Annotated in this window: 50 protein-coding genes (1 of these 50 only partly in view); 27 read left to right on the top strand and 23 right to left on the bottom strand. The window is 48.9% G+C overall.

Going from position 1 to position 57,671, the window contains the following annotated elements:
• Positions 1 to 73 precede the first annotated feature (73 nt).
• From BFW38_RS17925 to BFW38_RS05250, 5 genes are all read right to left on the bottom strand, one after another.
• A complete protein-coding gene (locus tag BFW38_RS17925) occupies positions 74 to 214 on the bottom strand; it encodes a hypothetical protein (protein ID WP_175400939.1) in 141 nt (46 codons plus the stop codon).
• Positions 215 to 832: 618 nt separating this feature from the next.
• Positions 833 to 1,336 (bottom strand): hypothetical protein, encoded by a 504-nt coding sequence (locus tag BFW38_RS05235; protein WP_068997433.1) that lies wholly within the window; start codon positions 1,334 to 1,336, stop codon positions 833 to 835.
• 334 nt (positions 1,337 to 1,670) lie between these two features.
• Positions 1,671 to 2,153, bottom strand: a complete 483-nt coding sequence (locus BFW38_RS05240) for a hypothetical protein (RefSeq protein WP_068997434.1) — start codon at positions 2,151 to 2,153, stop codon at positions 1,671 to 1,673.
• A complete protein-coding gene (locus tag BFW38_RS05245) occupies positions 2,143 to 7,011 on the bottom strand; it encodes an RHS repeat-associated core domain-containing protein (protein WP_068997435.1) in 4,869 nt (1,622 codons plus the stop codon). The genes BFW38_RS05240 and BFW38_RS05245 overlap by 11 nt, the downstream gene beginning before the upstream one ends.
• A gap of 455 nt (positions 7,012 to 7,466) precedes the next feature.
• Entirely contained in the window at positions 7,467 to 8,231 is a 765-nt protein-coding gene (locus BFW38_RS05250; protein WP_175400940.1) for a DUF3108 domain-containing protein, read from the bottom strand.
• Positions 8,232 to 8,626: 395 nt separating this feature from the next.
• On the opposite strand from BFW38_RS05250, the gene BFW38_RS05255 reads away from it, so the two are divergent.
• The gene (locus tag BFW38_RS05255; protein WP_068997437.1) at positions 8,627 to 10,012 is read left to right on the top strand and encodes a GGDEF domain-containing protein; all 1,386 of its coding nucleotides are present in this window, start codon (positions 8,627 to 8,629) and stop codon (positions 10,010 to 10,012) included.
• Positions 10,013 to 10,243: 231 nt separating this feature from the next.
• Positions 10,244 to 10,885, top strand: coding sequence for a transglutaminase-like domain-containing protein (locus BFW38_RS05260; RefSeq protein WP_245686073.1), 642 nt, complete (start codon positions 10,244 to 10,246; stop codon positions 10,883 to 10,885).
• Positions 10,886 to 10,929: 44 nt separating this feature from the next.
• Here BFW38_RS05260 and BFW38_RS05265 read toward each other — a convergent pair whose 3' ends face one another.
• The gene (locus BFW38_RS05265) at positions 10,930 to 11,352 is read right to left on the bottom strand and encodes a thiol-disulfide oxidoreductase DCC family protein (protein WP_068997438.1); all 423 of its coding nucleotides are present in this window, start codon (positions 11,350 to 11,352) and stop codon (positions 10,930 to 10,932) included.
• Positions 11,353 to 11,745: 393 nt separating this feature from the next.
• Between BFW38_RS05265 and BFW38_RS05270 the strand changes: the two genes are divergently transcribed.
• The 10 genes from BFW38_RS05270 (at position 11,746) to BFW38_RS05315 (ending at position 23,627) form a co-directional block, all read left to right on the top strand.
• A complete protein-coding gene (locus BFW38_RS05270) occupies positions 11,746 to 12,771 on the top strand; it encodes a LacI family DNA-binding transcriptional regulator (RefSeq protein WP_068997439.1) in 1,026 nt (341 codons plus the stop codon).
• 323 nt (positions 12,772 to 13,094) lie between these two features.
• On the top strand, positions 13,095 to 14,141 hold the full coding sequence (locus tag BFW38_RS05275; protein WP_068997440.1) for a type 2 periplasmic-binding domain-containing protein: 1,047 nt from the start codon (positions 13,095 to 13,097) through the stop codon (positions 14,139 to 14,141).
• 100 nt (positions 14,142 to 14,241) lie between these two features.
• On the top strand, positions 14,242 to 14,700 hold the full coding sequence (locus BFW38_RS05280) for a tripartite tricarboxylate transporter TctB family protein (RefSeq protein ID WP_069000228.1): 459 nt from the start codon (positions 14,242 to 14,244) through the stop codon (positions 14,698 to 14,700).
• A 16-nt stretch (positions 14,701 to 14,716) separates the two neighbouring features.
• Positions 14,717 to 16,222, top strand: a complete 1,506-nt coding sequence (locus tag BFW38_RS05285; RefSeq protein WP_068997441.1) for a tripartite tricarboxylate transporter permease — start codon at positions 14,717 to 14,719, stop codon at positions 16,220 to 16,222.
• A gap of 59 nt (positions 16,223 to 16,281) precedes the next feature.
• Positions 16,282 to 17,838: a galactarate dehydratase gene (gene garD / locus BFW38_RS05290; protein WP_245686074.1), complete on the top strand. Its 1,557-nt coding sequence runs from the start codon at positions 16,282 to 16,284 to the stop codon at positions 17,836 to 17,838.
• 38 nt (positions 17,839 to 17,876) lie between these two features.
• Complete coding sequence (locus tag BFW38_RS05295; protein WP_068997442.1) at positions 17,877 to 18,980, top strand: SMP-30/gluconolactonase/LRE family protein; 1,104 nt, start codon at positions 17,877 to 17,879, stop codon at positions 18,978 to 18,980.
• A gap of 185 nt (positions 18,981 to 19,165) precedes the next feature.
• Entirely contained in the window at positions 19,166 to 20,077 is a 912-nt protein-coding gene (gene kdgD / locus BFW38_RS05300; protein ID WP_068997443.1) for a 5-dehydro-4-deoxyglucarate dehydratase, read from the top strand.
• Positions 20,078 to 20,160: 83 nt separating this feature from the next.
• Positions 20,161 to 21,486 carry an enolase C-terminal domain-like protein gene (locus tag BFW38_RS05305; protein WP_068997444.1) on the top strand — a complete coding sequence of 442 codons (1,326 nt, stop codon included), beginning with the start codon at positions 20,161 to 20,163 and terminating at the stop codon, positions 21,484 to 21,486.
• A 172-nt stretch (positions 21,487 to 21,658) separates the two neighbouring features.
• Positions 21,659 to 22,603, top strand: a complete 945-nt coding sequence (locus BFW38_RS05310; RefSeq protein WP_068997445.1) for a 2-hydroxyacid dehydrogenase — start codon at positions 21,659 to 21,661, stop codon at positions 22,601 to 22,603.
• 73 nt (positions 22,604 to 22,676) lie between these two features.
• Entirely contained in the window at positions 22,677 to 23,627 is a 951-nt protein-coding gene (locus tag BFW38_RS05315; protein WP_068997446.1) for an AEC family transporter, read from the top strand.
• An 83-nt stretch (positions 23,628 to 23,710) separates the two neighbouring features.
• Here BFW38_RS05315 and BFW38_RS05320 read toward each other — a convergent pair whose 3' ends face one another.
• The 6 genes from BFW38_RS05320 to BFW38_RS05345 all read right to left on the bottom strand — a co-directional run bounded on the left by BFW38_RS05320 (position 23,711) and on the right by BFW38_RS05345 (position 31,509).
• The gene (locus BFW38_RS05320) at positions 23,711 to 24,886 is read right to left on the bottom strand and encodes a pyridoxal phosphate-dependent aminotransferase (protein ID WP_068997447.1); all 1,176 of its coding nucleotides are present in this window, start codon (positions 24,884 to 24,886) and stop codon (positions 23,711 to 23,713) included.
• 101 nt (positions 24,887 to 24,987) lie between these two features.
• Positions 24,988 to 26,133 (bottom strand): GGDEF domain-containing protein, encoded by a 1,146-nt coding sequence (locus BFW38_RS05325; protein WP_068997448.1) that lies wholly within the window; start codon positions 26,131 to 26,133, stop codon positions 24,988 to 24,990.
• A 174-nt stretch (positions 26,134 to 26,307) separates the two neighbouring features.
• Positions 26,308 to 27,063, bottom strand: coding sequence for a sulfite exporter TauE/SafE family protein (locus tag BFW38_RS05330; protein ID WP_068997449.1), 756 nt, complete (start codon positions 27,061 to 27,063; stop codon positions 26,308 to 26,310).
• Positions 27,064 to 27,325: 262 nt separating this feature from the next.
• Positions 27,326 to 29,770, bottom strand: coding sequence for a TonB-dependent siderophore receptor (locus BFW38_RS05335; protein WP_068997450.1), 2,445 nt, complete (start codon positions 29,768 to 29,770; stop codon positions 27,326 to 27,328).
• A gap of 237 nt (positions 29,771 to 30,007) precedes the next feature.
• Positions 30,008 to 31,000: a FecR family protein gene (locus tag BFW38_RS05340; RefSeq protein WP_068997451.1), complete on the bottom strand. Its 993-nt coding sequence runs from the start codon at positions 30,998 to 31,000 to the stop codon at positions 30,008 to 30,010.
• Positions 31,000 to 31,509 carry a sigma-70 family RNA polymerase sigma factor gene (locus tag BFW38_RS05345; RefSeq protein ID WP_245686075.1) on the bottom strand — a complete coding sequence of 170 codons (510 nt, stop codon included), beginning with the start codon at positions 31,507 to 31,509 and terminating at the stop codon, positions 31,000 to 31,002. The genes BFW38_RS05340 and BFW38_RS05345 overlap by 1 nt, the downstream gene beginning before the upstream one ends.
• A 320-nt stretch (positions 31,510 to 31,829) precedes the next feature.
• Between BFW38_RS05345 and BFW38_RS05350 the strand changes: the two genes are divergently transcribed.
• The gene (locus BFW38_RS05350; protein ID WP_068997453.1) at positions 31,830 to 32,210 is read left to right on the top strand and encodes an MAPEG family protein; all 381 of its coding nucleotides are present in this window, start codon (positions 31,830 to 31,832) and stop codon (positions 32,208 to 32,210) included.
• Positions 32,211 to 32,426: 216 nt separating this feature from the next.
• Here the strand turns inward: BFW38_RS05350 and BFW38_RS05355 are convergent, their stop codons facing one another.
• The 4 genes from BFW38_RS05355 to BFW38_RS17655 form a co-directional block, all read right to left on the bottom strand.
• The gene (locus BFW38_RS05355) at positions 32,427 to 32,771 is read right to left on the bottom strand and encodes a hypothetical protein (protein ID WP_068997454.1); all 345 of its coding nucleotides are present in this window, start codon (positions 32,769 to 32,771) and stop codon (positions 32,427 to 32,429) included.
• A gap of 89 nt (positions 32,772 to 32,860) precedes the next feature.
• A complete protein-coding gene (locus BFW38_RS05360) occupies positions 32,861 to 33,478 on the bottom strand; it encodes a hypothetical protein (protein ID WP_068997455.1) in 618 nt (205 codons plus the stop codon).
• A gap of 274 nt (positions 33,479 to 33,752) precedes the next feature.
• Positions 33,753 to 34,196 carry a hypothetical protein gene (locus BFW38_RS05365; RefSeq protein ID WP_068997456.1) on the bottom strand — a complete coding sequence of 148 codons (444 nt, stop codon included), beginning with the start codon at positions 34,194 to 34,196 and terminating at the stop codon, positions 33,753 to 33,755.
• Positions 34,197 to 34,220: 24 nt separating this feature from the next.
• Entirely contained in the window at positions 34,221 to 35,036 is an 816-nt protein-coding gene (locus tag BFW38_RS17655; RefSeq protein ID WP_175400941.1) for an AraC family transcriptional regulator, read from the bottom strand.
• 370 nt (positions 35,037 to 35,406) lie between these two features.
• Between BFW38_RS17655 and BFW38_RS05375 the strand changes: the two genes are divergently transcribed.
• Positions 35,407 to 36,852 carry an aminoacyl-histidine dipeptidase gene (locus tag BFW38_RS05375; RefSeq protein ID WP_068997458.1) on the top strand — a complete coding sequence of 482 codons (1,446 nt, stop codon included), beginning with the start codon at positions 35,407 to 35,409 and terminating at the stop codon, positions 36,850 to 36,852.
• 262 nt (positions 36,853 to 37,114) lie between these two features.
• Positions 37,115 to 38,329, top strand: coding sequence for a zinc metallochaperone GTPase ZigA (gene zigA, locus BFW38_RS05380; protein ID WP_068997459.1), 1,215 nt, complete (start codon positions 37,115 to 37,117; stop codon positions 38,327 to 38,329).
• A gap of 198 nt (positions 38,330 to 38,527) precedes the next feature.
• Here the strand turns inward: zigA and BFW38_RS05385 are convergent, their stop codons facing one another.
• Positions 38,528 to 40,012 (bottom strand): sensor domain-containing diguanylate cyclase, encoded by a 1,485-nt coding sequence (locus BFW38_RS05385; RefSeq protein WP_068997460.1) that lies wholly within the window; start codon positions 40,010 to 40,012, stop codon positions 38,528 to 38,530.
• Between the two features lie 434 nt (positions 40,013 to 40,446).
• Between BFW38_RS05385 and BFW38_RS05390 the strand changes: the two genes are divergently transcribed.
• The 6 genes from BFW38_RS05390 (at position 40,447) to queF (ending at position 45,680) form a co-directional block, all read left to right on the top strand.
• Positions 40,447 to 40,893 carry a YeeE/YedE family protein gene (locus tag BFW38_RS05390; RefSeq protein ID WP_068997461.1) on the top strand — a complete coding sequence of 149 codons (447 nt, stop codon included), beginning with the start codon at positions 40,447 to 40,449 and terminating at the stop codon, positions 40,891 to 40,893.
• 164 nt (positions 40,894 to 41,057) lie between these two features.
• The gene (locus BFW38_RS05395) at positions 41,058 to 41,483 is read left to right on the top strand and encodes a DUF6691 family protein (RefSeq protein WP_342668841.1); all 426 of its coding nucleotides are present in this window, start codon (positions 41,058 to 41,060) and stop codon (positions 41,481 to 41,483) included.
• Positions 41,484 to 41,679: 196 nt separating this feature from the next.
• Positions 41,680 to 42,792 (top strand): NADH:flavin oxidoreductase/NADH oxidase, encoded by a 1,113-nt coding sequence (locus BFW38_RS05400; protein ID WP_068997462.1) that lies wholly within the window; start codon positions 41,680 to 41,682, stop codon positions 42,790 to 42,792.
• Between the two features lie 248 nt (positions 42,793 to 43,040).
• On the top strand, positions 43,041 to 43,991 hold the full coding sequence (locus tag BFW38_RS05405) for an ABC transporter ATP-binding protein (protein ID WP_068997463.1): 951 nt from the start codon (positions 43,041 to 43,043) through the stop codon (positions 43,989 to 43,991).
• 15 nt (positions 43,992 to 44,006) lie between these two features.
• The gene (locus BFW38_RS05410) at positions 44,007 to 44,795 is read left to right on the top strand and encodes an ABC transporter permease (protein WP_425427885.1); all 789 of its coding nucleotides are present in this window, start codon (positions 44,007 to 44,009) and stop codon (positions 44,793 to 44,795) included.
• 33 nt (positions 44,796 to 44,828) lie between these two features.
• A complete protein-coding gene (gene queF, locus BFW38_RS05415; protein WP_245686076.1) occupies positions 44,829 to 45,680 on the top strand; it encodes an NADPH-dependent 7-cyano-7-deazaguanine reductase QueF in 852 nt (283 codons plus the stop codon).
• Between the two features lie 103 nt (positions 45,681 to 45,783).
• Here queF and fdhA read toward each other — a convergent pair whose 3' ends face one another.
• Positions 45,784 to 46,971 carry a formaldehyde dehydrogenase, glutathione-independent gene (gene fdhA / locus BFW38_RS05420; protein WP_068997465.1) on the bottom strand — a complete coding sequence of 396 codons (1,188 nt, stop codon included), beginning with the start codon at positions 46,969 to 46,971 and terminating at the stop codon, positions 45,784 to 45,786.
• Between the two features lie 429 nt (positions 46,972 to 47,400).
• On the opposite strand from fdhA, the gene rlmM reads away from it, so the two are divergent.
• Positions 47,401 to 48,489: a 23S rRNA (cytidine(2498)-2'-O)-methyltransferase RlmM gene (gene rlmM, locus BFW38_RS05425; protein ID WP_245686077.1), complete on the top strand. Its 1,089-nt coding sequence runs from the start codon at positions 47,401 to 47,403 to the stop codon at positions 48,487 to 48,489.
• A 145-nt stretch (positions 48,490 to 48,634) separates the two neighbouring features.
• Positions 48,635 to 49,147, top strand: a complete 513-nt coding sequence (locus tag BFW38_RS05430) for a hypothetical protein (RefSeq protein ID WP_068997467.1) — start codon at positions 48,635 to 48,637, stop codon at positions 49,145 to 49,147.
• Positions 49,148 to 49,380: 233 nt separating this feature from the next.
• Here BFW38_RS05430 and BFW38_RS05435 read toward each other — a convergent pair whose 3' ends face one another.
• A complete protein-coding gene (locus BFW38_RS05435) occupies positions 49,381 to 49,989 on the bottom strand; it encodes an NAD(P)-dependent oxidoreductase (protein ID WP_068997468.1) in 609 nt (202 codons plus the stop codon).
• Between the two features lie 237 nt (positions 49,990 to 50,226).
• On the opposite strand from BFW38_RS05435, the gene BFW38_RS05440 reads away from it, so the two are divergent.
• Positions 50,227 to 50,658: a winged helix-turn-helix transcriptional regulator gene (locus BFW38_RS05440; protein ID WP_069000232.1), complete on the top strand. Its 432-nt coding sequence runs from the start codon at positions 50,227 to 50,229 to the stop codon at positions 50,656 to 50,658.
• Positions 50,659 to 50,667: 9 nt separating this feature from the next.
• Here BFW38_RS05440 and BFW38_RS05445 read toward each other — a convergent pair whose 3' ends face one another.
• On the bottom strand, positions 50,668 to 51,321 hold the full coding sequence (locus BFW38_RS05445) for a YceI family protein (protein WP_218186366.1): 654 nt from the start codon (positions 51,319 to 51,321) through the stop codon (positions 50,668 to 50,670).
• A 259-nt stretch (positions 51,322 to 51,580) separates the two neighbouring features.
• Between BFW38_RS05445 and BFW38_RS05450 the strand changes: the two genes are divergently transcribed.
• Complete coding sequence (locus tag BFW38_RS05450; protein ID WP_068997469.1) at positions 51,581 to 52,372, top strand: transporter substrate-binding domain-containing protein; 792 nt, start codon at positions 51,581 to 51,583, stop codon at positions 52,370 to 52,372.
• A 97-nt stretch (positions 52,373 to 52,469) separates the two neighbouring features.
• On the opposite strand, the gene BFW38_RS05455 is transcribed toward BFW38_RS05450, so the two are convergent.
• Entirely contained in the window at positions 52,470 to 53,084 is a 615-nt protein-coding gene (locus BFW38_RS05455) for a cytochrome b (RefSeq protein ID WP_068997470.1), read from the bottom strand.
• A gap of 275 nt (positions 53,085 to 53,359) precedes the next feature.
• On the bottom strand, positions 53,360 to 54,763 hold the full coding sequence (locus tag BFW38_RS05460) for an APC family permease (protein WP_068997471.1): 1,404 nt from the start codon (positions 54,761 to 54,763) through the stop codon (positions 53,360 to 53,362).
• A 391-nt stretch (positions 54,764 to 55,154) separates the two neighbouring features.
• Here BFW38_RS05460 and BFW38_RS05465 point away from each other — a divergent pair, with 391 nt between their 5' ends.
• Entirely contained in the window at positions 55,155 to 56,039 is an 885-nt protein-coding gene (locus BFW38_RS05465) for a DMT family transporter (RefSeq protein WP_245686078.1), read from the top strand.
• A gap of 165 nt (positions 56,040 to 56,204) precedes the next feature.
• On the opposite strand, the gene cysK is transcribed toward BFW38_RS05465, so the two are convergent.
• A complete protein-coding gene (cysK, locus tag BFW38_RS05470) occupies positions 56,205 to 57,176 on the bottom strand; it encodes a cysteine synthase A (protein ID WP_068997472.1) in 972 nt (323 codons plus the stop codon).
• 391 nt (positions 57,177 to 57,567) lie between these two features.
• On the opposite strand from cysK, the gene BFW38_RS05475 reads away from it, so the two are divergent.
• Positions 57,568 to 57,671, top strand: partial view of an AAA family ATPase gene (locus BFW38_RS05475; RefSeq protein ID WP_068997473.1) — the start only. 742 nt of this gene lie beyond the right edge of the window; 104 of the gene's 846 nt are visible here — the first part of the coding sequence; it begins with the start codon at positions 57,568 to 57,570; the stop codon falls past the right edge of the window.

The following is a 57,671-nucleotide window of genomic DNA, read 5'->3' on the forward strand; positions in this document are numbered from 1 at the left end:
AAGATCACTATTCTGAGTCAGTGGTTATATAGTTTCTACCGTATTTTACGCCTTCGAGGAAGATTTCGATCACTCACCATTTAAATGCAACGATATCTAAGGAGAAAACTTCATTTTTAATTCCCTGTGAACCTTTAAAATTAAGCATTAAGTCTCCCTCATCCATATTGGTTTCGGAGAAGTTAGCATCAGCTCTTGAAAACTCTGAATTCATTATCTCTGCTCGATCTATTTTGAAATGTTCTGCTTCCAGAAAGGGTCGAAAGACAGAGCGAAGCGGCGGTTTTTTTATCCCTCAGGCTGGCCTTGTTAACTGTTTATTGCACGCCATAGTGATTCTTCCAGAGTGTGCGCAGTTTGCACGGAATCCCAAACATAAAATTATTTTGGTTCTTTGACTTCTTACCTATACTTTCAACTATCTTTTTCGCCTGACATGAGAATCAATGGTTTTGTAGTATTCGGCATAGAATGTTTTTACAACATCTGGCCACTCATCCCTGTAACCCTTATCTATTTCAAGAAACCTACGCAAACGTAATGCAACTAAATCTGAGATTTGAATCACCGGGCTCTTTCTTGAGTCTACAAGATAGCTAAACTAAAGTTTGTGCTCACTATTTCTCAACGCTGTAATCCCTAGTCTTTTGATATTGGAACACCTTGAGTGATAGTGCCAGTGAAAAATGCGCATTAATTGACATGGATTGATGGGCTATCGCTGGTTTGATTGCAATGACTCATATCATCGCCTGCAAGCAGGCTCCCACAGAAAGTTCAGAGGTGAATCGTAGAGTTGTTGGAGGCGTCTTGCAGGCAAACAAATGCTAACTCATAACCTCTTATCTTCATTAATCAAGGCGTTTGTGTCCGCCTCATTGTCGAAGTTCAGGCCCGCGTTGGCGGCTTTGAGCAGGGTCTTGTCCTCATACTCGTCTAGCCCGCCGTCGAGGTGTCGAATAGCCGCAACCAACCAGTATTCCAATTCGCTAAAGAAGCCGACCACCTGACCACGCAGCGCTTCTTGTTCTGGGTGGCCGCTGCGCTCAACCTCGCACATATCGAGCACGATGCTTTGAAGACGGCCTTCGTTGAAGTCCGGGTGATGTGTTTTGAGGTGTTTAAGGTAGATCCGTGCCAGTGATTCACCGGTTTTGCAGCCGCCGGAATAGCCACCGGTTTTAGGCACGGCCCAGAAAGACAGCCAACGCTTGCCCGGCACTTTATCGATAAACGGTAGCTGATGAAGGGGGAATTGCTTTCGATGGTGAAACCTGAGCGGACCTACGGCAGGTTTGCGGACACAATGAGCCTGAGTTGAGGGGGCTGTCGTCATGATAGATTCCCTTCTACTTGAATGAAGGTTCGCCACAACTTCGACCAAAAAGATGGAGGCGAACTGCGCAGGGTTGGTCGACCGGCGTAGAAGGAAACCGGCACACCCGAAGGCGTCCCCGCGCAGCTCGCCATAACAGGCATAAAAAAAGCGCTGTTAAGCGCATGCTGCGCCTTCTACAAATCGGGCGACCAAACCCGAGCCACTGATTTTGCAGCGGCTCATGAATAATGTCTTAGGGCAGGGATGGAGTCAAGGGGGCATGCTCGACAGAGCGGGTGACATAAAAATATGAACACTACCATAATATGAGAGTCTTCTCTGACCAACATCCTTAAGTAATAGCATCTAACCACTCGTTAAGGATATCTTCCAAGCTATTGAAAGTGTCTGAGATCATGTTTTGCTCTTCGTCTAGTTCATATATCTTACCGGATAGTTCCCCTATTGTATAAAAACCAATTCCTGCTTGATACATGAAAGGTATCGTCTTTTCTGGGAGCTCTATTAACCTGTTTTTAATTAATTTATTTGTCGTAAGCTGACTAGAAACCAACTCAACTCCTTCAACAGATTTCGGTGACTCTAACGATGAAATCTTGAAAGTACTTGAAAATAGGTCTGCCCCATCGAAATCAACATATAGATCTTCCAAACCTGTTAGAGGCCATTTAATTGCTTTTGTAGCATATGTCTTCTTGAATAATGTCGAGTGTTCACCCGAAATATGATTGATTTCAAAACGATCCTCGTGTTCAGTTAATGTTCCTGGCCGGTTTTTATTTATCCAATCGATTAGTTTCATTTTAATTGCCATTCATATGTTCTTCTTTTAACTGGAAACGATTGAGCATTGATCCTGATGAGCCTGATCTGGTTCCCGCAGGATGATACTTCCTTACATGCCCAATATTATTTCCTCTTGAAGGTACAATATTATCCGCTACATCGGCTAAGTCTGGATTGTTTTTAACATCATTTATATGATGCCAGCGTGTATCGCTCGGGAACTGTCCTGTTTCAGCAATACGTTTTCTTTCCGCAAAAGACCAACCCCCATCATCTGCGGTGCCAGGATGTCCACTTTGGACTAGGTCCCGCTCAGCTGATTTTGCTCTATTTACACCGCGTTGTCTGGCATTCTTCATAGCCCTTGCATTATCCCCACCCCCACAACATTGCTTACTCAACCCCAGCGGGTCGACCCACCCTGTCGGGTTGGGGGCGTATTGGTAGAGGTTGTCGCCGCCCATGAGGCCGATGGGGTCTTGGGTGGTGAAGCGGCCAATACGGGGATCGTAATATCTAAACCGGTTGTAGTGAAGGCCGGTTTCGCGGTCGTGGTATTGCCCCTGAAATCTGAAGGGGTTGTGAACGTGGGTTTTGTCGCCTTGGCCGTTGTGGGCTTGGGCGAGTTGGCCCCAGGCGCGGTATTGGCCGCTCCAGACGATGTGGCCTTCGGTGTCGGTGATGTCTTGTGGGGTGCCGAGGTGGTCGGTCTGGAAGTAGTAGAGTGTGGCCGTTTGCGCTTGGTAGCAGCGCAGCGGTTGACGCTGGTCGGTGCCGGTGGCCGCGAGGGCGGTGCGGTCGAAGCCTGCGGTCAGTTGAGCCAGCGGGATGAAGCTGTCCGGTTCGTAAAGGTAGGTCGCGGTATGGGTCGGCACCAGGGGGCTGGCGTCGAGGGTGTGGACCTGTTGGGCGATCGGCCGGGGAAATTTGCGCCGGGGGTTGTCGGGGATAAGCCCCGGTACGCGGCATCGAACCGGTTGGTGAGTGTCACCTTCGAAACGGGTTTCGCTTTGGAGCAGGTCGCCATCCCAGGTGAAGACGGTCAGTTCGGGCGCTTGGCCGTCGATTTCGACTTGTTTCCAGAGCCGACGACCGAGGGCGTCGTAGCCGTATTGGGCTTTGGTGTGAGGTGTGGCGGTGTCGCCTGCGGCCGGGGCTTGGGCGTATTGGCAGGCTTCGACCATCCGGTGCTCGGCGTCGTAGCGGTATTCCCAGGTGCTGCCGCCGACGGTGATGCTGCGGGTGAGGTTACCGTGGGCATCATAGTGATAACGGGTGTCCGCAAAGCGTTTGAGCAGGTTGCCCATCACGGTCGGGCCGTTGCGGTGTCCGCTTTGAGTCGGTTGACCGGTAATGGACAGATCCGCCCGCCATTCGGTGGCCCGGGTGTGGGTGTCCGATGAAGCGGCGTCCTGCGGGTCGATCAGGTTGCTGGCCGGGTCAAAGTCAAAGCGTTCGGCCTGCCCAGGGGCCAGGGCTTCGCGCAAACGGCCCAAGGGGTCGTACTGGTACTGAGTTGGGCCGCGTTGTTGATCCTGCACTTGGCTGAGTAAGCCGTTGACGGTGTACTGATATTGACGCTTGATGGTCGGCCGTCGGCTTAGGGTTTGACGCTGTCCAGGTCGATTGTGATGGGTCTCGGGCCCGGCTTGAAAGACTTCTTGAGCCAGCAAGCGCCCGACTGGGTCATAGCGCAGTTGTGTCTGTTGGCCTTGTTGATGGCGGGTCACGGCCCGGTGGAGGTCATCCCGCTCGAAGCTGATCAGGGAATCGCCATCCAACGCCATGCCTTGGACATGGCCGGAGCCATAACGCAGCCAGGCGATTTCACGGCCATCTGGGAGGGTCGTGGTCTCGCGGTTGCCCAGGGCGTCATGGGTATGACGGGTGACGCTGGCCCAGTGGGCGCCATTGGGCAGTTGCAGCCGCTGGGTTTCTGCGATCAGGTTATCTTGGTCGTCATAGTCAAAGCGGGTTTCACTGCCGGGGGCGCGGGCGGCAACCAGACGGCCCAGCACATCATAGGCGTAGTGGGTAATCTGCTCCGGCATGCCGGGGCGCAGACTACGCCGGGTGATCGGTTGGCCCAGCGGGTCACGCTCAAAGCGAACTAAACGATCACCTTGCTGGATTTCACTGACCCAACCGACCCCATCGTGAACATAGCGGGTGGTGCGGCCATCAAAACCGGATTCTTCGACCAGCTGCCCGGCCCCGTCATAGTGGAACTGCCATTGATCGCCGTTTTGGTTGATCAACCCGACCAAGCGGTTGAGGCGGTCGTAACGATACTGGAAGCGATGGCCCATCGGGTCCTGACGTTCAATCGGCAGCTGAACGCCGTTGTAACGATAACGGGTGTGATGCCCGGCCGGATCGGTGTAATCGACCAGTTGACGCTCACCATCATGACGGAAACGCTCAATGGCACCATCAGGATGGTGGATCGCCAAAGGCAAGCCGAGGGCATCGCGTTCATATTGAGTGAGCTGGCCGCTGGCGTCGGTGACGCAGGCCAGGAAGCCACGATGATCATAGGCGTAGCGGGTGACTTTGCGGGAACAGTCACTGGCGCTGATCAACTGACCCAGGGCATTCCATTGATACTGATAGGTATTGCCCTGAGGGTCGGTCATCGCGATGAGCTGGCCCTGCTCATCGTGCTGGTATTGGGTGGTTCGACCGCTCGGGTCGGTTGCTTCGGTGGGCAAGCCGCGTTGATCGTATGCGGTGGTGTGCTGACGCCCCTGAGGATCGGTTAGGGTGGTCGGCAGGCCTTGCTCATTGTACTCAATGCGGGTGGTCAGGCTGGCCGGGTCGGTGATGGCGGTCAGGCGACCGGCGTCATCATAATCGTAATAGGTGGTGCGGCCTTCGCCGTCGATATGGGCCCGAAGATTGCCTTGGCGATCCCATTGCCAGCGCTCGGTGCCGAGTCGGTCATCATAGGGATAGGTGATGGATTCAATGCGGTTTTGGGCATTGTAGCGGTAGATGCGGACGACGCCCTCGGCATCGGTGACCCGGGTGTACCAGAGGTCACGATGATATTCGAAGGTGGTGTCATCACTGCCGTCGTCCACCCGGTTGCGCACACAACGGGCACTGCGGGCATTGGGCACGGCGTCCGGCACGGTGGTTTTGTTGGGCCAATCCCAGGTCAGGCTGACCCCCATGCCGTTAAAGTCGGTGTAACGGGTCAGCAGGTGGTGCTGATAGGTGTACTCACGTGAGTAGCTGCGAGCATCCTCATGGCGGATTAAATCGCCTTGGCCATCGTAGTGATAACGGGCCAGCACTTCCGGCGCTTGATCGGTCTCCGGGAAGTGGCGTTCGATATAACTCAGTAAAGATTGAGGAGTCGCCCCTTGAGCGGATGGCGCGGGGGCCGACGAGGCCGCCGTGTAATGACAGCGCAGCAGTAACCCGGCGCCATCGCTGATCTCATGCAAACAGCCCTGTTGATAACGCAAGGTGAGGGCCCGGCCATCCACTTCCTGTTGCCGGACCAGACGGAAGTGTACCGTCGGATCATCAGGCCGGAAGGTGGCGGATTCGGGGATCAGCTGGAAATCGTCGTAACTGCCATCCAGATAGGTGATGCGGTAATGCTGCTCATCCGGCCGACTGAGGGTGAAATGCTCGCGGGGCTCCACATAAGTTTGACCGATCGCCAAGGGCACCAAAGGCACGGCCCGGTTTTGTGGATCAATGAAGTACAACTGGGTCAGGTGCTGTTCCAGCCGGATATGATAAGGGCTGCTCCAGCGCGCGCCCAGCTCACTGTCATCCAACTGATCGGTGCTGGACCGGTAAAGCCGGGTCCATTCCACCGTGAGTCGACCGGGCACACTGAAATCGGTTTGCCAGAGGTTTTCATCGCCCATCACATAGTCGATCGGGTGGGCGGTATGGGTCTGCGGTGCATTGATCCCACAGGTGGTACAGCCCGCCGGGACATCGCTGGGTCTGGAGGTATTATCATGGGTACTGCGCGGCACAACTGCGCCCCGGCGACTGTGATTCGGGGCACCGGTATTGACCATGGCCTGATGATCGACCCCACGGCGGCGACTGCGCCGCTCAATCAAGGCCGCCGCTAGCGCGGCCGCGACCGGTAATAATAAGTTAAAGCCTTCGGCCACCATTTGATTGGCCGACACGCCCAAATCATCCAGCGCTGAGACCAGCTCATCACGGGTGTCATCACCGAGCCATTCGACCAGCTCATCAAAGGCTTTGAGCACAATGCGCTTACCGTGCTCATCGATCTCCCACCAGCTGGGATTGGCTTCAATCAATCCGACTTGAATGGCACCTTCGACCGGGTCTTTGACCAACCCTTTAATGCCACTGATGACGCTATTAATGAAGTTCTGAATCGTCGACTGTTGGGATTGCAACCAACTCTGGAATTTCTCCATAAAGGCGATGGCATCACCGCCCGCTTCAGCCCAGAGAATATCCGCCGCAATGGCGATGCCTTCACCGCGAGCAAAGGCTAAAAAGGCCTCTCTTGCGGCGACTCGAATTGGCCGAGAGGCATTGCCTGCCGCAGGAATAATGCCGATGGCATCGATCACCATAATGGCCCACAGCCACGGGTTTTCGACATTGGGATTACCCTGGCGATCGTTCTCGGTGAGATTGACAATATCGCGGGCGACATCGCCAATGGCCATCACATTACCGACCACCGGCACCATATAAGCGGCCTGAATGACCACATCCAACACCGTATTGCCCTCGGGCTCGGTTTGAATATCCACCGGCGGCGTTGAGATCTTGTCGTAAGGGGTGGCATTCATCACCCTTTGATGAATCGCCTGCTCACGCAACTCCGGGGGGACATTGGCGGTGGTGTTGTCATTCAGTGCGGTGGTCATCGTTTTTCCCTAAAGATGAAGCCGTGATGAAGCTGTAAAGTAGTAGACGCGCCATCAAAAGCGATCTTTAAAAAAGCCATTTTTTTGATCTAAAAGAGGCCTGTTTGATGAATGAATCATCATCGATCAATATCAGGATAAGGGATCAAACCATGTGTCGAAAAAGCGTGACAACTGTAAGCAAAAAGAGACGCTAAAATGAAAAGTTGTCGACTTAAAAAGACGGCTAATCATTCAAAAAGAAAGTATGAATTTGTGTGAGTATTTATGAAAAGGCCTAAGAGAGGCTTTGGGGTAAGCTTGAGTTAAGGCTTGAGGTGTATGCTTTAAGTTCGATCAACGCGGCGAGGGCTGCCTGAGTGGTGCTTTATTCAGGGCAGCCTCTAATTCGCAAGACGCTCGCTTTATATTGAGAGCGTGAGGTTGTGGCGCTGAGCCCTATTCAGCAGAAGGTTTTATGGGGTCGGTAAGGACTGTGATGATTGAGATTCATAGTGAGAAAGCTGTAAATCAGCTTGGATATCGCCGTCTTTTTGCTGTTGTAAGCGGGCAACGATGTAGTGATAGTCCTGGGCCAGCCAAATATACGTCTGACGGCTGGAGCCGGGCGATCTGATACGCTGAAGTTTCAGTGTTTTGACATCTCCAATCGGTAGGGAGAGTGTTTCTTCGCCTAAGACCTTAAACCGGTAATGATCTTCATCATTTTTATAAATGAGATCATAGGTTTTATCGGTCAGGCCTTGCCCTATTGGCGAGGGCGCAAAATCCAGCTGCATTTGAAGCTGATAACTGATGGCATCGTGCAAGTGTGGGTGCCAGCTCACCTCGAAAGGTTCATCTTTGTAGCTTTTAATGGCTTCAAGACGTTGCTGGTCAGGCAAAAAACGAAGTGATTGGGCTCGATTGGAGCCTGTGCCTGTGCGAGAAAATTGATAAGCAAGTGGCACGACTTGGCGTTTGGCATTCTGAATGATCAGTTTGCCTTGGCTTTTATCTTCACGATGATCACTGAAAATCCACCAACTGAGGTCTGAGCGGGAAGTCAGTTGATAGGTGTAAACGGGGGCTGTTGATGTTTCTGTGGTGTCGTTCGATGGGTGCTCAGTGTCAGGCTTGATCACGAGTGTTCGAGTGCCTTCGCCAATTTTATCGCCATCTCGAAACACCGTATAGGTGGCTTGATAGCTCTCTAGAGGTAAGGCTTGTGATCGTGCCATGGCAGCGGGGCTTGCTGTTATCCATAATGGGCACAAGCAAAGCAATGTACGGCATAGTAGAGTTGTTCGGCGGTGCTGAGTTTCGATGATATCTCGACTACGCATCTGCTGAATGGTCATCTGTGGCATGCTCATTTGCGGGAATATGTGGCTTGTGGTGATCCGTTTTCTTGGCCGAGTCACAGGTGTCAATGTGCTGCATCGCTGAACAAGGCTTATCACCGATAAGTACCGTCTGATACCGCATCATCTAAGGTGTCGGTGTCTCAGGCCAGTGTCGGTATCTCACCACAAAATTCAGGGTATTATGATGTCGAAAGGTTTTGCTAGTTGATTCCTTGATGTTAAGCCGCTTAGGCTATGCAGCCATTTAATCCGGCAATGGAACTGAGTCGATGTCAGGTTTGCAGCAGGTTTATCTTGGTAATATTTATACCCCTCAACATAATGCATTGCTTGATCGCATCCTGCCCCGGTTAACGCCTGCGTTTCCTGCGTTGGCGACTCGATTTTATGATGAGTTGACTCGCGATGAAAATGCTCGGCATTTCATCAGCAGTGAGATTGTTGAGCGGCGCCTGCGTCATGAACTACAAGATTGGTTGAGGGTGACGTTAAGCCCTCACCAACCTGATGAAGTGGCGGAGATTATTGCGCTGCAGCGCCATGTGGGGCATGTGCATGCACGTATTGATATTCCCATGGCGTTGGTTGATGCGTCCATGTTGATTTTGAAGCAGGGCTGTTTCATGCATCTGCTTGAGGCGATGCCGCATGATGGTGAGTTGTATGAGGCGTTTATGCTGGTGAATAGCCTGTTGGAGGCGAGTCTCAGTATTATTAATGAAGCCTATCTGGATGCGCTGGTGGATAACGAGCGCAATGCTCAGGCCCTGCGAGGTAATATTTCGGGCCAAGAAATTGCTTTTGAGATTGAGCGGGTTCGGGCCAAGTTGTTCAGTTGGTTGAGCGAAGCGATGATGGCGATCATGGCCGGTGATCATCTTGACCCATATTCATTACAGCGTTCCGATTTCGGTCTCTGGATTATCCATAAGTTGGACATGGTGAGCCCTGATAAAGCGCTGGTCGATAAAATTCGTGAGCTGTTGGATCAAGTTTATCAGCGTTTAAGTCAACGTCAGCTTCAAGAGTGTGAGCAACAGGCCACTGTTGCGATGGGGGCGCAACGCCGAGCCCTGTGTGAAGAGTTGAATCATATTGTCAGTGAGGCGGCTTGGTTGTTGGCGGATATTGCAGAAGCGATCGTCGCCAGCTGGTCTAAGGAAGATAGTCTGACCCATCTGATTGACCGGCGTTTTCTGGGGCCTGTATTGCAAAAAGAAACCCAGCACGCTTTGGCCATGACTGAACACCCACCCTATAGCCTGCTTTTGTTGGATGTTGATCATTTCAAATCGGTGAACGATCGTTTCGGCCATCAGGCGGGAGATCGCGTTTTGTCTGCAGTGGCGAATACGATTCGTCATGCTGTCCGGGTCAGTGATTACTGTTTTCGCTATGGAGGCGAGGAGTTTTTGATTTTGTTGCCTGAGTGTCCCGGAGATAAAGCGGTTGTGGTCGCCGAGAAGCTACGTCTTGCCTTGGCGGAGCAAAGGATCATGGTCGATGATCAACGGACCATTCAAGTCACGGCTTCCATTGGGGTTTGTCAGTTTGTCGGGCATCCAGATTACCTTGAAACCATTAAAGTCGCGGATGCTGCTTTATATGAAGCCAAGCATGGTGGGCGCAACCTGGTCATCCGCAAAGGGCCTTGATCGAAAGAGGGTAAGGCCCTCCTCAGTTGCCATTGATGTTGATGTTGATGTTGATGTGAGTGTGATCTGATCTAAGCTAAACAACGGTAGGAGATTGAACGATAAGGTTCGATCTATAAGGTTCGATCTATAAGGTTAAAACTCTAATGCTAGAACGATCACGTTGGTGTTGTCACGGTGATTAATTTAAGCTCTGGTATAGAGCAATAGGGGCATTGAGTGGAGGGTGACATGGATGCTATGAACTTAAATGAACGTGACTCACAGACTGAAAATTCGGCGCTGGTAGCGGCATGTCTTCAGCCATCTGTTTGGATTGACTGGCAAGATCCAAAGGTTTTTTCTTGCGCGCAATCACTCAGTGTTGGGGTGGGTGACCCTTTGGCATTGGTTCAGCGTTGTTATGAGTTTGTGCGTGATGAGATTCCCCACAGTGTTGACGCTCAGTTGACGCCGATTACGTGTCGGGCTTCTGATGTCTTACGCCATGGCACCGGTTTTTGTTTTGCCAAGAGTCATTTGCTGGCTGCATTACTGCGGGCTCATCAGATTCCGACAGGGTTGTGCTATCAGCGTCTACGTTTTAATGAGAATGAGGCAGATAGTCCTTTGTCATTACATGGGCTTAATGCCGTGTATTTGCCTGAATATGGATGGTATCGGCTTGACCCTCGTGGTAATAAGCCTTCGGTCAATGCGCAATTTGTCCCGCCTGTAGAGCAGCTCGCTTTTTCACTACAGCACCCCGGAGAAGCCGATATTCCAGGTATTTGGCCTGACCCTTTACCTGGTGTGGTGACATTGTTGACTCGCCACTGTTCTGTGGACAGTGTGATTAAAGCTTTGCCTGAGGTTGAAGTGCCGGCACTCTAAGCGCATCGACCGCTTTATAAACGAGCTACTGTTTTATTAGCGCACTACTGTTTTGATTTTTGTGGCTTACGGCGCTGGCGGTTGGGAGGCGTACAAAAGCCATCTTCACAGGCCTGTGCGCCTAATACCCAGCGTGATACCTTCATTCGATTACGGGCAAACCACAGGTAGGCGTGATCAGCAAACCAGCGAATGATGGGCCAACGCAGTATGCCGATCCAACGATGATGACCGACTGTTTTCCACGCGGCCCAGGTCGCATCAAGCCCTAGCAGCAGTTCACCCGTTTGCGTTTGAGCATGAAGGATTCGATTGGCCTTTTGTGGGTCGATATGCGGGTATCGTGCGCCAAAATCTGCCGCATTAATATCTTCAAGACAAAGCTGCTTTGATTGATCGTAACCCGACAGCTGATCCATTTCCCGCTGGCAGAGGGGGCACTGAGCATCATAAAAAATAGTGAGCATAGGATCCTCTTTTGGCTTGTATTCGATCAAGATACTGAGCACGGCGGATATATGATATCGCGCCTTAATGTGAATTATGTCATTAGCTGCTTACACTTGTTCGATCGGTTTCTATGCCAGTTTTGACCTTGTTTTACCCTCATGTGTTCATTTTGATACGACTCATGGAACATTTCATATTTCCGTATACGACGATGGCAGGGATACACGTTCTGCATGTTCAAGTATAAGCTTCTAGAGTATGACATCATACAAGTGTTTGGTCGGTCTTTATTTATTGAAGGCCATGTAAAGTGTGGCTGGGTCTAATGGTATGGCCTAGTTGATTGGTGTTATTTGGTCGATTAGCGTGGCCTAGTCGATTGATCTTGTTAGGTGAGCCCAGAGGTGTGAATGACACAGAAGTTAAAGGATGAGGCGATCCTGGCCCCAGCGAATGGGGTCACGTTGATTGATGTCGCGAAGGTGGCGGGGGTGTCTCCGATTACCGTGTCACGGGCGTTGCATAAGCCTGAAGTGGTGTCAGAGCAAACGCGGCAGAAGGTACAGCAGGCGGTTGAACAGGTCGGTTATATTCCGAATATGCTGGCCGGTGGATTAGCCAGTCGACAGACGAAGCTGGTGGCGATTTTAGTGCCGACGATTTCACACTCCATTTTTGCTGACTTGCTCAAAGCGGCGATGGATGGTTTAAGTGAAGCAGGTTATCAGTCTCTACTTGGGATTACCGATTACAGTGTCGATAAAGAAGAGCAGTTATTGGGCACTATTTTAGGGCGTCGTCCTGACGCTATTGTATTGACGGGGACTGAGCATACGACGTTGACACGCAAAAGGCTGGGAGCTTCAGGCGTGCCCGTTGTGGAGGCCTGGGATTGGACTGATGATCCGATTGATATGTTGGTCGGTTTCTCTCATGAAGCGGTAGGGACCGCAATGGCCCAGCATCTTTATGAGAAAGGATATCGACGCTTTGCAGGGCTCTTCGTCAGTGATAATCGAGCGATGCGGCGATGTCATGCTTTTTATGAGGCTCTTTCAGTGTTGGGAATTGAGGCAGATGACGCTGTGGTGATGAGTCCTCCCGCGTCATTAAAAGAAGGCCGAGAGGGGATGCGTGAATTGTTAGCGCGCGATACTCGGCCCGAAGTGGTGGTCTGTAGTTCCGATACCTTGGCACAAGGTGTTTTAGCTGAAGCAGCGGAGCAAGGGTTGCAGGTGCCCAGTGATATTGCCGTCATGGGGTTTGGCGATATGGCCAATGCCAGCCAGTTGCATCCTGCCCTCTCAACCGTGCGGTTGGATAGTGCAAGAGTGGGAGCCTTGATCGCTGATGCTTTGTTGAAGCGTTTTGAGGATCAACGGTCTTGTGTTCGTTTGGATATGGGATTTGAGCTGATTGATCGACAGAGCACTTAAATGTATAGCGGTGTTGGACACGTTGCGGGAGTTGTTTGGATCTCTAGGCGCTCATTTATTTGCTGATCGGTAATGTCTTCTCTGGACGCGATGACCTGTGATTATGCCTGATTTTGAGCGATAGAATCATTTTCCTCTATTTTTCAATGCATTGAGTGATAAGCCAGAGAATGGTGTGAATCACGTCTCTTTTAGACGTATTAGACTTCTGGATGATTGCGCAATCATTTGTATGACGTATTATTAATTGGTCGCTCGCGTCATATCCTGAAGAGTCAGGTTTGGCGGCATCATGACCCAAAAATAATTAACAGGAACGACACATGAAAAAGCTGATTTCTGGAGTCCGTGTAGCACTTTGTGCCCTGTGTGTGGCAGCCCCTGCTTATAGTTTTGCTGATGACAGTCCGATTCAGGGCAATATTCGAATTGTGATCGGTTCTTCCTCGACTGGTGGCGACACTTACCAGGCAACAAGTCTGATTGCCGATGCCCTTTCTGAAAAGTTAGAGGCTAACTTTAAAGTCGATGCTGTCGGGGTTAGTGCTGCTTATCGTGCACTTGATCGAGTGCGTAATGGCCGTACTTTCATGGTGTTTCATGACCAGTCTTACTTAGGTAATTTGTATGGACAACGTGGTTATGACGATATCTTTGAAAAATATACGGTAGGCCAAACCTTTGCGATTAATCCGGGCAATGCTTACTTAGTGAGTAAAGATTCCCCCTACCAATCGATGCAGGATGTCATTGATGCTGCGGGTCATGGTGAGAATATTCGCGTTGCTATTCAGCCTGGCGGTGTATCAGAAATTGGTTATACAGCCATGAAAAATGCTGTTCGGATGCAGTATCCAGGACAAGAAAATAATCTTCAGGCACTGAATACAGGCTCTCAGTCGAGTAAAAATCAGGCGATGTTTGATGGCTTGGCTGATGTGATTAATGGCAGTGTCCAGGCGAATGAACAGTACACGCGTTTACCTGCCGATGATCAAAAAGCGATGCGCTTTTTATGGATAACAGCGCCCGCTAAGACACTTGAACAGGCTAATGAGAGCGGTATGGGTAAAACTTCGCGTGCCCAGCTTCTGAATTATGCCGAGCCTAATGTTAATGTGGCGATGAGTGATCAGCAGAACTTCTCTTTTGATAAAGAGTTCTTCTTTATCTACAACAAGCAAATGGATCCAAAAGTTGTTGCTGCAATGGATCAAGCGCTTTCCGAAATCTTTGCTGACGGACAGGTTCAGGAAAAAATGAAGCAATCATTCTTTATTCCTAACTTCCGTAAAGCTGCTGAATCGCGTGAGCATTTAATGCAAAAACGTGATCAGTATCGTGAAATTATCGATGCAATCAAGCAGTGACCCGTTTGCCGGGCATCGATGCCCGGCTTTTTTCCGGTTTTATTTTGATGGTGACTGGCCATGTGAAGGTCAGCCCTAAATGCAGTGCTCGGTGTTCACTATGAGTCAATTAGTTTCATCTCAATCAATGTCTTCTTGGCTAGACGTTAAGATTGATTTTGATCAATCTCACTTGTTTTTTCCTCATATCATTATTGGATTGTTAATAATGATGGCTGTGCTGATTATGGCATTGGAAGGTCGTCGATTTATGTCTCGGTTGAAATTGGGTGACGTTAGCTTTTCTTTATTTCAGCCGGGTGCCGATAAAATGCGTTTTTTCGGTACGCTTATTTTGATAGTTGTTTATTTCTGGTCAATGGATGCTGTTGGTCAGTTGTTTCCCAATATGGGAATGGGGTTTCTGCTCACATCCATTCCATTCATATTGATGATGTCGCTGCTTTATGTGCATAAGTTTAATCGCCGAAAGTTGTTAAGCATTGTGCTGAATGCTGTTATTGCACCTTTGGTGGTTTGGTATGTGCTAGGGCAATGGTTTGCCATTACTTTGCCTTGAATGAGCGAGAAGATTGATGGAATTTTTTAGTTTGCTGTCACCTGAGTTCTTTCTGCTGGCTGGGTTAGGCTGCCTTGTTGGTATCATCTTTGGCGCTATTCCTGGCATGACTGCAACCATGGCAGTCGCTGTCTGTTTGCCCTTGACTTATACCCTGGATTTACAAGAGGGATTGGCACTATTACTTGGGCTTTATGTCGGGGGGATTTCCGGAGGTATGGTTCCCGCTGTTTTGCTGAATATCCCCGGAACGCCATCGTCGATTACGACAACTTTTGATGGCCATCCTATGGCTCAGAAAGGCGAAGCTGAACGTGCATTGAAAGTGTGTATTGTGGCCTCTCTTTTTGGGGGATTAGGTAGTGCTGTTGTACTTTTCCTATTCGCACCTGTATTAGCTGATTTTGCGATTAAGTTTTCTTATATAGAAAAGTTTTTAATTATTTTCTTTGCCCTAACGGTTATCGCATCGCTCTCTAAGAATATTTTAGCAGGCATTTTTAGTGGCCTATTAGGGGTTCTGATCTCATTGATTGGTGCTTATGACACCATTCGTGGTGGCAATGGTGAATACCGATTGATGGCTGATTTTATGGTGCCTTACCTGGAAACAGGGTTTTCATTGTTGCCTGTGCTAATCGGTTTATTTGGATTAGCGGCTATTTTTGAGGAAGCCGAAAAAGGGCTGAAATCAGATACAGAGAATGGCCGGGTTAAGCTCAAGCGTGGCGAACACTTTAGTTTTAGTGTTTTTAAGGGACAGTTGACTAACTTATTACGCTCTACAGGGATTGGTACTTTTGTCGGTATGTTGCCGGGTATTGGCGGAAGTGCTGCGTCTGTTTTGGCTTATAGCCAGCAGAAGAATTTATCGAAGAATGCCAGTCAGATGGGTAAAGGTGCACCCGAAGGCTTGGTGGCATCGGAATCTGCCAATAATGCCTTGACTGGAGGGGCTTTGATTCCACTGCTCTCGCTGGGGATTCCTGGAGATAGCACAACAGCGGTTTTAATCGGTGCTTTCACATTACAAGGGCTTCAAGTGGGACCTTTATTTATTGGGGAGCACTTGGATACCTGGTACGCCATGATGACGGCGCTGGTCTTTGCCAATCTGGTGATGTTTGCGGTGATGTTCTTTGCCATCCGCCACATTGCTAAAGTGGTCATGGTACCCAAGCATATTCTTTATCCCATCATTATTATGATGTGTGTTGTTGGCGCTTATGCCATTAATTACGGCATTATGTTTGATGTTTGGACATTACTTATTTTTGGCCTTTTGGGTTGGCTTGCAAGCAAGATTGGGATTGAAGTTGCGCCATTAGTGATCGGCTTTATTTTAGGGCCGTCTGCTGAGATATATTTTGTAAAAAGTCTAGAGTCGTATGGCACTTATAGCATTTTCTTTACGAAAAGCCCTATCGCTATTTTCTTGTGGGTATTGATTATTGCCTCCATTATTTTCTCAATCATGATGCATCGAAAGAAAAGGCATCAGTCTGAGCTGGAGGCTAACTGATGCCGATGAATAAATCTCATATGCACAATCGTCATATGAACGACATAGAAGAGTCTGTCATGAAGCCCATTACGATTCGTATTCAGCCTATTGATAATGTGGCGATTGTGGTTAATGCGCCTGGATTGGATGCCGGCACAAGGTTGGATGATGGCACGGTATTAACTGAGCGTGTGCCAGCAGGCCATAAAGTGGCGCTGACTCCAATTGCTCAGGGCGGCAAGATTATTCGTTATGGTGAGGTGATTGGCTATGCCGTGGAATCGATTGCTCAGGGACAGTGTGTGACCGAGCACTTAGTTCAGTTACCGACACCACCTGAGTTACATGAGCTGCCTCTGGCCACTCGTCCTGCACCAGATCGTGAGCCTCTGGAAGGTTATACCTTTGAAGGCTACCGCAATACAGATGGGTCGGTCGGAACCCGTAATGTGCTCGGACTTAGCACCAGTGTGCAGTGTGTGGCCGGCGTGACCGATTATGTCGTTAAGCGTATCAAGCAGGAGTTATTGCCGCATTTCCCCAATGTTGATGATGTGGTCGCCCTAAATCATACGTATGGCTGTGGTGTCGCCATTAATGCCCCTGCGGCGATTGTACCGATTCGCACCTTACAGAATATGGCGCGCAACCCTAACTTGGGGGGCGAAGTCATGGTGATTGGTTTGGGGTGTGAAAAGCTTCAGCCCAGTCGATTGCTGCAAGAGCCGGGGGATGAGCAACCGCTTAAAGTCATGGATCCGGCCGATCTCGCTGAGCATGCGTTGAGCCTTCAGGATGAGCAGTTCCACGGCTTTGGCGACATGGTTGATGGCATTATGGCGATGGCTGAAAAACATTTAGCCAAACTGAATCGCCGACAACGTGAAACTTGCCCAGTGTCTGAGCTAGTGGTCGGGATGCAATGTGGGGGATCTGATGCGTTCTCGGGCGTGACGGCTAATCCCGCCGTCGGTTACGCCTCTGATCTTATCGTGCGAGCCGGTGGCAGCGTGATGTTTTCTGAGGTGACTGAAGTACGTGATGCTATCCATCTGCTCACCCCGCGTGCTGCGACGCCTGAAGTCGGGCAGGCCTTGTTACGTGAAATGGCATGGTATGACGACTATCTCAATCAGGGCAAAGCTGATCGGAGCGCTAACCCGTCACCGGGCAATAAAAAAGGTGGCTTGAGTAACGTGGTGGAAAAAGCGTTGGGTTCGATTGCCAAGTCAGGGACCAGCCCTATTGTCGATGTCTTGAGCCCTGGCGAGCGTATCCGTAAGCGGGGGCTGAATTTTGCGGCAACGCCTGCCAGTGACTTTATCTGCGGTACTTTGCAATTTGCCTCGGGAATGAACTTGCAAGTTTTCACCACCGGGCGCGGTACGCCTTATGGTTTATCTGTTGCGCCTGTTATCAAGGTGTCCACAAACAGTACCTTGGGTAATCGTTGGCATGATCTGATTGATTTGGATGCTGGGCGTATTGCCACTGGCGAGCAAACCATCGAAGAGATGGGCTGGGCATTATTTAATTTGATTCTGGAGGTGGCCTCAGGCCGTCGACAGGTGTGTGCAGATAAGCTAGGCCTGCACAATGATCTGGTGTTGTTTAATCCGGCACCAGTGACCTGATCGATATCATTCATTGATCTGGAAGAAGGATCATCAGTATGCAAGAAGAACAACAATATCAGTCTGCTGCATCCCGTCGTAGTTTTATGCGTAAAGCGTTGGCGTTATCTGTTGCGGTGCCAACGATAGGGGCTTTGGGTGGGACGAGCCGATTGGCTCAAGCACAGCCTAAACCGCTAGATACGCATTATCCTGACCCTCATGTCGAGGTCCTCGATGATCGTTTTTTGAAGTTGCGTTTGTTTAATGCCAGTGTCGAGCGCTTAGCGACGGGGATGCGTTGGGCGGAAGGTCCTGTGTGGTTCCAGGATGGACGTTACCTGTTGGTCAGTGATATTCCCAATAATCGAATTATGCGTTGGGATGAGATCTCCGGTTCATTTGATGTGTACCGGCATAATGCGAACTTTTCTAATGGTATGTGTCGTGATTTACAGGGACGACTGGTGACGTGTGAAGGCTCCTCGACGCATGCCGAAGGGCGCCGTGTCACCCGTACTGAGCATGATGGCAGTATAACGGTTTTGGCAGATCAGTATGACGGACAGCGTTTTAACTCTCCCAATGATGTTGTCGTGAAACGCGATGGGTCGATCTGGTTCACTGATCCGCCTTTCCAAAGTGGCAATAATTATGAAGGGCATAAAATTGAGCGTACTTTGCCCGATGCGGTTTATCGCATTGATGGTGAAACGGGCGTAGTGACTCAAGTTGAGGGGAATATTGCAGGCCCTAATGGGCTGTGCTTTTCACCCGATGAACGTTTGCTTTATATCGTCGAAGGGCGGGCGAAACCTAACCGGTTAGTTTGGGCTTATGAGGTTCGGGATGACGGGACTTTAGGGAAACGTCATGTTCATATTGAAGCGCCGGACCATGCAGGTGTTGATGGTATTAAATGTGATGAAGCAGGTAATCTTTGGTGTGGTTGGGGAAGTGATGGTTCTCCGGATGTCAATCCTGCTGATTTCGATGGTGTGATGGTATTCAGTCCTGAGGGCGAAGCGATTGGACATATTCATCTACCAGAACGTTGCGCCAACATCTGTTTTGGGGGGCGTGCTCAAAATCGTTTGTTGATGGCGAGTAGTCACTCGGTGTATGCCCTTTATGTCAATACGCGCAGTGCATTGACTTTGTAAATCTCGCTCTGTGCCTCTTTGCCTACCCGGGAGCGAAAAGCTTGAGGCGCAGTGCATTATTTTTCAGGCAATGCGACATTTTTGTCTGATGTATTATGTATTATGTTGCGTGAGTGCGCTTCATTGTGGTCTGAATGATAGACATTCCCTGTGATATGAACTGATCTTTGAATGAGGTGTGGATAATGAGTTTTTCAGTTGAACAGATGCGTAGGGCGTTGAGTGATGGTCTTTTGTCTTTTCCCATTACAGATCTGGATGATAAGGGACAGTTTAACCCTGAAACTTATCGCGAACGTTTAGAGTGGTTTGTCCAGCAAGGCGTCTCTACGGTGTTTGTTGCCGGTGGCACAGGGGAGTTCTTTTCCTTATCTACGGATGAGTATCGCCAGATCTGTCAGATTGCGGTGGAGACAGTGGCAGGGCGAGTGCCGGTGATTGCTAGTGCCGGTAAGAGCATTCCTGATGCCCAAGCGTTATGCAAAATCGCTGAAGAAGCGGGTGTTGATGGCATTCTGTTGATGCCGCCTTATTTGACGGAGTGTCCTGCTCATGGTGTGGTCGAGTATGCCAAAGCAGTGATGAACAGTACTTCGCTGCAGGTGATTTATTACAACCGTGCTAATGGCGTGTTGGATGCTGAAAGTGTTAAATCCCTCGCTGCAGCGTGCCCGAATATGATTGGCTTGAAAGATGGTGTGGGCAATCTCGCGGCACTGAATGACACCATTAAAACAGTCGGTGATCGCTTGGTTTATATCGGAGGTGTGCCTACTGCCGAAATCTTCGCTGAGGCTTATATCTCGATTGGTGTCAATACTTACTCTTCGGCAGTGTTTAATTTTATGCCGGAAATGGCGATGCGGTTTTACAAGGCGCTGCGTGAAGGTGATCGGACAACCGTTACACAAATTATTCAGGACTTTTTTATTCCATTTTGTCGTCTGCGTGATCGTCAGAAGGGGTATGCCGTGAGTCTGATCAAAGTCGGAGCCGATCTGATAGGCCGTTCAGCAGGAGATGTTCGTTTCCCTCTGACCATGCCGACTAAAGAAGAAAAGGCTGAGTTGAAGCGCATTATTGACGCTAACCAATAATCGGCCTGGGTTTAATTGTTCAGGGTCTAACTATTTAGAATCTAGCTATTTAGAGTCTAGAGTTCATTGTTGAGGTAATGCTCATGTTCCCGACCGTAACAAAAATGACCGTTGTCCCGGTTGCCGGGTATGACAGTTTTCTTCTCAATCTCAGTGGTGGCCATGCCCCTTGGTTTATCCGTACGGTCGTGGTCATTGAGGACAGTGACGGCCGCGTTGGGCTGGGTGAAGTTCCCGCCACAGATCGCATTATTCGTACACTGGAGCACTGCCGCTCTTTGGTGGAAGGGCAAGGTATAGGGCGCTATAAGGCGATCATCAGCCAGGTGAGGGCAGCGATATCCGGTCAGCAAGATGATGTGCGTGGTCATCAGACGTTTGATTTGCGTACGGCTGTCCATGTGATCACGGCGATTGAATCTGCGTTGTTAGATTTGGCCGGTCAGCATATGGGGTTGCCCGTGGCTGACCTACTAGGGCAGTTTGGCAAGCAGCGTGATGACGTCGAGGCTTTGGGGTACTTGTTTCTGTTAGGTGACCCGGATAAGACCGATTTACCTTATCCTCGTTGTGTAGACCCCCAGGATGATTGGGACCTGGTGAGAACTCAAGAAGCATTGACGCCAGAAAAAGTAGCCAACTTGGCGAAAGCGGCTTATGCCCGTTATGGCTTTAAGGATTTCAAGTTAAAAGGGGGGGTATTGGATGGGCGTCAAGAAGCGGAGTGTATTGCTGCACTCTATGAGGCCTTCCCCGATGCTCGCTTAACGCTGGATCCGAATGGCGCCTGGACCTTGAAACAAGCGGTTGAGTATCTTGAGCCCATTCAGCATATGCTCAGTTATGCTGAGGACCCTTGTGGCCAAGAAGGGGCTTGGTCGGGTCGTGAAATCTTGTCTGAGTTTAAACGCCAGACAGGGATGAAAACGGCGACCAATATGATCGCAACAGATTGGCAACAGTTGCGTGATGCTGTTCGTTTGGATTCAGTGGATATCCCGTTAGCTGACTGCCATTTCTGGACGATGCAAGGGGCTGTCGCTGTAGGCGAGCTGTGTCATGAATGGGGCATGACCTGGGGATCGCATTCAAATAATCACTTTGATATTTCGTTGGCCATGATGACGCATGTCGCCGCCGCGTGTCCTGGAGAGATTACGGCGATCGATACCCACTGGATTTGGCAGGATGGTCAGCGCCTGACGCAGGCTCCGCTGAAAATTCATGATGGGAAATTACGTGTGCCGGAACAGCCAGGCTTAGGGGTGACTCTAGATCCGGTGCAGTTGAAACAGGCCCATGCTTTGTACCAATCGCTGACATTAGGGCAGCGAGATGATGCGATGGCCATGCAGTATCTCATTCCTGGTTGGCAATTTGATGCGAAGCGTCCGGCATTGGTCCGTTAAGGCCTGGAGAATATCTCTACCCTGAATCCCAAAAGGCCTGCTATTGAAGCGGGCCTTTTGTATTTGAAGCAAGTTTTTGTATTTAAAGCGGGCTTTTGCATTTAAGGAGTGAGCCCTACCTTTTGAACAAGGCAGAATGATGCCTGCATACCTAGACGAAGGAGTGATCAAGATGATTGATGTGCTTGTTGTGGCACCGGTGCGTCCGGCGCAAATGGCTGAATTAGAAGCACGATATCAGCTGCACCGTTTGGATCTCTTAACTGATGAGACTTCCCGCAATGTGCTATTGGACCAAGTCGGGACACGTATTCGTGCGGTTGTCACCACTGGTGGGGGTGGTTTTTCTGAAGCACTGTTGGCGCGTTTGCCAGCGTTGGAAATTGTCGCCTGTGGCAGTGTTGGGACCGACAGCTTATGTGTCGATGCGTGTCATGCCAAGGGTGTACTCGTCACGAATACCCCGGATGTACTTACGGATGATGTCGCGGATATGGCGATGATGTTATTACTGACAACGGTGCGGCGCTTATTGCCTGGGGTCGAATGGATTCGCCAAGGCCATTGGGTTGAGCAAGGCATGATGGCGTTGAATACAACGGTGACAGGCAAGCGACTTGGGATCGCTGGCCTTGGTCGAATCGGACAAGCCATTGCAAAACGAGCGGAAGCGTTTGGTATGGAAGTCAGTTATTATGGCCGTCGCCCAAAATCGGAAGTGTCCTATCGATATTATGATGATTTGGTCGCGATGGCGCGTGATGTTGATATCCTGGCACCAGTAGTCCCTGGTGGCGCTGCCACCCAAGGGCTGATCTCACGTGAGGTGTTGAGTGCTTTAGGTCCTCAGGGCTATTTCATCAATATTGCGAGAGGGTCCGTTGTGGATGAGCCTGCACTGGTGGAGCTGCTACAACAAGGGCAGCTGGCAGGGGCGGGCTTAGATGTATTTGCTCATGAGCCTCAGGTTCCACCCGCGTTATTGTCGATGCCGCAAGTTGTTGTTCAACCGCATTGTGCAAGCGGCACGGTTGAAACCCGGGCTGCGATGGCGCAATTGGTCGTGGATAATCTAGCGGCTTATTTTTCGGATCAACCATTACTTACACCCGTCTGACACTGGCTAGTCTGGCAATTTAGGTGTTTTAGTCGTGATCTTTTCACTTTAATACAAACCAACAAGGAGCCCCATGGACAATCCTCAGACGATGTTCATTCAAGTATTTACTGTGACAGGCCCGGTTTTCGCTATGGTGGTGCTGGGTATTGTGCTGAAGCGTCTCAGGTTGATCGATGAGCATTTTATGTCTGTGGCTTCTAATCTAAGCTTTAAAGCCTTGATGCCGACGCTGTTGTTTTTTGGCATTTTGCGTACGGATCTGAGCATGGCTTTGCAACCTGCTTTGATTGGTTATTTCTACCTGGCAACGGTATTGAGCTTTGCCTGGGCATGGTTATGGTCATTAAAGCATGTGCCTTATGCTGAGCGGGGGATTTATGTTCAAGGGGCTTTTCGGGGTAATTGCGGGATTGTGGGGTTGGCGTTAGCTGCTAGCCAATATGGCGATTATGGTCTGTCAGTCGGTGGTGTTTTGGCTGGGCTGATTATTGTGTTGTTTAATGTGTTATCTATTATTGTGCTGGCTTTTTATAGTCCGCATTTTGATGCTGATTTAAAGTCAGTGATGAAAGGGCTAGCCAAAAACCCACTGATTTTAAGCGTACTTGCCGGGCTCCTTGCTTCTTGGATGAATGTACAATTACCGCAATGGATTTTGATCTCGGCAGACTACTTTTCTGCGATGACATTACCTTTGGCTCTGATTTGTGTCGGTGGCTCTTTATCGATGGCTGCATTTATTCACTCGGGGAAAATTGCGCTCAGTTCAAGTCTGTTTAAAGTGTTATGGACTCCGATTGCTTTTACCTTGCTGGCAGCTTTAATCGGTTTTGAGGGACGAGATCTTGGGATGTTGTTTCTTTTTCTGGCCAGCCCGACTGCAGCCGCCAGTTATGTGATGGCTCGTTCTGCTGGAAGTGATGGCCGATTGGCGGCGAATATTATTGCCATTTCCACGGTGATTTCTGTGGTGTCGATTATGTTGGGTCTATACGGTTTGCAAGTGGTGGGCTTGATTTGAGCGTTGGGGTCGACCGCATCAGGCCCATATCTTGCCTGTATTGAGGGGCCCAATGCGGTGAGTATTCTTAGTCCGTGTTGTGCCTAGCCTGCGGGAGATAGATGACATAAGCGCTCGGCCGCCTGGCTTAAGGTGGCCTCACTTTTGGCAAAACATAAGCGTAAGTAATGCAGGTCTCGGGGTGGCTCAGCATAAAAAACTGAAATGGGAATGGCGGCAACCCCGATTTCTCGAGTTAATCTCAGGGCCATTTCTGTATCCAGTTGATCACTGATTGCATGATAATCCAGTAATTGGAAGTAGGTCCCTTGTGTCGGGGTTAAGTTGAAGTGGCTATTGCGAAGCAGATCGCAAAAGTGGTCGCGCTTGGCTTGATAGAAATGGGGGAGCTGGGTGTGATGCTCTGGATGTTGGTTCATAAAGTCTGCCAGCGCCCATTGAAATGGCGTACTGGTGCTGAAGGTTAAGTACTGGTGAACTTTTCGAACTTCAGCAGATAGCGCTTGAGGTGCGACGACATAACCCACTTTCCAACCGGTTGTATGGTAGGTCTTACCGAAAGAAGACACCACGATCGAGCGTGCTGCTAGCGCTGGATGACTGAGCAAACTTAAGTGGGGTCGTCCATCAAACACAATGTGTTCATAGACTTCATCACCCAATAATAGCGTTGGTGTTTCAGCTAAAAGGTCCGCCAGCTGGTTGAGGTCTTGTTGTGTCAGTACTGCACCCGTCGGGTTATGTGGGTTGTTGACGATCACTAGACGGGGTTGTCGGTGCAATAGGTCTGCTAATTGTTGCCAATCAATGGTGAAATGTGGCGGTTGTAATGGTAGATGGTGAGTGATCCCGCCATTTAAAGTAATCGCTGGCTCATAGCAGTCATAAGCGGGGTCAAAAACAATGACCTCGTCACCGGGGCGAACGCATGCAGCTATCGCGGCAAATATGCCTTCTGTCGCGCCAGATGTGACGGTGACTTCATGGTCTGGGTCCGCATGGTAGCCGTATAACGTTTGAACTTTGTGTGCGATGGCTTCACGGAGTGCCGGTACGCCGGGCATTGGTGCGTATTGATTGTGGCCTTGGTTGAGATAATGACTCACGCGGTCTTTTAAGGCTTGAGGGCCATCAAAATCAGGAAACCCTTGAGATAAGTTTAAGGCTCCGGTATCAGCAGCCAGTTGAGACATGGTGGAAAATATTGTAGTGCCCACTCGAGGTAGTCGAGAGGGTGGAAGAGAGATCGATGTGTTCATGATGGCCCATTTGACCCGTTGAGAATAGAAAGCTTGTTGGCATTGTAACCCGCAGAACCGATAGCGAAAGTCAGGTCAGTTATGTCTGCTGTATCATTGGGTTATAAGCCGGGCTTGGATTGCTCTCTGTTGTCGTCTTCGCGAGTATTTCTTTTTAGCGTATTTTCTTGTGCCGTGCTTTCTGATGAAGTGCTTTCTGACGAAGTGTTGTCTTCTTGGCTGATGACTTGATTACGGCCCGATCGCTTGGCTTGATAGAGGCGTTGATCCGCACGGCGATAAAGGGTTTCCAGTTTCTTTCCCTCTGTGGGCCAGCAGGCAAGTCCGATGCTGATCGTCGTTTCTAAAGTACCTTGTGATGTTGTCATGACTTCTTGGGCTTGCGCTTTTCTCAGTTGCTCCGCGAGTACGCAGGCTTCAGCTTTAGGTGTCGAAGGCAGTATGATGCAAAACTCTTCCCCTCCAACGCGGAAAAGCCAGTCGGTATTACGCGTGTGACGCTGTAGCATTTCGGCCACTTTAACGAGCACCTCATCTCCAATGTCATGGCCGTATTGGTCATTAATCGCTTTAAACCAATCGATATCAATCAACATCAGTACCAGCCGGTGTTTGTTCATCGGGTAGCGACTAAGCTGTTGAAAAATGGATTCCAGGTGTAGACGGTTATGGAGCCCTGTTAAAGGGTCTCGAGCGGCTTGTTCCTGTAGCTGCTGAATGGCTTCTTCGCGTTTGGCTTCATATAAGTAGCTGAGTGCCCAGGTAATGCCTAGTGCCATACCCATATTTGCCAGTGAGGCGAAGTATTCCAATGAAGAAGGTTGTTTGTTCGTGAGAGCAAAAGTCAACATACAGATTGATGCTGCAACACTGGTGAGCTGTGTGCCTCGTGTTTTGCCTAGAAGTAAGTACGACAGCATGGGAATTTGCATCACCCAGACAAACTGATTGGCTCTAAAAGCTCCGGCATAACTGAGTCCGACCGCAATACAGCCAAATACAAGTGCCAGCCAGCTGATAATCCAGCGGTGGGATATGCCGAGGGATGTATTGGATGAGCGGCGTGTGACACAAGCAAAAACTAAGGTGAAGATGACCGTCACGATTTCCAGACCAGCCAAAAGCCATTGCGCTTTCAGCAAGTTAACCAGAATAAAGCAAACTCCCGCAATGACGACAAAGTTTTGGGCTGCGTTTAATACGGTCAGTCGGGTTTGATCGGTCTCTTCCCAGAGGCTGGGTTTCATTCAGGGCTCATCAATCAAATGTTAACGATATGTAATTTTAACATGCTTTTTATTTGCATTGTGCATCTTGTGTCTTGGGCGGTCTGTGCTTTGACCGTTTACGTCGGTTTGTGTTGAATAGTCGTTAGCCTCTCAAGTGTGCATATACCCGTGCATGCGGATTGTCGGGAGGAGCTATATTAGGTGTTGTAGGCTTTGAATGAGACCGAGGCTTGCCAGTAAACCTAGTAGCGGTAGGGCGATAGGGCGAAAAGAGCGAGGGTGCCAACGGTTGAAGACGGCTTGCCCCAGACTGACACCGCACCATGTCGGTAGGCATAAAAGTAAAGTCGGTAGCAGCAGCGCGGAGGTCAGGAGTCCATTCAGGGCCAATAGCAGTAGAACTACCAGGTCTGTGAGTGCAAGAAAAATGATCAAGGTGCTGCGTTGGCGGGCTGGAGAGATCGATTGAGTCAATAAATAGCAGACAACCGGTAGTCCTCCTATGGAAGCGGCTGCAGTAAAAGCTCCCGAGATTATGCCCGTGAACCGGGTCTGATAGGGCTTTTCTGTGCGAGTGAGGGGGTGGCGCATCAGTAACAGGGCCATCGCCAAAACGGTTAGGCTGATCATCAACTTAAGTGGTTGTTCGGGCACTTGGATCAGCAGGGTTAATCCCAATGGGATGCCGATCAATGCGCCACTGCTTAGACGCGTGATGATCCCTTTATCGGCGCCAGGCCAGGCTGCAGTCAGCAGTTTTAAGGTGCCGATAAGGTCGAGTAACAAAATGATAGGAACGCTGGTTTGTGGTGGCCAGATCAGGTTCAGCCCGCTAATGGCGATTGCTGCAAAACCAAAGCCAGTATAACCGCGGATAAAGGCGGCCAAGAGTACAGGCCATATTGCCCAGTGCAGATGGTAAGCCCAAAAAGATTCCACTAAGTGCATGAACGCTCCAGGCAAGCTTAAAGAAACGATTTAAAGTGACCAAGGTGAACCAAGCCAATCGAACTCATTGAGTGAGTCTTGGACCTTAGTCGATATGCGTGCATGAAGGAGTGTAAGTGGGCGTATGCTTGAAGCGTAGGGCCAGTTTGAAAAAAGAATGGCGTCAGAGCCGGTAAGCTCTGACGCGAAAAACGCAGTATCTGTTCACTACGTCACTGTTTACTATGTCATTGTTTGCTTATGTCGCTATTTGTTCGTGTCACTAAAGTTCATAGCGTGCAGTTAGCAGAAGATTACGCGGGTTACCATAGGCGTTTAAGCTATTGGCTGAGCCTAAGGCTTCGTAGTATTCACGATCAAACAAGTTGTTCAGATTAACTCGGAAAGACAGTTGTTCTGTTGGCGCCCAGCCTGCCATCAGGTTGGCCACATAATAGCCCGATTGCTCAACGGTGCGGCTTGCACTGCCCTCATAGATACGGCTTTGGGCCTGAAGACTCCCGCCGACAACCCATTGCGCATTCAGCTCATGGCGCAGGCTAAGGCGTAATAAGTGTTTAGGCAGTTGAGTGTTAAACGTATCACCTTTGTTTTCTGCATCCTTCTCGTATTGGTTGCGGTTGAAGGTGTAGCCAAAACTGGCCTGTGTCGCTGGAGTTAATTGGCCGCTGAGTTCTAATTCAATGCCTTGACTGCGGACTTTGCCGCTGTCTTCAGAGCAGTAAGTTGAGGTTGGATTACCCGGACACGGAGATGGGCCATCATAGTCGGTTTGGGCTCGGTTCACCTGATCAATTCGATAAAGTGCCAATGTGGCATTGAGTAGACCGTCATTGAACTCGCCCTTAATACCCACCTCGTAGCTATGCCCTTCAATTGGGTCTAATAAGTCACCGTTGATATCGTAAGCATTTTGTGGCTCAAAAATGCTGGTATAGCTGCCATATAATGAATATTGTGCATTCAAGTCATAAATGGCGCCAATAAAAGGCGTGATCTCATGATCGACTTCATAATGACTAGTCCCTGTATGCTGCTCGTAATCCCAATCAGTGACTCGAGCGCCAGTAATCAGGCTTAGCGGGTCACTCAAATGCCAGCGGGCCGTTGCATAAACTGAACTTTGCTTGTCATGGTAATCCCAGTTCCCACGACTTAATTTCCCCCGCTCCGGAGCCGGTAATGTGCTGTTGTCCCAGGTGTAAACATTGATGGGGTGAGACGCTAAGCCATATTGGCCCCAGGGTGTGAAGTCGCGCCAACGGTGATCGATCCCGACGAGCAGTTCGTGCGCTTGTCCGGCCAGTGTAAAACCGCCGGTAGCGAAGAGGTCTAGCCCTGTTTGTTTTTCATCATTGTGATAAATCGATCCGTCATAAATGGATAAGCCATCGCCGGTACTGAGATCGAGATCTCCAGCGTAATAGGTGCCCACAAAGTCGGCATCACTGGTGATGTGATTGGCTGAGAACTGGATTTTCCAATCATTACTGAAGTGATGTGAAAGCTCGAGGCTATAGAAGCGGTTGTCCGTGTCGTTATAGGCCCATTCCGGTGAAAGGTTACTAGAGCGACTTAGCCCATAAGGTTGTAGTCCCCAGCTGTTGTCACGATCGGTTTTCTGTTGGGTGACAGACAAGCTGAGTAATGTTTGAGGGGTCAGATCGGCTTCGAGTATGCCGTAGAAGACACGCTTGCGTTCGCCCATATCCTCCATAAAGCTGTCATGATCCTGGTAGGCCGCGACTAAGCGTCCTCGTACTTGGCCGCCGGCTGTCAGTGGGCCTGAGATATCCAGCTCTCCACGCTGATTATCCCAGCGCCCAGCCTGTCCTTGAACATACCCTTGAAACTCATGGGTCGGCCGTTTACGGACCAAGTTGATATAAGCGGAAGGGTTGCCCGTGCCTTGCATCAGGCCTGATGCGCCTCGGACGATTTCCACACGGTCAAAGACGGCGGTATCGACACCGTCAATCAACCCAAAAGCAAAATTGCTAATGGATGTAGGTACATTGTCATAACTGATGTTACTGACACTGAAACCTCGTGCATAAAAGGTGGGGCGACTGCTACCGGCTTTGGTTAAAGTGATTCCCGGGGTCGTCAATAAGGCGTCTTCAATATTGTCCAGCCCTTGATCTTCAAGTTGTTGCTGGGTAATGACAGATACCGCTTGTGGGGTTTCCCGCATAGATAATGACATTTTAGTGGCCGCACTGGTGGACTCCGCTGTATAGCGCGCAGGCGTTCGACTGCCCGTGACGGTCATGGTGTCTAGATTTTGCGGTGATGTGTTTGGCACGGTTTTTAACGAAAAGGTGCCATCATGATGGTCTACTAGTTGAAGGTCTGTGTGGCGTAAAAGTTGTGCCATGGCTTGGCGGGGCGTGTAGCGGCCTTCTAATGGCGCGCTTTGAAGCCCTTGGGTGAGTGATGGGTCATAAGAAAGTGCCAAACCATGTTGGGCGGCCAGTTGATTAAGTCGTTGACCTAGTGGCCCTGAGCTCAGTTGGTAATGTGCCATTCTGTCCGCTTGGGTGACGGTATTGTGTTGGATCGACACAGAGTCTTCTGAAGCGGAGCTTTCGGCGAGAGTGTTTTCAGCGTGAGTGCTTTCTGCAATAGCGGGCGTACTCATACTCAGCGATAAGGCCATCGTTAATGACCCTAGTGCTAGGCCACGGTATGGTTCAAGGCGGGACATAAAGGTTCCTTTCTGTTCTAACAGGTCAGTTTCCCGATCTGTGTTTGATCGGCCTTTAATCCCTTAGCCGCACGAGCTGAGAAAAAGTATCACTATGAAATAAAAATAATTATTTTTTATGTTTGATGGCCTCAATGATCGACTGAATCAGCGGTACGATCATTCAGTGGTAAGGCAAGTTGGCGGTGAGGATATTCAGTGGCAAAGTCATTCAATGGGAAGGTCATCACATGGCATTCATGGTGCTGTTGTGGACTGGCTGCCCTTACCCGGTGTTGCTTTTCGCGTGAAGGTGGTGAGGTAACCAAGGCCACTTCGGCTGATTTGAACTGGATATGTTCGAGCTAACATATTAAGGGTTTGATCGAGTGGGGTGATGGGGTAGCTACCTGAAATTTTCAATGCGGCAAGCTCCGGTGAGACCCTAAACCAGCCACGGTGATAACGGCTTAAGTTGTGAACAAAATCTTCTAGAGATTGGTTGTCAGCAATGATCATGCCTTGGATCCAGCCTTCCTGTGACTTCGAGTAAGTGTTGGGGCTGAATAGTCGGGTTGCGTTAAACCGTAACTGTTGACCTGCTGGTACTAGGTGTTGTTGCCCGTTATGTAAACTGATCGCCACACGACCTTCGGTGACGCCCACTTGTGTATAGTCCTCTGCTTCCCGAACTGTAAATACAGTCCCTAGTGGCTGTAACGTGCCTGCTGTGGTCGTGATTTTCATTGGGCGAGGGTCAGCGCTCGTCGTGATATTCAACTCGCCTTCATACAAATGGATATGCCGTTGTGCTGTGGTTATGGTGACGTCAAGGCGTGTGCGGGTGTTGAGCCATAAACGCGTGCCATCATTGAGCTTGATTTGACGACGCTCGCCCGTTTGGGTGGCATAGTCCGCTCCGAAATGTCGTTCAACTTGAGACCAGCCCGCCCATCCAAGAGGCACTAACCCTATGAGCAATGCTAGGCGCGTTAGAGTTGCCCGTCGTTGTGCTCCCCGTGCATTGAGCGTTGCGCGGGTGATATCGGGTGGCATGCATTGTAAGCGTTGAGCGAGTTGTTCTGCTTTTTGCCACGCGTGTTCATGGGCACTACTGCGTTGCCGCCAAGCCTTGAATTCTGCTATTTCGGCATCGGATAATGGGCCTTCCTGATGGCGTAGTAACCATTCTGCGGCTTCTTCTAATAAATGTGCATGATTGGGTGATGATGCCTGTTCTGATTGTGTCATCAGGTATTTTGATCCATCACGAGCATGCACTGTACTAACGCTCGTTTGACATAACGTTTGATGGTCACTTCAGCGACGTTGAGCTGTTGGGCGATGTCCCGATAAGTGAGGTGATCAAGCTGAGCCATTAAAAAGGCTTGTTGTACGGGGGTTGGCAGTTTACTCAGTGCCTGATCAAGCAAACAGAGTGTTTCTAACAGTTGCTCCGTGACTTCAGGCGATGGCGCTACCGGTTCTGGTAAATGAGTCAACGCTTCGCGATAAGCCTGTTCAATATCCTGGCGACGCCAGTGACTGATGACTAATCCTCGAGCAATCTGTGTCAGGTATGCTTTCGGTTCTCGAATGCTGACTTGCTGGCGCTGGCGTAGTAAGACCCGTATAAAGGTCTCTTGAAGTAAGTCTGCGGCAGTTTCTCGACAATTTAGTTGGCGGCATAACCAGCCTTTAAGCCAACCACTATGATGAATGTAAAAAGCAGTGAAGTCTGACGGGCTCTTATCAGCCATCGACATACTCGATCGCTCACAGTCTCTTGTTCTGGAGTCTGAGACTGTGACATCTGTGCGATTGAGTAAAGAGGGCGATAAAGACACAGACACTCCACCATAAAGATTATGAATAGGAGACAATATTGGGCGTAAACGATAATGAGATTTTATCTCATTTTATAGGCCGTTCGGCTTATGATGCAAGGCAGATTCAAGATAGCGTTGTATGGGGTCTTGCTCATCGATGAGGTTCAGCTGTTTGGCCCATTCGCCGTCATTATCGATGATTTGGGCTAGATCTCATTTTTCTTCGGTTTTATCGATCAGGAGTAGGCGTTATGGTCACCCCTATTTATGCCGCTTTGTTGGGGCTTTTATTAATATTGCTGAGCTTTCGGGTTATCAAAGTGAGACGCCGTGCACTTGTCGCTGTTGGCACGGGGGATGACCCTGAGTTGTTACGTGCAACTCGTGTACAAGGAAACTTCACTGAATACGTGCCTCTGACGTTGTTATTGATTTGGATGCTAGAAACTCAAGGGGCAGCATCACCGGTATTCATCCATGTGCTTGGGGTGGCGTTACTCGTTGGCCGCTGTTTACACGCTTATGGCGTATCGCAGACACAAGAGAACCTCAAGCTTCGGATCAGTGGCATGATGATGACATTTTCGGTGTTAATGGTCAGTGCGTTAAGTCTATTGTGGCAAGCGGTGTAATGGTCGAAAGCGGTGTAGTCGTGACTGAACTCGACCATGCTCAGTAGGGCACTGTTGATGAACGTGAACTCAACAGTCAATGAAGCCTGAACCCACTTTGTATCAGGGCTCAGGCTTTGAGGTTCAGCCTCTTATGAGGTGCGTTTATCGAGTTCAATCAACGCGACGATATTAGACGACTGATTGGGTTATTGATGATTTTATGTGGGCGTAGTCTTAAGTCGGATGTGGGTAACGGTCATTTCCAGGAAAACTTCCCTGATCTGGCAAGTCGGCAATCGTATCGACCGCTGCTTGTGGGGTTTGCATTGACCAGTTATCCCAGCCTGGAATAAAGCTGGCACCAGCAACAACCTGTTCGTCGTTAATATGTATATGGCCTACTACACATATTCTATACCCACCTACTTCGTGATAAGTATATGCTTGTCGTGTGTTTCCATTCTCGGAAGTGTTCACAAATACTGATTGTAAAAAATTTGCATTGTTAACGGCTATAGCTGCCATATGGTTATTAAAGGGGGTTGGTTGCCCCCATTGACATTTATCATTCCATGGCATGATTGTGGTCTCTTTTTTTATATTAATTGGATCTCGCCACTCTCTACTTCTGACTATTCAGTTTATTTAGATAGTGGCGAGCTCTTGACTTAAATTACATTCGACAGAGTGAATTTAAAGGGTACTGAGTCAGTGCCACGCCCACCGCCGGTGATGATAATGTCGGCACTGCTGACGCCCAGCAGGTCGATTTCGGTTAAGTACTGAATCGTGACATTGGAATTCATTACCGTGCCTTCTTCGACCTGAGAGACCATTCCGATAAAGATCTTGGGTTTGAATTCAAAATTAGCTTTCGAGCCCGGTGCGACATTAACTTTTGTTGCCAGCAGTTTTCCATCCCGATAAATCTGTGCGTCGATAGCGCCTTGGGTCAGGTTGTTCCAGACTTCAACTTCATTGGGGTTAGCGGCGGTCTGGGAGCCATCACGCAGTTGATGGCCAGACTGCGCCATGATCACTTCGTAGACATGATCATTATGTGCTGTGATTTTGGGCATATAATTGCCGTTATAATCCTTGGCGCAGACTTGAAACTCCATTGGGTATTCAAAGGGGTGATTGTCGCTGTTACCTAAGTTTTTAACCACTTTCCAGGCGACCGATTGGATATTGACATCCGTCGCGGCATTTTTCTGAAAAATGACATAATCACTATTGTTGGCATCAGCGGAATGATTGATGAGATTAAGTTTGATACTGGCCATGATCTTACTCCTTGATAGGCTATGGGTTATCTGGCTCCGACGATTGGGATAGTGTGTGCCGTGCCAGTGGTTTTAATTTAACTTAGACTGTGTGCTGGTTTTTTTGAGTTTATTTCTATTTTTTATTCAGTTTTCACTACTATGGTCTTGGCGACGGTTTCTTTAGCATAGTCGCTATTCAATGGTCTGCTTAAGATGGATATAATTGATGGCACTATTAAGTGCCATCAATGATTTTTAAGTGGGTGGTCTAGTTTTATTGGTTGGTTTAGTTTTAATTGTCCTGGATCGGGATTCTGAGGATTGAACCCATTACGTGGTGCTGCGTTGGCTGTGGCATGTCACCATAGTAAAGATCAACGACAATAAATAGGTATTCTGGAAATTGAGTGAGCTTTCGTACGATGAGATGACCATTTAAGGTCGATTTTTTAGGAGTTGCTTCTATTATCTTTCTCTGGTCCGTATAGGGAGGTGATAGTGTGTAGATAAGCGGTTCGTACTGATATTCACCGAGTGTTTTATCGGTAATGTTCAGTGTTAAATTATTTATAGTATTTTTGTCGTTATATTGGGGTTGCGCTAAAATCTCGATGAGTTGATCGTCGCTGCTCCATATGCTGCTTGCATCTTCGGCATTTGAGTAAGTGACGATTGTTAGTAGGAATAATCCTATAAGAACTCTGATGGTTTTAAGTGAGTAGGATTGCGTGTTCATATTGAACTCCTTTCATGGGTGGACTTATGCATGCTTCATCGTATGCTGCTTTATTGTATGAGTATGGCGCGCTCTTTTTCTGTAGGCGCTGGGTGTGATGCCTTTTTCAGATTTGAAAAAAGTTGAGAAACTAGACTGTCGAGAAAAACCAACGTCAAAGGCGATATGCTGGATTGGCAGCTCTGTTTCGACTAAAAGCCGAACGGCTTCTTCAATTCTTCTCCTCATGAGCCATTGATGTACGCTCATGCCGAGTTGTGCTTTAAAGGCTTTATAAAGTGTATTGTGATTAGTGTAGAGGGTTTTGCATAAATATCGATTGCAAATGGCTTCACTAAGATTTCTTTCTAATATCGTACAAGCTTTGTAAACGAGGCGTTGTGAGCGACTCATGCTTAATTGGGGTTGTGGTGGTGGCGATTGCTTTAAGGTTTTGTAATAGTGCAAATAGAGCTGGATTCTGTTGGCGATAATCAATTCATGGGATTGGCAATGAAGTGTGTCAAATAGGTCAGGAAATTCAGCATGATTAATCTCCGATGTAATATCTGTAATGGCAATGATCATTGTTTTTCGGCAGTCGATCATTCTCGGTGTGGGGGATGTTGTTGTGCAGTCTAATAAAATAATGCCGGGTGCCTGAGGGGGATAGTCTAGTAAATAATATCGGTGGTCATGCTGCCGTAGTGTTTTTATTAATGTTTTGATTTTTTTATTTTTTCCGGATGATATTAAAAATATGTCAGGCTCCTGTTGAATCGGTTCAGGCCATATACTTGGCCGATCATGTGTTGCGTCATGATCTTGGGGAACAGGGTGAGATAAATTTGATAAATTCATATCGACATCCTTGCGAATATGAGACGTGGTCATGAATAGGTTTTATGGCTTATGCTTCATGATTGTTGGTTTTTTTGATTAGGTACTTGTCGTCTCTTTTCATCGTGATTTCGGGTATTTTAATTTTTGCCTATGAGATCATTAGCCGCTGTCGGTATGCGCTGAGCCAATTCCATAAGGCGTCTTTACTAGACTTTTATGCGAGCTGTTTCAGTGCAGGGATCTTCTGCGCTATAGACATGATTCGTTGAGCTGGCATCTGTTGCTCAACGGTGTTTTGAGACATCAACAATATTGAATCTGGTGTAGCCGAAATATGTTGGCTTAAACATGATGGCTGCGCTTTGTTAGGAGATGTGTGGTGAATACGATGGATCAACTTCAGCCCAAGCTATTGTGGGGGATCTTTTCACGACTTTGCTCTATTCCTCGTCCTTCTAAACATGAGGAGGCCGTGTTGCTATGGATTCAACAATGGGCCCAGCAGCAGGGTATTCATTGTGAACAGGATCAAGCTGGCAATCTAAAGTTGTCTAAGTCGCCGCGGCCTGGGTGCGAAGGGAAGCCGGGGATTATTCTGCAAGGGCATGTCGATATGGTGCCGCAAAAGCACCAGGAGACCCAGCATGACTTTACTCGAGACCCCATTAATGCCTTTGTCGATGGTGAATGGGTGACGGCAGAGGGCACCACTTTAGGGGCTGATAATGGTATTGGTGTTGCTTCTGCGCTAGCGATACTTGCCTCAGGCGATATTCACCATGGCCCTCTAGAAGTGTTGTTGACTGTAGACGAAGAGGCTGGAATGAACGGGGCTTTTGGTGTGCAGCCGGGCTGGCTAGAAGGGAGCCTATTGATTAATACGGATTCAGAGCAAGAAGGCGAGATTTGTATGGGCTGTGCTGGTGGCGTGGATGCGCTACTGAGTTTACCCGTTGAACGTGAGCCCTATGCTTCTGGTCATGTCGCTCTGAAAGTCTCTATCAGTGGTTTGAGAGGCGGGCACTCCGGCGTGGATATTCATCTTGAGCGTGCCAATGCCAATAAGATCATGGTGCAATTATTAGCTTCGCTGACTGTACCCTGGCAGCTAGTCCATGTTCGGGGCGGATCTTTACGCAATGCGTTACCTCGTGATGCTGAAGCCGTCATTGTGTTATCACCTGATGACCAGGTTGCTGCGATCGAGCAGCTGCAAGCGGCAATGGCGCAACAGGATACGCAGTATGAGGCCGTGGATACGCAGATGATATTGAGTATTGACTCGACATCCGCTGCGCCAGTATTAACCGCCGCTGGTCAACAGAGGGTGTTAGATTTATTACAGAGTCTACCCCATGGCGTATATCGGATGAGTCAAACTGTCGCTGGTGTGCCAGAAACCTCATCGAATTTGGGCGTTGTCACTTTGTCGGATGATTATCTGGATATTCAATGCTTAATTCGGAGCCTAACAAATAACGGACGAGATGAGCTTGCACGTGTGCACCAAGCGATTGCAAGGCTGTCAGGCGCACGGTGTCAGTTGGATGGTGCTTATCCCGGGTGGACTCCGGATCCGAATAGTTCTTTGATGGCTTTGGTTAAAACATGCTATCAAAATCGGTTTCAGGCTGATCCTAAAGTGGTCGTTATGCACGCAGGTTTGGAGTGTGGTTTATTTAAACGTCACTACCCTGATTGGGACATGGTGTCGTTCGGCCCTACTATTCGTTTTCCTCATTCTCCCGATGAGAAAGTGAATATCGCTTCAGTGCAGCGCTACTGGGAGCTTTTAGTGAATGTGATCGAGTCGATTCCCGCGAATCAAGTATGAGGATTTAGCCTCCGTTCCTGATATTTGGATTTTCTGCGGATTGAATTCGCATTCGTTTGTATCGTGAGTGCGCTTAGGGGCTCGCTTTTCAGGTGTCGAGCCCGAGCGCACTAAGTCATTGAGTGGATGTGGGAGTACGTACTTGTCTTGCCTGACTTGTTTGTTATGTTATAACATTGTATTACCGTGAAGCGACTCATTGCCCATGCTGCGTGACTTGGTGCAGTGCTGTTTTGAATATGACAGATAAGTGAGATGAGTGATGATTGAGTTATCTGGTGGAGGCTTACCCGTTACCGTGTTGTCCGGATTTTTAGGGGCGGGTAAGACCACTGTACTGAGTCATATCCTGAATAACCGCGAAGGTCGACGTGTTGCGGTTATCGTGAATGACATGAGTGAGATTAATATCGATGCTGCTCAGGTGAAACAGGAGGTTTCATTAAATCACCGAGAAGAAAAATTGGTGGAAATGAGCAATGGTTGTATTTGTTGTACGTTGAGAGAAGACTTGTTAATTGAAGTGCGTGAATTGGCGCAGTCCGGTCAATTTGACTATCTAGTGATCGAGTCGACCGGGATCTCTGAGCCTCTCCCAGTTGCTGAAACCTTTACTTTCGCGGATGAAGAGGGGAAAAGCCTGTCGGACATTGCCACCTTAGATACGATGGTGACCGTTGTTGATGCGGTTAATTTTTTGCGTGATTACGATCAAGCAAGAGATATTCGTGAGACGGGCGAGTCTCTGGGGGACGATGATGAGCGTAATGTTGCAGACTTGTTAGTGGATCAGGTCGAGTTTGCTGATGTCATCCTGGTCAGCAAAACAGACTTGATTGATGCGGCCACACTTGAGCGCCTGATGGCGACATTAAAGGTACTGAATACTGAAGCCAAAATTCTGCCTATTCAAAATGGTGACGTACCGATCAATGAAGTCATTGGAACTGGACGCTTTAGTTTTGAGCGGGCTCAGCAAGCCCCAGGATGGTTGAAAGAAATGAGGGGAGAGCATGTCCCTGAAACTGAAGAATATGGAATCAGTAGCTTTACTTATACGGCAAGACGCCCGTTTGACCCGGATAAGTTTTATCACTTCTTACATGATGTCCTTCAGCAGCCCCAACAACAAGGTAAGTTGATTCGCTCTAAGGGGTATTTTTGGTTGGCGACTCGCCCTGAGTTTGCGGGTCAGTGGAGCCAAGCGGGCGGTATTGCTCATTATGGTTTTGCCGGAATGTTCTGGAAATCAGTCCCTCAAGATCGATGGCCTGAGGATGAGGAGTATAGACAATCCATTTTGGCGCAATGGGTTGAGCCTTTCGGTGATATGCGCCAGGAGTTGGTTTTTATTGGACAGCACTTGGATCAGGTGGCCATGACGCAAGCGTTGAATCAGTGTCTTTTAGATGACGAAATGCTTTTAGCGGGTAAAACCACTTGGGCGCAATTGAATGATCCATTCCCTGCCTGGTAAGTATCCGTTGGGCTCATCTATCTCCGTTTTAATCCATCCATCTCCGTTTTAATCAATGTCAGTTCCATGAGGCTGCCACGCTAGGGATAGCTGTTGTTCGGCAGTGTTGCATCACTTGGAGGCGTGCCTCCAAGTGATGCTTTTTTAGCAAAGTAGACGGCTATGGTGGGGGATACACACGCTAGCCACCCTGCGCTTTTACCCTGCGATGACACAGTTCCGGCCTGCTTGTTTAGCCTGTAGTAGGCAAGTGTCGGCCCTTTTGAAGGCTTCCTGTATGGTTTCCTCTGGTTCGACCATTACAACGCCAAAACTTCCGGATAACCAATGATCAGTTGTGGGCACTTGGGTTTTTGATAATGTTTGGCGCAATGCCTCCGCTCTGCTTTTGGCGAGCTCTAAATCGGCCCCTGGCAACAAAATCATGAACTCATCTCCACCAAACCGTCCTAGCAGGTCTGCTTGATGTAATAACTTACCAATGCATTGTGCTGTGGTCAGTAGCGCACCATCCCCAATGGTATGTCCGTAGTGGTCATTAATCTGTTTAAACTTGTCGATATCAAACACGATTAAGGTCGCGGGTTGACCATAAAAACGAGCACGTCGGATTTCTGTTTCAGCTTGAGCCCAGAAGTGTTCTCTTGAGGCCGTTTTGGTGAGCCCATCGTAAAAGGCCATTTCTCTTAAACGCAGATTGGTTGACGCTAGCAGTGGAATTGTCATCCCAAAATAGGTGCTGGCAGCCAAAATACACACTGAAAACTGATACACCACAATGTGATCACCGAGCTCGAATAGCTTGATCAAGAGGGCGGTCCAGGTACTCATTAATGCTAGAGAAATACCGCTACGCAGTGGCGTTTCCGTGTAGACGATCCACATTTGCGGAATGCACAGAAAAAAGACAGAAAAGACCATCTCTTGAAAGCGAAACTGAGCCGCCGCAAACATAATCAATGTTGTCAGCAGAATCCCAACCAAGAGCTTAATAATAAAAGGATTTCGGGCCGGGCTATTGAGTTGGATCAGCCCAATATGGCTCATTGTTAGATGACTTTTTGGATAGTAGATAATCACTATCCAACTGAGCACTGGGGTCAGGACTAAAATACCAATCAAGTCTCCAAACCACCAGGTGACTAAGCTTTTTGCCATGTCGGCCGGTGCCATTACACCATTGAACACCAGTACGCTGAGTCCAAAAATACTCGCAATGAGTGCGGCACAGGAGCCGATGAGCAAGTACAACAGCAATATCCGGGGAAGGTCGCTTGGTGTCGCCTTGGTGATGCGTTGGCTGAGTAAGTGTGCGCCTATGCCATAAGCCAAACTGTGGCCAATACCAAATAACAAGCCCGTTGAGAGTAACTCTTGAAGCGGGCGGTTTGAGGCATACAAGGTATTTTCCCAAAAAGTGGCAATGAGTCCACTGATTAGAATGGCTGGGAACACGCGTTTACCAATCATCAGAAAACTGACGAAAGTTAAGGCGCTAGGTGGAAACCAGATGGTGGCATGGGGCAAGTATTCCATGGCGGCAGAAATACGCCATAGGCCAATCCAGGTCATGATCAGTGCAAGATCAGATATAAAAGGGTAGCGCTGTTGCAGGGTTCGAATCAGCAGCCGGGTCTTGATGCTTTTGGGGAGTTCTGTCAATCGCGAGGGTGGTGTCTTCACAGTCAGGACCTGATTGCTTGATTGTGTCTACTCGAGGCTTTGTCACTTTTGCCCTGAGCATAGCCATTAATGTCAGTTCACAAATCCCTTAGATGAATTTGACTGTGCGGTCAAATAATACAACGCTCTATGCCTTCTGCCACTCCCTGAGCAGGACAGTTTTAACGATGGTCTGGCGCCTTGAGACATCTCTTTGTATACCCATTAACTTTATGTCTGTGAGGCTTGTCTGCGAGGCTTTAAGCCATATAGTTTTTGTTAATATAGCCCTATGTCAATCCCAGCACTTGGCGAATGCTGCTGAAATTTTGAGAAAGCGTCGACGATTGGATGCTTGTCGCCGTGAGGGCTCGCCATTTAATTCTTTTTGGAATATTCTTATTCCTGTTTTTTTAGATAAAACCATCTGACGATTTTATACAGGATATCTATTTATGGCGACTTCCTTATTGCATGGATTAATTGGTGGGGTTCTTATTGGCTGTGCCGCCATTCTGATGATGTTTTCGATCGGGCGTATTGCCGGTATCAGTGGTATTGCGAGTCATGCGCTTTTCTCTCGTCCTAGGCTATCTCAAGCATGGCGTTGGGCTTTTATTATTGGGCTGCTGATCAGTCCTTTGATTGTGGTGAGCCTAGGGTTGCCTGGCAATGTGGCCTTTTCTTCCGAAGTCGTGCTGGGTGATCCATTAGTTCCGTGGCCCGTTATGGCCATTGCAGGCCTTTGTATCGGTTTGGGAACTGGCTGGAGTCATGGGTGCACTAGTGGCCATGGTGTATGCGGTTTAGCACGTTTATCTCCTCGTTCATTGGTGGCCACAATGACTTTTGTGACCACGGCGATGTCAACGGTCGGGCTTACTCACAGCTTGAGAGTTTGAGCCTTTGAAGATCGTGGCTTTTTAAAATATAGCGGTACTTGAAAAAGATGTGATTAATTTCTCTTATTTGGCTGTGAGGTTGTCCTCACGATCACCCTTATGGTGTGGTCCTCGGTTGAGTATGTGGCGTTTGTCAATGAGTCAATGAGGTGCTGGAGGTTGTGGTGAAGGTCATCATGAATTGCTTAATGGCGTTATTGAGTGGTCTTTTGTTCGGTATCGGATTAGTCGTTAGTGGGATGACGGATCCTCAGCGCGTTGTGGGGTTCTTGGATGTGACCGGCGACTGGGATCCTACGTTGATGGCCGTATTGGGTGGGGCTGTGCTGACGACCTTTGTGGGGTTTCGTCTACTTCGTCGTCTTGGTCGACCATGGTTGTCAGCCACCTTTGAGTGGCCGACCCGACGTGACTTGGATCGTCCCCTTGTGATTGGCGCTAGTTTATTTGGTCTCGGGTGGGGGCTTTCTGGCTATTGTCCAGGGCCTGCATTGCTTGCGTTGAATACCGGTGATCTGTCGGTATGGGGATTGGTAATCATGATGGCTGTCGGTTGGTGGGCTGCTCAGCGCTGGTCATGGCAACGTTGATCTTGCGATCTCTGTTTTGAGAGGCTTGTTTTTGGCGTTGTGGGTTATAAAAAATCTAAGATCTTTTGAGTTGTTGACTAGAAATAATATGTAGCTGCCTATATATCCCTTCTATCCATTTGCATGCATCATGCTGTACTTTGTCTTTGGGACGTGAGTATGGCGGGGCATGTTGCCGTTTTTGAGGGGGAATGTAATGTCTAAGTTATTCAGTGAGCTATCTCTCGGCCCATTGACGTTAGAGAACCGTATTGTGATTGCGCCTATGTGCCAGTATTCGGCAGAAGAGGGCGTCATTCAGCCTTGGCATCATCAGCACTTGGGCCATTTAGCCCAGTCGGGTGCTGGATTATTAATTGTTGAAGCCAGTGCGGTAAGTCCGGAGGGACGTATCACTGATGCGGATGCGGGCATTTGGAATGACCGTACGCGAGAGGCTTGGGCTGGGGTGTTGCAGTCGATTCGACGTTATTCGCCCATGCCGATAGCCATTCAGTTGGGACATGCGGGACGCAAGGCTTCCACTGAAAAACCTTGGCATGGCGGGCAGGCGATAGCACCGGATCAGCCGCACGGTTGGCAGACTTTAGCCCCGAGTGCGATGGCTTATGCTGAAGGTGATCCTGTGCCTGTGGCGATGACTTCTGAGCAAATTGATCAAGTCATTGACGACTTCGTCGCGGCCGCTGAGCGTGCTGTTGAGGCAGGATTTGATGCGATTGAACTGCATGCTGCGCATGGTTACCTCATGCATCAGTTTTTGTCGCCGTTGAGCAATCATCGAGACGATCAGTATGGTGGTTCGGCAGAGAACCGTATGCGTTTGCCATTGCAGGTGTTTGATGCCGTGAAAGCGGTTTTACCGGAACATATTGCATTAGGTGTTCGGATCAGTGCGGTTGATTGGGCTGAAGGGGGCTTGGCACTGGAGCAAAGTGTTGCATTGGCCAAGGCTTTGGATGAGCGAGGCTGTCATTTTATTCATGTGTCTAGCGGAGGCTTAACGGAGCATCAACGGATCAAAGTCGAGCCCAACTACCAAGTCCCCTTTGCTGAAGAGATTAAAGCTGCGGTGGATATGCCGGTGATTGCTGTTGGCTTAATCACTGAACCGGAACAAGCAGAAGCGATTTTAACGACATCAAAGGCTGATGCCATTGCGATCGCCCGAGGTATTCTTTACGACCCACGTTGGCCTTGGCATGCTGCGGCAGCTCTCGGTGATACGGTCAAGGCGGCGCCTCAGTATCTGCGTTGCCAGCCTCATGGGCTATCCTCACTTTTGGTCCGTTATGATGAGCAGTTATGATTATGGTTCATAAGAGCCATCATCGGTGATCGCTGTATTCTATCGCGCATTTTATTTTCTGAGTGGTTAAACTTGTCGCTTTACCTGGCCGGAGCGAGATGAGTGTCGCTTCGGCTGGCGCTTTTTGAATGATGATCAAAAATTGATGATATTTACCCTCAGTGATTTCACCGGTAGTCCCTATTCATTCGCTTTCACCTGATGTTGTCAGGTGATGACTCCTTTAAAAAACAAACTTGCGAGACAGCATGAAAGCGCTTTCTATCCGTCAGTTACGCAAGACTTATGATAATGGCTTTGAAGCCCTTAAAGGCATTGATCTGGATGTTGAAGAAGGAGATTTCTTTGCCATGTTGGGCCCCAATGGGGCCGGTAAGTCGACCACTTTGGGCATTGTGTGCTCTTTAGTGCGTAAAACCAGTGGTTCTGTCGAGATTTTTGGACAGAGCATTGATCAGAACTTCGCTAAGGCTAAGCAGATGATCGGTGTGGTACCGCAGGAATTTAACTTTAACCAGTTTGAAAAAGTTTATGACATTGTCATGACGGCTGCGGGGTATCAAGGGATTCGCCCGGCTGATGCAAAACCTGTGGCCGAACGGTTGCTTCGTGATTTAGGACTTTGGGATAAGCGTGATGTGCAATCACGTATGTTGTCTGGTGGAATGAAGCGCCGATTAATGATTGCCCGAGCCTTAATTCATCAACCTAAGTTGTTAATTCTTGATGAACCAACCGCTGGTGTCGATATTGAATTGAGACGCTCTATGTGGCAGTTCATGCAGGAAATCAACCGACAAGGCACCACGATTATTCTGACCACTCACTATCTGGAAGAGGCTGAAAGCCTGTGTCGTAATATTGCCATCATCAATCATGGTGAAATTATTCAAAACACCAGTATAAAAGCGCTACTGAGTCAGCTTGATCGTGAAACGTTTATCTTTGACTTGGCTCGACCTATTGAGCAGGCGCCAGTGATTGAAGGTTTTGATGTGCACCGCACCGATGCCACAACTCTGGAAATTCAGGTTCAAAAAGGGCAGACGCTTAACCGTGTATTTCAAGTGCTTGAGGCGAACGGTCTTGAGGTCGTGAGTATGCGTAATAAGGCCAATAGATTGGAAGAGCTGTTCGTTCACTTGGTCGCAGAGCCCAATGATAAGCCTGCACAATCAGATATTCCGGTGACTGTTTAATATTCAGGAGCACTCATGTTGAGTCGGTTTATGTTGAGTAAATATCACTGGATTGCCTTTGAAACAATCCTGGTTAAAGAAGTGCGCCGGTACACCCGGATTTGGCCTCAAACGCTGCTGCCGCCTGCCATTACAATGTCGCTTTACTTTGTGATTTTTGGCAACCTCGTCGGGCGCCGAATTGGTGAAATGGGCGGCTTTAACTATATGCAGTTCATTGTGCCTGGTTTGATCATGATGGCAGTGATTACCAATAGTTACTCCAATGTGGTGTCCTCATTCTTCAGCACAAAATTCCAACGGTCTATCGAAGAGTTATTGGTAGCGCCTGTTCCCAGTTGGGTCATTCTTTGGGGATATGTCCTGGGGGGTGTTTCTCGTGGGTTACTGGTTGGATTGGTCGTGACTTTATTGTCGATGTTTTTCACTCACCTCACGATTCATAACCTTTTTGTGATGGTGGCGGTGGTGGTGATGACTGCCGTTTTGTTTTCACTCGGTGGTTTTATTAATGCTTTGTTTGCCCGTAAATTTGATGATATCGCGATTGTGCCGACGTTTATTCTGACGCCTCTGACGTACCTAGGCGGTGTGTTCTATTCCATCGATATGCTGCCTGATTTCTGGCGGGCTATTTCGATGTTTAATCCGATCCTCTATATGGTGAATACATTCCGTTACGGTATTCTGGGTGTTTCCGACATCAATGTCTGGGCAGCACTGGCAGCAATAGGCGGATTTATTGTTGTTTTTGCGGCTTTGGCATTATGGCTGCTTGAGCGTGGTCGCGGGATTCGCAGCTGAGCAAGGGATGAAGCATGATGAACGATCAAACGAATGGAGCAATCGCGTATGGAGAGCTTTGAGCAGCACTTGGGCGCTGCGCCCTTAGGTAAAACGCAGGGGTATGTGGATCAACATGACCCTAGTTTGTTATACCCTATTCCGCGTCAAGCACAACGAGAGCCTCTCGGAGTTGTTGCTGATCAGGTATTACCCTTCGTTGGGGAAGATGTATGGACCGCTTATGAGGTGTCCTGGTTGTTGCCGGGTGGGCGGCCTGTCGTGCGTGTTGCTGAGTTTAGAATCCCTGCTCAATCGCCCAATATCATTGAGTCCAAGTCATTTAAACTTTATCTCAATAGCCTGAATCAGACGCGTGCTTCTCAGTCGCAAGTACAGCAGTGGCTTGAAACTCACTTAAGCGATGCGGCTGGTGCGCCGGTGGACGTCAAGCTAATGCATTTGGATGACTGGATTGAGCGTGATATCAAGCGTCCAATAGGCCACTGTTTAGATGAACTTGAAGTGGACTGCGATGATCTGGCTGCGCCTCAGCCGGCTTTATTATCGGCTTCAGGTGATGTGGTTTCGGAACGTTTGTATAGCCATTTGTTGAAAAGTAATTGTCCGGTGACGGGGCAGCCTGATTGGGCGACAGTAGTTGTCGACTATACGGGGCCTAAAATTAATCCTGAGGGGTTGCTGCGTTATATCGTCTCTTACCGTCGCCATAATGATTTTCACGAGCACTGTGTTGAAAAGATGTTTTTGGATTTGCAGGAACGCTGTCATCCAGAGCACTTATCTGTGCAGGCGCGTTATACACGACGTGGCGGGTTGGATATTAATCCATGGCGTAGTACAAGTGATCAACGTGCACCGGATTGGCGGGATGTCCGCCAATAGCCGTCGACTGTCAGGCCGCTTGGTGGATTAGCGTTGAATGAATACATGGCTCGCCCATTGTTCGGGCGGCCATGTCATTTCTCATCACTGGCCTGATGGATAATTAGGCTGCACCAAGCATGCCATGGGGGTCGAGCACAAACTTGCTGGCCACTCCGGCATCAAACTCAGCGTAACCTTTGGGCGCATCCTCAAGTGAAATAATCTGCGCATTGACAATATCTGCAATATTGAGGCGATCGTGAAGGATGGCCTGCATGAGTTGTCGATTATACTGTACGACAGGCGTTTGGCCCGTATGGAAGGATTGAGCTTTAGCCCAGCCCAAACCAAAACGTAGGCTCAGATTTCCCGTTTGAGCGGCCTTCTCCGTTGCACCGGGATCTTCAGTGACATAGAGCCCAGGAATCCCGATAGAGCCAGCTTCGCGAGTCACTTCCATCATTTGGTTGAGTACGACGGCGGGTTGTTCTCGGCCACTGTGTCCGACAGCCTCAAACCCAACGGCATCAATGGCACTATCGACTTGCGGTTCACCAACAACCGCGGCAATCATTTCACCCAGCCGGTCATGGCGGCTTAAGTCAATGGGTTCAAATCCCATTTTTCGCGCATGTTCCAAGCGGTCTTTATTGAAGTCTCCGATCATAACGACTGCGGCACCAAGGATTCTTGCCGAGGCCGCAGCGGCTAAACCAACAGGGCCAGCACCTGCAACATAAACGGTGGAACCTACACCGACTCCGGCTTTGAGTGCACCATGGAATCCTGTCGGTAAGATATCGCTCAGCATCGTGAGATCACGGATTTTAGCTAAGGCCTGATCTCTATCCGGGAACTTGAGCAAGTTGAAATCGGCGTAAGGCACCATAACATAGTGTGCTTGACCACCAACCCAGCCGCCCATATCAACATAACCATAAGCGCCGCCTGCACGATCTTCATTGACATGCAAGCAGACGCCGGTATGGCCTTCTTTACAAGTGCGGCAGCGACCACACGCGACATTGAAGGGTACAGAGACTAAATCACCGATATTCAGAAACTCGACGTCTTTTCCTTTTTCAATCACTTCCCCAGTGATTTCATGGCCTAACACCATGCCTGCTGGAGCGGTCGTTCGTCCGCGTACCATGTGTTGATCGGAACCGCAGATATTGGTCGACACCACTTTGAGGATCACGGCGTGCTCGATAGGCTGGCCGTGCGGGTTTTGCATTTTAGGGTAATCAATATCCCGTACTTCAACTTTGCCGGGCTCGACGTATACCACTCCACGATTGCTGGCCATAAATACTCCTGACTGTTCAAAGCATAAGGTGTTTAAACATCTTGTTCGAATAATCCGTTTAAAGCGTGGAAATGCCCCTGGGAACAGGAAGTTGTCCTGTATAGGCCATCGATGCATTTCCGGTGTGCTCTGTTGCGCCTGACTCGTGTGATCCTGTTGCCCATGTTGCATCCGTGCTTCAGGATCACTCGCAGAATAGCAATCTCATGTTCAGCTAAGGAAGAGACTTGTATGACATGAGGGCTCATTCTTTAGTCCCATGTCGTTTTTTCTGGACGGTGTTTTTTATCGTCTGTGTATGAATAGGGGCTAAGGGGTGGTGTGTCATTCGCACGTTTTTGATGACGGGAAAGTGTTAGAATTGCTTCCTTTAATCTATTTGCTTCGTGCAATTTATTTTTTGTGCGATTCGTTTGTTCTGTGGAGAATATGATGCCCGCTCAGCACCTGCCTGATAACCTTGAAACGCTTGTGCTCTATTGTCGTGCTGGGTTTGAATCCGACTGTGCGCTTGAGGTGCAAACCAAGGCTGCTGAACTTGGTATTTATGGTTATTGCAAGACGGGCGAAGCCTATGTCTGTTTTGTGCCTGCCAATGGCCGACAAGATATTGAACGGTTATTAGGTCAACTGCACTTGGACCAATTAGTGTTTGCGCGCCAATGGTATCCCGTTGTGGTGCTGGCTCATCTGGATCGTGAGAATCGTCTAGGTCCTGTGTTTGAGGCGCTTGCCGGTTGGCCCAGAGCGGGGCAGTTGGTGGTTGAATACCCCGATACCAATGACGGTAAGGCATTGGTTGGGCTAGGTAAGTCATTATCCAAACCTTTACTCAGTAAGTTACAGAAGCAAAATCGCCTCACTCGCAAGCTGAGATCGGATCTACCGACGCTGTTTGTCTTTTTGGTTGCAGGCGATACGCTCATGTTGGGTTGGGGATGCCCCGATGAGATTAATCCGCATCCTATGGGAATTCGACGTTTGAAGTTTCCTAAGGAGGCTCCTAGCCGCTCCACACTCAAGTTGGAAGAGGCGTGGCATCAATTTATTCCTGCTGATCAATGGGATCAGCGACTGGCGCCAGGGATGAAAGCCGTTGATTTAGGCGCCGCGCCAGGGGGGTGGACCTGGCAGCTGGTACAGCGCCATATGATGGTGACCGCGGTAGATAATGGTCCAATGAATGCAGGCTTAATGGATTCAGGCCAAGTGGAGCATGTTCGAGAGGATGGCTACGCCTGGCAGCCAAGCAAAGGGGTGGAATGGATGGTCTGCGATATCGTGGACAAACCCGCGCGTACTGCCGATATGGTCATTCAGTGGCTGTTAAATGGCTGGTGTCGACAGACCATTTTTAACCTCAAACTCCCGATGAAAAAACGATGGGATGCCGTGGATTTGGCTTTGTCACATATCCAATCTGCGTTGGACGAAGCTGGACTTCGCTATCAGATGGCGTGTAAGCATCTCTATCATGATCGAGAGGAAGTCACGGTCTACATCTGGCGCCAATCTTGAGTTCATAGTGTCAATCAGTTTGTTCATGCGTGTAATGTATATCTTTTTGTCTCATTGTGTTGAATGAGTGGGCCTGCACCTTGGCGGCCTTGAAACGCTTTATATAATAGCGCCTTCTTTTAAATCGCAGGGATGTTGCATCACGATGAAAGTTTGGGGCCTATTATTTGCGATGCTGGTGTTGTCCGGCTGTGCCGGTCATCAGTACAAAGACTATGCGCGAGAAGTAACGCCAGAGTCTGTCGAGATTTTTGATACCACCGGCGGTGATCCTGACGCGGCGACTGTTTACGGTATATCCCGACCCAATCAGAGCTTTGTGGGTGAGCACCAGCTTATCCTCTTTTCTAAAGTGGATGATACCCCTCTTCCCAATGCTCAACGGGGTGGCTTCTTGAGGACTGATGTGACCGGATATCAAGCGATTAAGGTGTCGCCTGGTAAGCATAATCTGAGTTACTTCTTTGTCTCTGCTGGTTATTTGACATGGCATGCTAAAGACCTTGAGTATAATCGTATGGATTTTGAGCCTAAAGGCGTTTACGTCTTGGATTGGGCGATACGAGTCAGCAATTACGGTACTGGCTATGTGACTAAGGGGTTGCAGTCGGTTGTTCGAAAAGCTCAAGCGCGTGACTTTGATTTTTCTGACGATTAGCGACCTTTGGGGTTGATTTTGTCTGAGCTGTTGGTGGATTTTTGCATGTAAGGTGGTGTCAGTGTGTAGATATTTCACCGAGTGGCTAGGTGGCGGAGTGATGTATACCGCAACGCAATGACGCTCATGAAAACGACCTGAGCGGCTTGTGGCTGCTCAGGTCGTTTTCTGTTATTGCAATGCTTGTATCGCTCTGTCGGGCCCGTTGAATGAGAGGCCCGCTGGGCGAGGTGTTAATAACCGACCGTAAATCGCTGACGGCTATGCTGTGGATTTTCGATTTCATCCACCATGGCGATGGCATAGTCTTCAAATGAGATGCTAGAACCTGCTTCATTGCTTAATAAGGCATCTTGTCCTAAACGGAACTTTCCTGTGCGCTCACCTGGTATGAACATGGCGGAGGGTGAAAGGAAGGTCCAGTCCAGATCAGTCACTTGCTTCAGTTGGGTAAGGAACGTTGTTCCTGCACGGGCTTCTGCAGCATAGGCTTCAGGGAAGTCAGGTTGATCAATCAGCATTTGACCCGGCGCCACTTCAAGGCTTCCTGCACCGCCAACGACCAAGTAGCGAGGTGTTCCCGATTGGCGTACAGCCTGGATCAGTGTTTCAAAGTCGCTATCGAGAAAGTGAACGGCACTCACGACAGCATCATGGCCTTGCAGCTGCTTTGCTGTGGCATCGATATCAAATAAGTCACCTTGAATGGGGGTGACGCCAGGAAGTGAGGCAATTTTTTCAGGATGTCGGGCAATGGCTGTGACTGTATGTCCTCGATCAGATAGTTCTTTGATAATTCTTGAGCCGGCTTGGCCTGATGCGCCAATGAGTGCAATGTTCATTGAGTTGACTCCTGAGTAATGGATTCATGTATCATCATGGGATGAAATAGTGACTCAGTCTGCTTTGTAGACTATGTGGGTTAGGTTAGGATTAATCGTTGTGCTGAACAAGGAGTCATCGCCATGAGACTAGGTCACATGGTGATGACCATGGCCTGCACTGGGGCTTTGTAAGTCGTTATTGATCATCAAATGGGATTGGACCCAACAATCGGATTGGGTCAAGCGGGAATTGATATGCCAAAGATTTCATCATCTAAAACGTCACCCTTATCGGTTCATTCAGCTTCGGCCAATGAACCTCCTTTTGAGCAGCCTTGCCCCATTCGTGATGTTTTAAACCGTATTGGTGACCAGTGGAGCTTGTTAGTTCTGGAAACGTTATATCCTGAGAAAAAGCGCTTTAATGAACTGATGCGCGAAATCGGTGATATTTCTAAGCAGATGCTCTCTCGCACTTTAAAAAAACTAGAGCAAGATGGCTTCATTACACGGGAAGTGTACCCAGAAATTCCACCGCGCGTTGAGTACGAACTAACGCCCCTGGGCCATTCATTTCTTAAACCAATGCGGACACTGGTGGGCTGGGCAGATGATCATCATCGCGATATTGTGAACGCTCGGCAACGTTATCAGCCTGCCGAGCGTCAGTGGCAACAGCCTAAATGACGTTGAGGACTACTGTGCGGTCGCTTCTGATGAAATATGTAATGTCACTTCATCGCTGACATGTGGGACATATTTATCCAGATTAAAGTCACTTCGCTTAATGACTGTCTTGGCATCAAACCCTAGCGCTGGAACTTTCGCCATGGGATGTTCGCCGATTTTATTTAAAGTGGCGTGGAAGACAACCGGTTGTGAAATCTCTTTAATGACGAGGCTGCCATGAACATTGTATTGGGGTTGCCCTGCTGCATTGTGTCCGGCTGCTTCAACGTGACTGCTGGTGAAAGTCGCATTAGGGTGAGCTTGAACATCAAAGTAAGTGGCGTTCATTAATTCTTGAGTCAGTTCTGGAACGCCTGTCTTGATTGTATTGACCGGTAGAGTGATCTCGACACTGGATTTTGTGGGGTCATCTTGATCAAATTGGATGGTGCCACGGACTTTATTGAAAGTGGCTGTCGGATGGGAAAAACCAAAATGCGCCCATGACGCAATCACACTGGTATGCGTTGGGTCTAGTTGGTAAGCCTTGGTCTCTGCAGCGGCATTGCCAGTGAAGAAGGTCAGTAGGCCTAGGAGCATTAAAGCGCGTCTGAAACCGCCGCCATAACACGCCATCATGAAGTCACTTCTGCTGGTTTGAGTGATGAGTCTGCTTAGCATATCGATACCTCCTTGGCTGGCTCTATATCGGATGTACAATACTTTGCCCTTGATATCGACTGACCTCAAATAAGTGGCGCTGTTCCGTTGAGGTCATACCACTTCATGATGTTGATTCCCTTGTGTTTTGATTAGAATAAAGGGGCTATATTGCGTCGCCTTCTTGATTAAATTTTGTCAATCAAATAGACCGCTAATCAAAGAGGGCGTTAATAACCCGTATGAAGTCAACTCACTCAACTCTGGATTACCCCTCATAATGAAAAAAACACTATCGCTGGCACTTTGTTTGGTTTCTCTTGCTTTGACGCCATGGACGTCTGTGCAAGCTGAGCAGGTTTCACGACTCGATCGGGTGAAAGAGACTCACACATTAAGTGTCTGCACGACTGGAGACTATAAGCCTTACAGCTACCTGCGCCCGGATGGTCAATATGAAGGGATTGATGTGGCGATGGCGCAATCTTTGGCTGAAAGCTTGGAGGCCGAAGTCAAATGGGTCCCCACCACATGGAAAACACTGATGCCAGATTTTCTGGCCAAAGATTGTGATATTGCTGTTGGTGGCATTTCTATCACATTGCAACGTCAGCAGCAGGCTTGGTATGCCAAATCTCTAGGGACTGATGGCAAAATTCCGCTGGTTCGTTGTGAAGATCAAGCGCGTTACGAAACTGTGGCTCAAATGAACCGGGCTGATGTTCGATTGGTTGAGCCTGCTGGGGGCACCAATGAAGCCTTTGTTCATCGTTATTTGCCTGAGGCTCAGCTCAACCTGTTTCATGATAATGTGACGATTTTTCAGCAATTGGTGGATCATAAAGCAGATGTCATGATTACGGATGCCTCTGAAGCGTTATACCAACAAAAACGTTTTCCAGGATTATGTGCGGTCAATCCTGATCAGCCGCTGCAATATGGTGAAAAAGCCTACTTATTGCCCCGTGATGATATGAGTTGGAAGCAGTATGTTGATCAATGGCTACATTTGAGCCAAGAGACGGGGGCATACAGCCGTATGGCTGAACAGTGGATTGGTGCACAGCCTTAAACCGTATGGCTCATGACGTTCAACATGACGACGGAATAAAGCACCGAGTGTGTCTTGGCGTCATGAGCCCTCTGGAAATACGTTAAGATTGAATCTGTTAGATTGATGGGGTGCGTTGAGTGCCACTTGCTTTGGGCGTGAGTGCCCCGGTCATTTTGTCCAATGTTTTATCCTTCCATAGCCATTGGTGCACGCCCACCATGGCAATATGACCGATGACTAAGGCCAATAGTAGCCAAGCCATGACACCATGAAGCAGGTCCGCAGGGGTCATGAGCCACGAGATTTCACGCCCCGATGAGGGGATTAATTCAATACTGTAGAACTCGAAAGCTCGATTCCGACCATAATGGCGTAAAAGTGCTAACCCTGGAATAAGTATGAGTAATCCGTAAAACAGATGGTGTACAGCTCTGGCTGCTTGCCCGGTGAAACGCTTTTCTGAGGCTGGCCTTTGATGGCGTTGGTGAAAACGCCACAGGCTGCGGATAACGATTACAACCAATAGCATCAAGCCAACTGCGCCATGCGGAGCAATCTGGGCCAGCTGCATTGTCAATGCGGTTTTACCTAATAATCCCCAGCTGATAATCACGATGAATTGAGCAATGACAAGGCTTGCCGTGAGCCAGTGGAGAATACGGCTGATACGCCCATAACGTGCTGGTGTATCGAGCCAAGGAGAACAGGGGGTTGGTGGAGGTGTTGACATGAGAGATCCTTTCAATCGAGGGTCATCAGAGGTGAGGGGTCGGTTTAATTGAAAACTAAAGCACCTAAAGACTCTGAATATAACGGAAAGGTTCCTCATGGTGGCCTAAGTGAGTGGCAGCAATAATGTGAAGACGAAGAGGTTTCTTGCGGTCTAGCGGGTGGTTAGAGGCGTGTCAGAGCATCAGTGACGTCACTCACGTGGGCTCAAGCCCCCATCAAGGGCGTGGAAGCCGTTGATGGGGGGATGTTTAAAATTGAGCGTTTAGCTCTGAATTACTCGTATTCATGTGCCATGGCTTTCACTGCATATTCTTTGCCGTAGCGCTTCAGTGCCCAAACGTACATCAATAAGCCTCCAATCATCCAGCCACCAAAGACCAGCCACTCTGCTGGTGTTAGCGCTGATGGGCTGAAGGGCAGGTAAAGTGCTGTCATGCCTAATGATAAGAGAACAGCGAGTGCTCCGACCAACTTGCCCTGACGAACAAAGAATGGGCGTGGCATTTCGGGTTCTTTGATTCTTAACACTAAAAATGACAAAGCCACAAATAAGTAAGCAATCACGATTCCCAGCCCACCGGCATCGACCAGCCATACCATTGCCGGGCGGCCGAGTAAGGGGGCGAGAGTGGACAAAATACCAATCAGGAGGATGGCATTAGTCGGTGTTTTATATTTAGGGTGAAGTTTGGCGAGTGCCGTGGGTAGCATACCCGCATGAGCCAGTGCATAGATCGCACGTGACCCCCCGATATAGAAGGCATTCCAGCTGGTGATAATGCCCGCAACGCCAGCGAGAATCATGAGCTTGGAGGCCCAGGGAGCATTGAAAACTTGTTCCATGGCGGCCGGAACAGCGAGTACATCACCGCCCAGTGCTGAGGCTGGCATCATCAAAGACGTGCCCAAAACGATCAAGGCATACCAGACCACGGCAAGAATAACAGACAGGGTCAGGACTCGACCGATATCGCGAAAAGGGAGGTTAATTTCTTCTGCCGCTTGTGGAATAACATCAAAGCCGACAAACAGAAATGGCACCATGATCATGACGGTCATGATGCCGCCGCTACCACCATGAAATAGGGGCTGTAGTGTTGCCGTTTCCCCTGTAAAGAGGGCACCGCTGATAAATAAAGCCCCGACGGCTAGAATCAAGAGTGTGACTAAGCGTTGAATGAGTGCGGCCATGGTGATGCCGACATAGTTGATGGCCATCATCACAAGAGAGCCTGCGACGCCGACCAGGACCCATGTGAAATTCACATCCCAGCCAGAAATTGTCCAAAGGTGGCCGACAGAGTAGCCTGGGAACAGGCTTTCAACGACTGTGGGGAGGGCAACGGCTTCAAAAGAAACAACGCTGATATAGCCAAGTATAATCGCCCAGGTGCAGATAAAAGAGGCAAAGTGCCCTAGTGCGCGGTAGCTATAGACGTGTTCTCCACCGACTTTGGGCATGGCGGCCGCCAATTCGGCATAAGTGAGGCCAACCAAGATTACAGCCGCACCACCAATTAAAAAGGCGACAATGGCTCCAATACTGCCTGCATTGACGATAAACTTCCCTGTTAACACGATCCAGCCCCAGCCAATCATTGCGCCAAAGGCCAGTGCTAGAACATCTTTGCGCGCCAGAACGCGCACTAGATTATTGCTGTTATCGGATTGTGGCATGACATCTCCGTTATTATATATTTATTGGCGTGTCTTCAAGGCTCTGGTGATGGAGTGACTCCATTCATCTGAGCGATTGAAAGCGTTGAACGATAGATAAGGTGACGGATGAAACCATCTCAATATCTATCAGCTACTGCTTTCTATTTGGTTTTATCTATTATTTGTGTCTGATATATTTAACATTGAACGCTGAGCCAAGTACAGTGTTCAGAGGATCTTCGCGGAAATTTTTCTTATTACCCTTAAGTATTAAAGGGTTATTGCTCGGGAGTCGGTGCTTTTTAAAGACTCGACCCTCGCTGATCTGACGCCTATCATGATGCGCTTTGAGCAGGGCTGTAGTGACAGTCTTGATGATCAATGATGTGCCGATAAGGACAATTTAATTTTGTTGAATGACAGTCTGGCGCTGACTCAGCGCATACCGCCGGGCGTACGTTTCATGCTGCTATCGGCTCTTGGATTTGCTTTGATGGGCGCGTGTGTCAAAGCGTTAGGGACTGCGGGAATTCCTGTACTTGAGATTGTGGCGGCGCGTTCATTGGTTTCTTTGGTGATCAGTTACGCGGATATTCGACGTAAACATATTTCTCCTTGGGGCCACCGTAAATCACTGTTGGTTTTGCGTGGTGTGCTCGGCGCTTTGGCATTGATGGCCGTGTTTTATTCGGTCACAACGCTGCCTTTGGCTCAGGCAACAGTACTGCAATATACCTACCCTACGTTTACGGCGATCTTGGCGCTGATTTTCCTGAAAGAACGAATCCAATGGGCAACTATGGCCTGCATTGGGTTAAGCCTTTTAGGCTTAATCGTGGTCTCATTGCCGCAGTGGGATCATAGTATTTTAACGCATGCTTCTTGGTGGAGTTTAGGGGCTGCGCTGTTAGGGGCTTTAGGTAGTGGGAGTGCTTATGTCGTGGTCCGTCGATTAAGCCGTACAGAGGATAGCTCTGTCATTATCTTCTACTTCCCCATGATTGCCTTACCTATTTCAGTGCTATTGCTAGGTCCTGCTTTTGTGATGCCGACTTGGGAGCAAGTCGGGTTGATGTTGTTAGTCGGTATTTTTACTCAAATTGGTCAAATCGGTTTGACCAAGGCGATGGCTGTTGAGCAAGCCGGGAAAGCCAGTGCTTATGCTTATATCCAGGTGATTTTTTCGACTTTGCTCGGATTTCTGTGGTTTGGGGAGATTCCGACGCTCTGGACACTGCTTGGCGGGGTTTTGATTATTGCGGGTGCATTGATCAATACACTTTGGAAGCGCTGATATTAATCCAGTGTGATAAATATATTAAACGAACGCTGGTCGAAAGTGATCTCTGAAAGGCGTGCTTGTATACAACTTATTTATACGAACATTAGGTTCACAAGCGTAAGATACACAAGCCTAAGGTACACAAGCCGCCTTTCAGGGCGCGACTTCAGGTTACTGCTATTGCTGTGTTTCGTTATCGGTGAAGACACCATCAAACAACGGTGTCGAGAGGTAGCGTTCGCCAGAATCAGGCAGGATAACCACAATCGTTTTATCCGCAAATTCAGGTTGTTCGGCCAAGCGAAGGGCGGCTGTCATTGCAGCACCGCAGGAAATCCCGCAAAGAATACCTTCTTCAGTCATTAAACGACGAGCCATGGTCATGGCGTCATCGGCATTAACCGGTTCAACACGATCCAGTAGGCCTAAATCCAGGTTTTTAGGAATAAAATTAGCCCCAATACCTTGAATTTTGTGTGGCCCAGGGGTGATGTCTTCTTGCTTGAGGGCTTGTGTGATAATGGCCGATTCTTCAGGCTCAACAGCCACTGAAGTGATGGCTTTGCCCTGAGTTTGTTTCAGATAGCGGCTGATACCCGTGATGGTGCCACCGGTACCAACGCCTGCGACAACGACGTCAACTTCGCCATCAGTGTCTTGCCAAATTTCAGGGCCGGTTGTTTTTTCATGGATCGCAGGGTTGGCTGGGTTATCGAATTGTTGCGGCATAAAGTAACGAGCAGCATCGCTCTCAGCAATTTCCTGTGCTTTATCGACTGCCCCCTTCATCCCTTTGGCCGGTTCTGTCAGGACAATATTGGCCCCTAACGCTTTCATGACCTTCCGGCGCTCAATACTCATGGATGAGGGCATGGTCAGGGTGACTTTGTAGCCTCGAGCAGCGCCCACGAAACATAGCGCAATACCCGTATTACCTGACGTGGGTTCAATAATTTCCATACCAGGTTTGAGAAGCCCTTGCTGTTCTGCTTCCCAGATCATATTCGCACCGATGCGGCATTTGACCGAAAAGGCCGGATTGCGTGCCTCAATTTTGGCGTATACCTTGGGATGTTGGGTCAGGCGATTAATTTTAACCAAGGGCGTCTGCCCAATGGTGAGTGAGTTGTCTTCAAAAATCCGACTCATGATGGCTCCTTTCATTCGGATCAAGGTGATGAAATTAGGCTTCTCGTGATGAGGCTTTAGGCCACGTTAGGCGTCTCAAAGTTCAAAATCCAGTTATTTATCGCCATTTTTTTATAGCATTTAACAATAAGGGCTCTTGAGACGATGGATATGCGATATGAAGCGAACACTTGTTTGAGTTTGTCCTGGTAAGCTGAGTACACTATCGAGAGATTACAATCTTAAGAGGTATGGTTAAGCGGTGATCTTGGGAAATGGTCTTAAGCGATGGTCTTAAAAATTGGTCTTAAAAGATGATCTTGAAAGACCGTAGTGGTCGCCTAAGGGGATGTGCTTGCAAGTGTGGATAACGCTCGCCACCCGTGGCTCATAAGGCAAAAGAGGGTATTTCATGCAATTTACCGGAACCGATCAATATGTGGCTACAGATGAGTTACAAGTGGCCGTTAATGCCGCCATTACGTTGGCGCGACCGCTTTTAATCAAGGGCGAACC

The organism is Terasakiispira papahanaumokuakeensis, from assembly GCF_001709345.1.
Classification (GTDB): Bacteria; Pseudomonadota; Gammaproteobacteria; order Pseudomonadales; family Halomonadaceae; genus Terasakiispira; species Terasakiispira papahanaumokuakeensis.

Bases quoted from the DNA above. Each gene is read 5' to 3' on its own strand.
- BFW38_RS05285 (WP_068997441.1), top strand. From the start codon at position 14,717: ATGGAATTTTTTAGTTTGCTGTCACCTGAGTTCTTTCTGCTGGCTGGG.
- garD (WP_245686074.1), top strand. From the start codon at position 16,282: ATGAAGCCCATTACGATTCGTATTCAGCCTATTGATAATGTGGCGATT.
- BFW38_RS05355 (WP_068997454.1), bottom strand. From the start codon at position 32,771: ATGCCATGGAATGATAAATGTCAATGGGGGCAACCAACCCCCTTTAAT.
- BFW38_RS05260 (WP_245686073.1), top strand. From the start codon at position 10,244: ATGGATGCTATGAACTTAAATGAACGTGACTCACAGACTGAAAATTCG.
- cysK (WP_068997472.1), bottom strand. From the start codon at position 57,176: ATGAGTCGGATTTTTGAAGACAACTCACTCACCATTGGGCAGACGCCC.
- BFW38_RS05350 (WP_068997453.1), top strand. From the start codon at position 31,830: ATGGTCACCCCTATTTATGCCGCTTTGTTGGGGCTTTTATTAATATTG.
- BFW38_RS05255 (WP_068997437.1), top strand. From the start codon at position 8,627: ATGTCAGGTTTGCAGCAGGTTTATCTTGGTAATATTTATACCCCTCAA.
- BFW38_RS05340 (WP_068997451.1), bottom strand. From the start codon at position 31,000: ATGACACAATCAGAACAGGCATCATCACCCAATCATGCACATTTATTA.
- BFW38_RS05445 (WP_218186366.1), bottom strand. From the start codon at position 51,321: ATGCTAAGCAGACTCATCACTCAAACCAGCAGAAGTGACTTCATGATG.
- BFW38_RS17925 (WP_175400939.1), bottom strand. From the start codon at position 214: ATGAATTCAGAGTTTTCAAGAGCTGATGCTAACTTCTCCGAAACCAAT.
- BFW38_RS05405 (WP_068997463.1), top strand. From the start codon at position 43,041: ATGAAAGCGCTTTCTATCCGTCAGTTACGCAAGACTTATGATAATGGC.
- BFW38_RS05310 (WP_068997445.1), top strand. From the start codon at position 21,659: ATGATTGATGTGCTTGTTGTGGCACCGGTGCGTCCGGCGCAAATGGCT.
- BFW38_RS05390 (WP_068997461.1), top strand. From the start codon at position 40,447: ATGGCGACTTCCTTATTGCATGGATTAATTGGTGGGGTTCTTATTGGC.
- BFW38_RS05315 (WP_068997446.1), top strand. From the start codon at position 22,677: ATGGACAATCCTCAGACGATGTTCATTCAAGTATTTACTGTGACAGGC.
- BFW38_RS05440 (WP_069000232.1), top strand. From the start codon at position 50,227: ATGCCAAAGATTTCATCATCTAAAACGTCACCCTTATCGGTTCATTCA.
- kdgD (WP_068997443.1), top strand. From the start codon at position 19,166: ATGAGTTTTTCAGTTGAACAGATGCGTAGGGCGTTGAGTGATGGTCTT.
- BFW38_RS05400 (WP_068997462.1), top strand. From the start codon at position 41,680: ATGTCTAAGTTATTCAGTGAGCTATCTCTCGGCCCATTGACGTTAGAG.
- BFW38_RS05455 (WP_068997470.1), bottom strand. From the start codon at position 53,084: ATGTCAACACCTCCACCAACCCCCTGTTCTCCTTGGCTCGATACACCA.
- BFW38_RS05360 (WP_068997455.1), bottom strand. From the start codon at position 33,478: ATGGCCAGTATCAAACTTAATCTCATCAATCATTCCGCTGATGCCAAC.
- BFW38_RS05450 (WP_068997469.1), top strand. From the start codon at position 51,581: ATGAAAAAAACACTATCGCTGGCACTTTGTTTGGTTTCTCTTGCTTTG.
- BFW38_RS05435 (WP_068997468.1), bottom strand. From the start codon at position 49,989: ATGAACATTGCACTCATTGGCGCATCAGGCCAAGCCGGCTCAAGAATT.
- BFW38_RS05325 (WP_068997448.1), bottom strand. From the start codon at position 26,133: ATGAAACCCAGCCTCTGGGAAGAGACCGATCAAACCCGACTGACCGTA.
- BFW38_RS05245 (WP_068997435.1), bottom strand. From the start codon at position 7,011: ATGACCACCGCACTGAATGACAACACCACCGCCAATGTCCCCCCGGAG.
- BFW38_RS05320 (WP_068997447.1), bottom strand. From the start codon at position 24,886: ATGAACACATCGATCTCTCTTCCACCCTCTCGACTACCTCGAGTGGGC.
- BFW38_RS05280 (WP_069000228.1), top strand. From the start codon at position 14,242: ATGAGTCAATTAGTTTCATCTCAATCAATGTCTTCTTGGCTAGACGTT.
- BFW38_RS05265 (WP_068997438.1), bottom strand. From the start codon at position 11,352: ATGCTCACTATTTTTTATGATGCTCAGTGCCCCCTCTGCCAGCGGGAA.
- BFW38_RS05345 (WP_245686075.1), bottom strand. From the start codon at position 31,509: ATGGCTGATAAGAGCCCGTCAGACTTCACTGCTTTTTACATTCATCAT.
- BFW38_RS05240 (WP_068997434.1), bottom strand. From the start codon at position 2,153: ATGGCAATTAAAATGAAACTAATCGATTGGATAAATAAAAACCGGCCA.
- BFW38_RS05410 (WP_425427885.1), top strand. From the start codon at position 44,007: ATGTTGAGTCGGTTTATGTTGAGTAAATATCACTGGATTGCCTTTGAA.
- BFW38_RS17655 (WP_175400941.1), bottom strand. From the start codon at position 35,036: ATGAATTTATCAAATTTATCTCACCCTGTTCCCCAAGATCATGACGCA.
- BFW38_RS05270 (WP_068997439.1), top strand. From the start codon at position 11,746: ATGACACAGAAGTTAAAGGATGAGGCGATCCTGGCCCCAGCGAATGGG.
- BFW38_RS05460 (WP_068997471.1), bottom strand. From the start codon at position 54,763: ATGCCACAATCCGATAACAGCAATAATCTAGTGCGCGTTCTGGCGCGC.
- BFW38_RS05295 (WP_068997442.1), top strand. From the start codon at position 17,877: ATGCAAGAAGAACAACAATATCAGTCTGCTGCATCCCGTCGTAGTTTT.
- rlmM (WP_245686077.1), top strand. From the start codon at position 47,401: ATGATGCCCGCTCAGCACCTGCCTGATAACCTTGAAACGCTTGTGCTC.
- BFW38_RS05430 (WP_068997467.1), top strand. From the start codon at position 48,635: ATGAAAGTTTGGGGCCTATTATTTGCGATGCTGGTGTTGTCCGGCTGT.
- BFW38_RS05375 (WP_068997458.1), top strand. From the start codon at position 35,407: ATGGATCAACTTCAGCCCAAGCTATTGTGGGGGATCTTTTCACGACTT.
- BFW38_RS05235 (WP_068997433.1), bottom strand. From the start codon at position 1,336: ATGACGACAGCCCCCTCAACTCAGGCTCATTGTGTCCGCAAACCTGCC.
- BFW38_RS05250 (WP_175400940.1), bottom strand. From the start codon at position 8,231: ATGGCACGATCACAAGCCTTACCTCTAGAGAGCTATCAAGCCACCTAT.
- BFW38_RS05335 (WP_068997450.1), bottom strand. From the start codon at position 29,770: ATGTCCCGCCTTGAACCATACCGTGGCCTAGCACTAGGGTCATTAACG.
- zigA (WP_068997459.1), top strand. From the start codon at position 37,115: ATGATTGAGTTATCTGGTGGAGGCTTACCCGTTACCGTGTTGTCCGGA.
- BFW38_RS05365 (WP_068997456.1), bottom strand. From the start codon at position 34,196: ATGAACACGCAATCCTACTCACTTAAAACCATCAGAGTTCTTATAGGA.
- fdhA (WP_068997465.1), bottom strand. From the start codon at position 46,971: ATGGCCAGCAATCGTGGAGTGGTATACGTCGAGCCCGGCAAAGTTGAA.
- queF (WP_245686076.1), top strand. From the start codon at position 44,829: ATGGAGCAATCGCGTATGGAGAGCTTTGAGCAGCACTTGGGCGCTGCG.
- BFW38_RS05275 (WP_068997440.1), top strand. From the start codon at position 13,095: ATGAAAAAGCTGATTTCTGGAGTCCGTGTAGCACTTTGTGCCCTGTGT.
- BFW38_RS05330 (WP_068997449.1), bottom strand. From the start codon at position 27,063: ATGCACTTAGTGGAATCTTTTTGGGCTTACCATCTGCACTGGGCAATA.
- BFW38_RS05305 (WP_068997444.1), top strand. From the start codon at position 20,161: ATGTTCCCGACCGTAACAAAAATGACCGTTGTCCCGGTTGCCGGGTAT.